Genomic DNA, 57,671 nt, shown 5'->3' on the forward strand with positions numbered 1-57,671 from the left:
TACTGAAACATTGATTTTACCTGTTGCCATTGTTTTTACATTTTCTTTACGCCATCAGGACAAAAAAAATACCATACTGATAAAGGTGACAAACTGACATTGATGGTTGACATGGGAGCGAGATAAAAATTTAACATAATTTTGTTTATCTTTTTTAATGATAAGTTAAACAAAATATGTATCTTTAAATTGTTATAGAAAAAATTGCTATGAAATAGGATTATCTATAACGCACTTTTATTTATTGGTTAGGTTGTTGGAAATGCACTTTCGCTAGGGAGTGCATTTCTTTTTTCCATGGGCAGTTCCCTAAGGCTTGAAAGTTTTATTTTGTTGATAAATGTGCAGTTCTAAGGATATATTTTTTACTTTTCGGTTAAATAGCCCCTAATTTTTGATAATTTATTTATAAAGATAGGATAATGTACAATTCAAGAATATCAGGACTGGGATTCTATGTGCCTGAAAATGTGGTCACCAACGATGATTTGTCCAAAATAATGGACACCAATGACGAATGGATCCAAGAGCGGACCGGTATCAAGGAACGTAGACATGTAGTTAAGGGTACCGATACAACCACTTCCATGGGGGTGAAAGCGGCCCAAAAAGCCATTGAAAGGGCGGGGATTGATAAGAACGACATCGATTTTATCGTCTTTGCCACCTTAAGCCCGGATTATTACTTTCCAGGCCCGGGGGTTTTGGTGCAGCGCGATTTGGATATCAAGACGGTAGGTGCTTTGGATATACGCAACCAATGTTCTGGATTTGTGTATGGCATATCCGTGGCGGATCAATATATTAAAAGTGGCATGTACAAAAACGTGTTGGTCATTGGTTCCGAACTGCATTCGCATGGGTTGGACATGACCACTAGAGGTAGGGGAGTGTCGGTAATATTTGGGGATGGGGCCGGAGCTGCGGTACTCACCCGTGAAGAGGACACGTCTAAAGGAATTTTATCGTCCCATTTGCATTCCGAAGGGCAACATGCCGAAGAACTTTCATTGATTGCCCCGGGGATGGGAAAACGTTGGGTGAACGATATTTTGGCCGATGTGGATAGCGGTGAAGAGGACACTTCCTATTTTCCATACATGAACGGACAATTTGTCTTTAAGAATGCAGTGGTCCGTTTCAGTGAGGTGATCATGGAAGGGTTGGCGGCCAATAATTTGACCCCGCAGGATATTGATATGCTGATTCCCCATCAAGCCAATTTGCGTATTTCACAGTTTATTCAAAAGAAGTTTGGACTTTCCGATGATCAAGTATTCAACAACATCATGAGCTATGGGAATACCACGGCGGCTTCCATTCCCATTGCCCTTACAGAGGCATGGGAACAAGGGAAGATCAAAGAAGGCGACTTGGTGGTCTTGGCTGCATTTGGAAGCGGTTTTACTTGGGGAAGTGTAATCATTAGATGGTGATATGGGAAGACAGATCCCAGAGCTGACCCCGCCGCTGATTGAATTCATCAAAAACCAAAAAATGTTCTTTGTGGCTACGGCCATGGAAGAGGGTTCCGTGAATCTGTCCCCAAAGGGATTGGATTCACTTAGGGTGATCAATTCCCAACGGGTCGTTTGGCTTAACCTTACCGGAAGTGGCAATGAAACGGCCATCCATCTGGAGCACAAAAACCGAATTACCCTTATGTTCTGTGCCTTTGACGGCGACCCCTTGATTTTACGATTGTACGGAACAGCAAAGGTCTATTCCTATAAAAGTCCTGAGTGGGAAGAGCATATTGGGTTGTTCTCTGAGATTGCTGGGGGTAGGCAGTTAATAGATGTACATATTGAAAAAGTACAGACCTCATGCGGTATGGGGATTCCCATTATGGAATACCAACACCAACGGCAAGAATTGGTAGATTGGGCTCAAAAACAAGGAGAAAGTGGTCTGAAAAAATATTGGGAGAAGAAAAATACCGTCAGTTTGGACGGCCTCCCCCATGAGTTTGATTAAATAAAAACCCCGATCTTTCCAGACCGGGGTTTTTTATTGATACCTCTAGCAATATTAACCAACCAACACTTTTTTGCAGAGGATACCAATATGTGGTTATAGGATGCCCCCACCCGTATCCTTGGTGCGGTTGTCCCTTCTTTTTCGTTGCTTGGCGCGATTTTTACCACTTCCAAACTGATAGGACAACCCTACGTATACATTGTTGCTCTCCCAGTTGAATCCTCCCTCTTGTAAATAGGGGCGGTCTCCTTCAAAGGCAAAGCGCATGGTGTTGAAGATATCGTTGTAATTGAAACTGAGCGTTCCCTTACCTTCTGCAAAGCTATATCGGGCTCCCAAGTTTACAAAGTACATGGGCTTCACATTAAATTGGATGTTACGGTTTTTGCCTCGATAAAATCCAAAGGCTTGCAAAGTCAGCTTCTTGCTCACGGTAAAACTATTGTTCATCCGTAGGTTCCAAGCCGTGTTGTCCACCTTAACGCTTTCCACCGTAATATCATCCTCTGTGGGATCGGGAATGTTCCCGGGAATACTCTCCGTGATACCTCTATTGGTTTGGGAGAATATATCAAAACTTCCATTGATGTTCCACCATTTTGCCGGCCTGTAGTTGGATGAAAGCTCAAATCCATAAGCAGAGGTTTCATTAAAGTTGTCAAACGTGAGTATGATTTTGTTGAAATCCAATCGGTCTACAAAAACAGCCCTGTTGATTTCATCCTTGATGCTTCGGTAAAACACTCCTCCGGTAATACTGCCATTTTTAATGCGACGGGTGTAATTGGCCTCATAGGAACTGGTGAACTGGGGCACCAAATTTGGGTTTCCAAATGAAGAGATCAGCGGAGTGGCAAACTCCCTGATGGGATTTACCTGTTGTAATCCAGGGCGGTCCACACGTCTGCTATAACTCACTTGGAGCTGGTTCTTTTCGTTGGGGCTATAGGTTACAAAGGCCGAAGGATATATTTCGGTATACTTATCGGTAAAGGCCCGTACTTGGTTAGTATCCGCTTGAACCTCCACATCTTCAATACGTACTCCCATTTGATAGGACCACTTCTCGTAGTTTTGTCCAAAAGTGGCATAGGCCGAGTAGATATCCATCCCATACACAAAGTTTGTGTCGGGAGTGGGTACCAAAACACCGTTCGAGTTGAATGAAGAACCGGTTGAGGCATAGTCCACATCGGTTTCAAAGTTTCTGGACTCCAATCCAACTTCCAATTTGGAGATGCTGTCCAGCGGATTCACGTAGTCCAAGTTGGCAATGGTCTGGGTTCTTTCCGTATCCACAAAATCCATGTAGTTGGGATATAGTGAGGCGCCCACAGACCTGAAATTGGCGTCTTGGTTGTTCTCAAAACGGTTATGGTCCACCTCCAATTCAATATTGTGGCCTTCCTTGCCAAAATCAAGCTTATAATTAAAGTTGTACTGTTCGCTTCGGTTGTCCGAAACATCGTTGAAAAACTGGGTCACGTTGCGAGAAGCATCCGTATTATAGGTTACATCAGTGATGCCGCTTCCATCTCCCTCAAAAATGTTCTGGTTGGTGAAGACAGAAATGGTATTCTTATCGTTAAGGTAGAAATCAACTCCCAATTTGTACAGGTGTGATTTGTTGTTGTTGAAGAAATCAAATTCTTGAAGGGAGTTTTCCTCCAATCTATAAATACTTCCATCATTGACATATTTACCAATGTTGTTGCCGTAGTTTCCATAAAAGTTGAACTTTCCACTTCTGTAGTTCAGGTCAATGGAACTGTTGAACTTGGCTTCAATCCCTTTGGTAAGTCCTAGGTTGACGTTTCCGTTGAACCCAATATTGGCATTTTTGTGCAATACAATATTGATGATGCCACTCATCCCTTCCGGATTGTACTTGGCGGATGGGTTGGTGATCAATTCAATGGATTTAATGGAGGTCGATGGAATTTGACGCAACAATTGCGCCACAGGTACATTGGATAGTTTTCCGTCTACCATGACCCGTACATTGGAGTTGCCTCTAAGGGTAATGTCCCCGGTCTGGGCGTCCACGTTCACCGATGGAATGTTGTTCATAATATCTGACGCAGTGGCACCGGCTGTGGTCAAGTCCTTGCCCACATTGATGACCTTTCTGTCTACCCGCTGTTCTATGGTGGTACGTTCGGCAACCACTTCCACCTCGGCCAGTTCCTCGGTGTTCTCCATCAAAGTGATGGTGCCTACCTTCAGATTTCGGTTATTTTTTGAGATGACCAAGGGTTGTGAGTGGGTCTTATACCCAATAAATTGTACTTCCAGTACAAAGGAACCATCAGGGAGTTTATTGATTTCAAAGGAACCATCCTCCGAGGTGATGCCACCGGTAATGGTCTCTGTGCCATCCTCGGATTTTATCACCACGGCTGCATAGGCAATGGGTTCTTGGAGGGTGTTGTCAATAACGGTGCCGGATATGGAGCCAAAAGCTTCATTTTCCGGGTTGTTTCCAAAAAGTTTGGTTGAGGGTACACTGCATAAAAGCAATGCAAAAAGTAATACTACTTTTTTCATGAGCTGTTCGTTTTTTGATTAGATTGACGATGATACCTACAAGACGGTATCAGGGTTGGAATGTTACACTTTAAACTGATTTTAACATTCTTTAACAAATACGGTGCGGCAAAGGTGTAAGTTGAGGGTAAACATGCGGACCAACATAGGGTTGAAAAAAAGAAACCCTGACATATTCAACCGAAGTTGACTGCCAGGGTTTTACATTGATAAGCTATACTAAACACTAACCATTAACTATAAAAAATACAGTCTTACCAATGAATGATTTCTTATATACAATAGACGCTATTTTTTATAAAAAGTTGCAATCTTTAACCCAGTTTAACACATAAATTAACAAATGGGCCAAACACTTGTCATTGGGGCTTCAATAAACCCTGGAAGATACAGCAATATAGCAATTCGTAGATTGGTTGAAAACCATGTGGAAACAACCGCATTTGGGATAAGTAGGGGAACTGTATCAGGAATACAAATTACGGACAACTTGGACAATTTTCAAAATATTGATACCGTAACCTTGTATTTAAATCCAAAAAGGCAAAAAGAATACTATCAAAAGATAGTGGATTTAAAACCGCGGAGGGTCATTTTTAACCCTGGTACGGAAAACCCTGAATTCCAAGAAATTCTTTCAAAAGAGGGTATTGAGGTACAGGAAGCCTGCACCTTGGTCCTTCTTGCTACAGGGCAGTACTGACGTTGGCTCCTTTATTCCGAATCAGCCAAAGTCCGAAAAAGGTCAACAATCCATTTAGTGGCAGTAGTTCATATCCTACTGAATATCCACCCAAATATGACGCAGGGATGCTGGCTACCGATGCTATGATGACCACTGAAAGTATCGCAACAATCCAAACATACTTGTCTTTAATGGTGTGTTTGGTGAAAATGCCAAAGGCAAAAAGTCCCAATAGTGGTCCATAGGTATATCCTGCCACGGTCAAAAGACTATCAATCACGTTGCTGCTCAGAATATATTTAAAGGCAATGATGACCACCACCAATATAAAGCTCATGGCGATATGGGTTCGTTTTCGTATTTTCTTTTGTTCGGATTCACTCTTTTTCTCAACATTTAAAAAATCCACACAGAAAGATGTGGTCAATGAGGTAAGGGCACTATCGGCACTACTATAGGCAGCGGCAATGAGGCCCAACATGAAGGTGACCGCAAGGGCAAGCCCCAACCCTCCGTTCAACGCAATTTCAGGGAATAGCAAATCGGTCTTTGGGGTGCCATCCATTAGGGGCATGGCAATGGACTCTCTCTTGGCGTAGATAAAAAGTAGGGCTCCAAGTAGTAAGAATAAAATCTTGGCACCAACCAAAACAAATGTGAAGGATACCATATTCTTTTGGGCATCTTTCAAGGATTTACAGGTAAGGTTCTTTTGCATCATGTCTTGATCCAACCCGGTCATACAGATGGTCACGAACATACCGCCCAAAAATGATTTGATAAAATAGTTACGGTCCAAAATGTCCGTTTGTAAAATGGAACTGTAGTCCTTAAGCTCATCGGATGCCAAAAATTCGCCAAAGCTCCAGCCCAGGGCATCATTGATGAGTATAATGGAAAGGACAACGGCAGCTAACATGAAAAGTGTCTGTAACGTATCGGTCCACACAATGGTTTTTATACCACCACGGTTGGTATAGAGCCATATCAATAAGATTGAAATGGTAACGGTGAACTCAAACCGAACCCCAAGGTCATCAAAAACAAACTGTTGCAATACTATGGCCACCAAGAACAACCGGAAAGAGGCTCCCAAAACCCTGGAAATAAAAAAGAAAAAAGCCCCGGTTTTATGGCTCACGGTACCAAAACGTTCCAATAAATACTCATAAATGGAAGTCAGGTTGAGTTTGTAGTAGAGCGGTAACAAGACAAAAGCCACCACCAAATACCCAAAAATGTATCCGATTACCACCTGAAAATAGTTGAACTGGATATCCGCTACCCATCCCGGAACCGAAATAAACGTTACTCCAGAGAGAGAGGCACCCACCATGCCAAAGGCAACCACGTACCAAGGGGATTGCTTTCCCGCCTTGAAGAAATCTACGTTGGAGTCGTTTTTACCGGTAAAATAAGAAATTAGGATCAGCACCAAGAAATAGGCACCGATGAGTAGGAGAATTTGTGTGGCTGTCATAAATGTATTTTGATTTGCAAAGTACAAAAGTTAATTGGTAACGCTAAAATCGTAATTTTGTTGGAACAATCAAGGCTATGGAATTTTCATCAAAGCTATTGCAGAATGCCGTTCACGAAATGTCCCAGTTGCCAGGAATAGGTAAGCGGACCGCTTTGCGGTTGGTACTACATCTCTTGAAACAGCCCGAAGAACGCACCGAACATCTGTCCAATGCCCTTGTGAAACTCAAGAGTGAGGTCAATTTTTGTAAAAAGTGCCACAATATCTCGGATACAGAGCTGTGCGAAATTTGCGCCAGTACCAAAAGGGATGGGACCGTGGTCTGTGTGGTAGAGGATATCAGGGATGTAATGGCCATAGAGAACACCTCGCAGTACAATGGTCTATACCATGTGCTGGGCGGAAAGATATCTCCCATGGAAGGAGTAGGCCCGCAGGACTTGAACATTACCTCTTTGGTGCAAAGGGTAAAGGAAGGAACCATAAAAGAGCTCATTTTTGCATTGAGTTCCACGATGGAGGGAGATACCACCAATTTCTATATCTATCGGCAATTGGAAGGCACGGAAGTGGCCACCTCCACCATTGCCCGTGGAATTTCGGTGGGCGACGAGTTGGAATATGCCGATGAGGTTACTTTGGGAAGAAGCATTTTGAACCGCGTTCCCTTTGAAAGTTCCATCAAGGCTACTTGATTGTTGTTAATTTATGCGCATAAATCAATAAAGAGTCGATTTCTTTAGTATTTTTGCAAAAAGTAAATCAATATCACTTCGATAAATAAGAATATGTCAAAATTTGAATTGAAATTACCGCAGATGGGAGAGAGTGTTGCCGAAGCAACATTGACCACTTGGCTCAAAGAAGTGGGGGACACCATTGAAATGGACGAGGCCGTATTTGAAATCGCCACCGACAAGGTAGATTCCGAAGTGCCCAGCGAGGTAGAGGGTGTGCTGTTGGAAAAACGATTCAATGTGGACGATGTCATTAAAGTAGGCGAAGTGGTTGCCGTGATTCAGGTTGAAGGAGCGGTTGATAGTGAAGAATCCAATGTGGATGTATCCGATGTTGTGGAAGAAGTGGTGGTGGAAGAATCTGCCATGGCCTTGGAAAACCAAATGGCCCATGTAAAGGAGTCCGTATCGGCACCTGCTCCCGCTCCTGATTTTTCAGTGACAGAACGATTTTATTCCCCCTTGGTGAAGAACATTGCCAAGGAAGAAGGGGTTTCCATGGAAGAATTGGAATCCATCATAGGCACTGGAAAAGAAGGAAGAGTCACCAAGAATGATATCAAGGCCTTTTTGGAAAATCGCTCTACCAATGGGAGTCATACACCGGCGGATACACCCGTTAGTGCACCAATAAAAACCGTTGAGGCAGCTCCACAAGAGCAAAAGGAAACGGTCGAGAAACCAAAACCGGCCCCCGTTCAAGTAGGGGCAGGGGACGAGATCATACCGTTGACCCGAATGGGCAAGCTCATTGCCCAACATATGGTGGATAGTCTGGCCACATCGGCCCATGTCCAGAGTTTTGTGGAGGTGGATGTTACCAACGTGGTCAATTGGAGGAACAAGGTAAAGAAGAGCTTTGAGGAACGTGAAGGTGAAAAGCTCACCTTTACCCCGATTTTTATGGAAGCTGTGGCCGTAGCCTTGAAAAAATACCCGCTGATGAACATTTCGTTGGATGGGGACAAGGTCATCAAAAAGAAAAACATCAACCTTGGGATGGCCGCTGCGCTTCCCGATGGAAACCTTATCGTGCCCGTGATCAAGAATGCGGACCAACTCAATTTGGTGGGTATGGCAAAAACCGTGAACGATTTGGCCAATAGGTCGCGCACCAATCAACTGAAACCGGACGAGATCAAAGACGGTACCTATACCGTTACCAATGTGGGTTCTTTTGGCAGTGTCTTTGGAACTCCCATTATCAACCAGCCGCAAGTTGGTATTTTGGCCTTGGGGGCCATTCGTAAGATTCCATCCGTCATTGAAACCGACCAAGGGGAATATATTGGTATCCGAAGTAAAATGTTCCTGTCCCACAGTTACGATCACCGGGTGGTGAACGGGGCGTTGGGAGGAATGTTTGTCAAGACTGTAGCCGATTATCTCGAAGCTTGGGACATGAATAGGGAAATCTAATCCTAAAAAGTAAGGTTTTCTATCAACTATTAGTATTTTAGGGATTCTAATCATTTTACCTACATGAGAATTAAAATCCTACTACCCTGTGCTCTGGCGATTTATTTATGCAGTAATTTTTCATTTGCGCAAAATAATGACGCATATAAAAAAGAATACTTCGTAAAGAAAGGAGATACTCTTCCATACAGGATATTGTTACCCAAAAATTTCGATCCTACAAAGAAGTATCCGTTACTGTTGTTTCTGCATGGTTCCGGGGAACGTGGCAATGACAATACCTCGCAATTGATGCATGGGGCAAGTCTTTTTGCACAGGATGAAAACAGAAATGCACATCCGGCCATAGTGGTGTTTCCTCAATGTAGGGCCAATAGCTCATGGGCAAGGATAGGTGTTGAAGGGGGAGGGGCCGATCGGGAGTTCGTATTCTACGAAAAATCCAAACCTACCCAAGACATGCTCTTACTCGAAGGACTTTTAAAATACCTGAAAAAGAACTACAAATTAAAGCGGGATCAACTATATGTTGGAGGGCTTTCCATGGGCGGTATGGGCACCTTTGAACTGGTGCGCCGCAACCCACGGATGTTTGCCGCCGCTTTTCCCATCTGTGGCGGGGCAAATCCAAAAATTGGAAAACGACTTAGGAAGTCCAGCTGGTGGGTCTTTCACGGGACAGACGACAAGAGTGTGCCCGAAAGATATTCTGCCCAAATGGTGGAAGCCATGGAAAAAGAGGGCATCAATATAAAATATTCCGTTTATCCAGGTGTGGGGCACAACAGCTGGGACAATGCCTTTGCAGAACCCGAGTTGTTGACATGGATATTTTCTAAATCAAGATAAAAAAGTTACATGCAGTTACAATTGACCAAGCCCATTTGTTTTTTTGATCTCGAGACCACGGGAACCAATGTGGCCAAAGACCGAATCGTGGAAATTTCCATCCTTAAAATTTTTCCCAATGGAAATAAGGAAAGTAAGACCTGGTTGGTGAACCCGGAAATGCCCATTCCTCCAGAATCAACGGAAATTCACGGTATATCCGATGAAAAGGTGGCCAACGAGCCCACCTTTAAACAGCTTTCCAAGGAAATTTACAAAATGATAAAGGACAGTGATCTGGGCGGTTTCAATTCCGATCGTTTTGATATTCCCCTGTTGGCCGAGGAAATGTTGCGTTCCGATGTGGACTTTGATATGAAGAGCACGGTTTCGGTGGATGTGCAGACCATTTTCCATAAAATGGAAAAACGTACTCTGGAAGCGGCTTATAAATTCTATTGTGATAAAAATTTGGATGATGCCCACAGCGCCGAAGCCGATACCATGGCTACCTACGAAGTGTTGTTGGCCCAATTGGAACGCTATCCGGATTTGGAGAACAACGTTAAAAAACTATCGGAATTCACAACCCGAAAGCAATCCATGGATTTTGCCGGATTTATAGGTATCAATGAAGAGGATCAACCTATTTTTGCCTTTGGAAAGCACAAAGGAAAAACGGTACATGAAATCATGGAATCGGAACCCGGATACTTTGGATGGATTCTGAATGCCGATTTTCCGCTGTATACCAAAAAAGTACTTACGCAAATTAAGTTGAGCAAACTCAACAACAAACTCTCCTAAGAGTCAACCTTAAAAAGAACACGCTATGAAATTGATATGTATAGGTAGAAACTATGCTGCGCATATTGATGAACTCAAGAATGAACGCCCAGATGAACCCGTGGTTTTCATTAAACCCGATTCTGCCATTCTGCCCAAGGAGCAGGATTTTTATATTCCCGAGTTTTCCGATGATGTGCACCATGAGGTGGAGGTCTTGGTGAAAATCAAAAAAGTGGGAAAACATATTGATCCAAAGTTTGCCGGCAATTACTATGATGAGATAGGTTTGGGAATCGACTTTACCGCGAGAGACCTCCAGGCGAAATTAAAGGCAAAGGGACTGCCGTGGGAAAAGGCCAAGGGGTTTGATGGCGCGGCAGTGATTGGAAAATGGTTGCCCAAATCCCAATTCAAGAATGTGGACGATTTAAACTTTTCTTTAACCAAGAACGGTGAAAAGGTACAGGAGGGAAACACTTCCTTGATGTTGTGGAAGATAGATGAGCTCATTGCCCATGTATCCACATATTTCATGCTCAAAAAGGGGGATATTTTGTTTACGGGTACTCCGGCGGGTGTTGGTAAAGTAAGTCCAAATGACTACCTTTCAGGGATGCTTGAAGGAGAGCAACTATTTGAAATTAACGTAAGATAATGATTTACAGCCTCGATAAGATTAATGAAATGGCGGAAGGAGACCAAGATTTCATCAACTCCGTTATTGCCGTTTTTTTGGAAGAAGTCCCAGAAGATTTGGAAGGCTTGGAAAAAGCCATCAGTCAAAAGGACTACGAAAATGTATATAAGTTGGCACATAAAATAAAGCCCAACGTGGATATTTTGGGGATGGAGCAGACCAGGGATAGAGCATTGGAAATTGAAACCTTGGGAAAGAACACCGGTAATTTTGACGAGATTGAACAAAAATTCCCTCTTTTGAAGAAGGATGTTCTTCAAGTGGTATCCGAACTCAAGAACGATTTTAATCTATAGATGCAAGCAGAGATCATCACCATTGGGGATGAAATCCTTATTGGGCAGATTATTGATTCCAATTCCACTTTTATTGCCAAGGAACTGAATAAAATAGGCGTTTCCGTCTATCAGATTACCTCTATTCAGGATGAGAAAGAGCATATCCTGAATGCTATGGAGGAAGCGGGCAATAGATCTTCGGTGGTCATTATAACAGGAGGTTTGGGACCTACCAAGGATGATGTTACCAAGCATACCCTTTGTGATTATTTTGGGGATGAACTCATTATGGACCGGAACGTGCTGGCACACATTGAGGTGTTGTTTAAAAAGTACATATCCACACCCATTTCAGAATTGAACCGGAAGCAGGCCTTGGTCCCCTCAAGGGCCACGGTGTTGCACAATGCTTATGGTACCGCACCCGGGCTATGGATGGAAAAAGGCCAGACAGTTTATGTGTCACTTCCTGGCGTTCCCATGGAAATGAAAAATCTGATGAGCGCTTCCGTTTTGCCCATGATCATGGAAAAATTTGATCGCCCCTTCATTTTACATCGAACCATATTGACCTACGGTTTGGGGGAAAGTGCCCTTGCCGAGAAGATAGAGGATTGGGAAGATGGCCTTCCTTCGTTCATTAAGTTGGCGTATCTGCCCAATTTGGGCAAGGTACGACTCCGACTTTCCGCTAGGGGGCTGGATAAAGGGGAGGTTGTTTCTGCCGTGAATGAGGAGGTGGGAAAATTATATGCCCTTATTGGTGATATTATCTATGGTGAAGAGGAAGAGGCGTCCGTGGAAGCCCAGATAGCCACTTTGCTTACCGAAAAACATTTGACTTTGGCCACCGCCGAAAGTTTTACGGGAGGAAGGATTGCGGAGGAGATTACCTCCATACCCGGGGCATCCCAGTATTTTAAAGGCAGTGTGGTGAGCTATGCCACAGAGACCAAGATAAAGTTGTTGAAGATTCCCGAAGCGTTGATCCAGGAACATTCCGTGGTGAGCGCGGAAGTGGCCATGGCCATGGCCAAAAATGTCAGGAATATTCTGGATACGAACTTTGCCATAGCCACTACAGGCAATGCGGGTCCCACCAAAGGAGACTCCGATGCGGATGTAGGAACAGTTTATATTGCCATTAGTACGCCCAAACGTACTTTTGCTGAGAAATTCAATATGGGAAACCATCGGGAACGTGTTGTTGAGAAGTCTGTGAACAAGGCTTTTGAGCTCCTTTTAAAAGAAATTTTAAATTTCTGAAAAAGAATTTTGTACGTCCCATTAAAATGGTATAAATTTGCAGCCTCAATAAAATCACTCAAATAGTTAGGGAGATGTCTAAAGTTTGTGAAGTTACAGGAAAGAAAGTGATGTTCGGGAACAACGTTTCTTTCTCTATCAATAAAACGAAGAGAAGATTCGATGTAAATATTTCCAAGAAGAAATTTTACATTCCGGAAGAAGACCGCTGGGTAACCTTGAACGTGTCGTCCAGAGGGTTGAAGATCATCAACAAAAGAGGAATCTCTGCTGTGTTGAAGGAAATCAATTCCAAAAAGTAAGTAGTCTAAGATCTTAAGTACGATACAATGGCAAAGAAAGGAAATAGGATTCAGGTAATTTTGGAATGTACAGAGCATAAAGAGTCTGGCATGCCAGGTACTTCTAGGTACATTACCACCAAGAACAAGAAGAATACGCCAGACAGGATGGAAATCAAAAAATTCAATCCTATCCTTAAGCGTATGACCGTTCACAAAGAAATTAAATAATAGGTTTTTCCATAGTAGACCTAAAAAATATAAGCCATGGCAAAGAAAACAGTAGCAACCCTTCAGTCATCATCCAAAAGATTGACCAAGGCCATTAAAATGGTAAAATCACCTAAATCAGGAGCATACACATTTGTAGAATCTGTTATGGCCCCTGAAATGGTCAACGATTGGTTGAACAAGAATTAAGGAGTATCCTTTTATTTTCTTGATCATACAAAATTATGAAACCGCCTTTTAGGCGGTTTTTTTATGCTTCAGGGTCACGTTTATTTAAAAACCTGACCTGTGTTAGTTTTTATTTACTCGATAGGTGATTCTACGGTTGGTGACCACGGTGTTGACCTCAAGGGTCAAGGTGGCGGTATTGGATAACGTGTTCCCGCAGACATAACTGTTATTGGTCAATATTACCCGGTATTGGTTATTATCCTCCGTAGGCGTTGGATTGGTAATGGACAATGTACCTGTATGGGTTCCTGAATAAATCCCTGCATCAGCGAGGTCGGTCCAAGATCCGCCATTAAATACCTGCCATTGAAATTGGTCTGCTGTCGATGATACGGATATGGTGGTGGAACAACCTGGACATGTGGTTACATTGGCAGGTTGTGAGGAGATGCTGGGTACTGTTCCAGCTTCCCTATAATCATATGTGGTGTTGGAATCATTGTCAGCTGGTGTTGTATAGCCGTCCGAACCACTGGTGACCACACCATTGCTGTCCACCGTAATGGGCAATGGTCCTAGATAACCATCATCATTGTTATCGGTAAACCCGGATTCCACTACATCATTGCAGATATCCCCATCCGAATCGGTGCTATAGGGGTCGTAGGTGCCATCGGCATCAGAATCCAATACGGAGTAGGTTGGGATGGCATACTCGGTATCATTGTCTTCAATATTATTGTATAGTCCATTACTTCCAGAACCAGATGTGGCCCCGTCTATGACGCCATCATTATTGCTGTCGGCAACCCCACCCAAGTTCAATACACCCGATTCAACAATGTCAAAGATCCCATCATTGTCAGAATCCAAATCCAATTCATTCTGGATACCATCACCGTCCGTATCGCAAACGGCACTGGCAAATAAATCACCTGTAAATCCTTCTGGGCCGGGTCCGGCCTGGTTGGTCACCGTAAACGTGTTATTGTTCCCCGGAACCCAGGTAATGAAGTTAAAAGGTGTGCCTCCTTGTGCTTCCATCAATTCCAATGACGTGGACGAAGTAGTTCTGGTTCCATATAGGTTCACTTGACCTGACTCGTCTATAACCAATCTAAGTCTGGGCAAACCATTGGAATTGGCCACCCAGGGTGAGTTGATAAAGCTACCATCGGATTGAAACAAAAAGTATTCGTCCCCACTGTCAAGGGCGCCATTTTCAAATTCCAGCACAGAAGGGTGCACAGTGGTTCCATTGATATCCAGTTGAAAGGAGTTGTCCATGGACGAAAAATCGAGACGTAAATATCCTGTATCGGTATGATTGACGACCACGGATCGTTCACCAACATCGGCCGATGTTAAAAATGAAGCACTTACCGTAGTGCAGTATTCTTCCTCATCGGTAATGCCATCGTTGTCATCGTCTAGGTCCACCAAATCCCCGATACCATCGTTGTCGGAATCAAGATAGGTGGCACTAATGGTCACGTTGTCGGCATAAAACCGGTCGTTGCCTTGGTCCCATGTAATCCCATTTTTAATAAAACGAACGGTTGTGTTGTTTGAAATATAGGCGGAAATATCTTGGCTAAAGCTTCCACTATTGTTTCCGGAAAAGGTTCCAATGGTGGTGAAGGATGAACCATCACTTGAAATTTGAACTGCCATGGTTTCTGCACCATCCAGACTGGAAGTTTCCCAATCAAAGGAAAGCGAGGCCGTGACATAAAAGTTCAGGTTCGTTGTTCGGGTGATATATTGGGACGAGAGTCCGGAAAACCGTAGCCTACTGCCCTGAATCTGAATCCGTCCGTCATCAGGAGTGTTGGTGTCGTTATACTCCAGCCAATTGGAAGCCCAAGATCTAGACCCATTGTTATTGGAGTAGGACAGGGCACTAAAGGTATCCGAAAAAGTTTCTTGGGCAGAAACTGTTATGGAAAACAGTACTGCCAATGCAAAATATAGTTTGTTGTGAGGTTTTTTCATGGTGGAAGTTGAGAAACTAAACCAATATAAAAGTAAGCGGGTTGCCAGAAGTGTTCTAATATTTGTTGTGTAGCCGTGCATTTCATCGGTAAAACCTTGGGTGTATGAGGTTTGTCGGCGTGTGTGGTAGGCTGCTTTGGAAGATGTGGGAATGCGGTAAAAGCCATTTTGTTTTAACAAAACTGCCCGTACTTTCCTATCTTTGAGGCTTGGAATGATGTATATCTGATGAGTTTATTCAAAAAAATTTTTTCGAAAGAAAAGAAGGAAACCCTGGATAAGGGTCTTGAAAAGTCCAAAACCAGTTTCTTTGGTAAGTTGGGCAAGGCAGTGGCCGGAAAATCCAAGGTGGATGATGAGGTATTGGACAGTCTGGAGGAGATCTTGGTCACCTCGGACGTTGGGGTGAACACCACTTTAAAGATTATAGACCGTATTGAAGAGCGGGTGTCCAAAGATAAATATATGGGGACCGATGAGCTCAATACCATCCTTAGGGAAGAAATAGCAGGACTTTTGTCTGAAACCCATGTGGGTGAGGAAACCGAATTTTCCGTTCCCACGGATAAAAAACCCCATGTGATCATGGTGGTGGGCGTCAATGGGGTGGGTAAGACCACTACCATTGGTAAACTGGCCCATCAGTTTAAAAACCAAGGTCTTAAGGTGGTTTTGGGGGCTTCGGATACCTTTAGGGCTGCTGCTATTGATCAATTGGAAGTATGGGCCAAACGCGTGGACGTCCCCATCGTTAAGCAAAAGATGGGCAGTGATCCCGCCTCCGTGGCATTTGACACCTTGAATTCAGCCGTGGCAGAGAATGCCGATGTGGTTCTGGTAGACACTGCGGGCCGACTTCATAACAAGGTCAACCTCATGAATGAACTTTCCAAGGTAAAGCGGGTCATGCAAAAGGTGGTACCCGATGCACCGCACGAAGTCCTTTTGGTGTTGGATGGTTCCACAGGCCAAAATGCCTTTGAGCAAGCCAAACAATTTACCAAGGCCACCGAAGTGACCAGTTTGGCGGTGACCAAGTTGGACGGTACGGCAAAAGGAGGGGTGGTCATTGGCATTTCGGACCAGTTCCAGATTCCCGTAAAATATATTGGAGTAGGTGAAGGTATTGATGATCTTCAAGTCTTCAACAAGTTCGAATTTGTGGATTCTTTTTTTAAGATGTAGAAAACAGCTATGGGCAAATACGCGGTATATTGTTTTTTGATTCTCGGATTTTTTTCCTGTAAACTGGAAAAGGCAGAATCTTCCAAAGACAAGGTGCTGTGGGTCCCTTACAATGATTCTACGGATGTGGCCGCCAACGCGGAGCACGAAAACACGAGGATGCGCTACAAGTTCATCCAAAGCAAGGTGTTGGATAAGAATGAGGTGTTTTCGCCTCTCTACCAAGAGGTTTCCCAATTTGCGGAGGAACGCTATGAAGTGATGAAACCTTTGATTTTGGAGCAAGACATTCCCACCATTCAAAACCATATCGACCAAGGAAAATTCACCTATGAGGATTTGGTGTTGTTTTATCTCCACAGGATCTACAAGTACGAACTACCTAACCATACGACTTTAAATACCATCATTGCCTTGAACCCGAATGTATTGGAAGAGGCACGTGGATTGGATGAAAATCTTGAGATTCATCACCCCATTTATGGAATGCCCATCCTACTGAAGGACAACATTGGGACTTTGGGAATGAAGACCACCGCTGGTGCTGTGGCCCTCAAGGAGAACCAGACCGATGATGCCTTCATTGTGGAACACCTCAAGGCCAATGGGGCCCTGATATTGGGCAAGGTGAACCTCAGTGAATGGGCCAATTATATATGCGAAGGCTGCCCTAATGGCCAAAGTGCGGTGGGAGGGCAGACCCTTAATCCCTACGGAAGAAGGATTTTTGATACCGGAGGGTCCAGTGCCGGAAGTGGAACATCCACGGCGGCCAATTATGCGGTAGGTGCCGTGGGTACCGAAACTTCGGGATCTATTCTTTCTCCGTCCACCAATAATTCCGTGGTGGGCCTGAAACCTACCATTGGTTTATTGAGTAGGACGGGCATTGTACCGATATCCAGTACGTTGGATACACCGGGTCCCATGACAAAAAATGTGACGGACAATGCCATTTTATTGGATGCCATGTTGGGAAAAGATGAAAAGGATTCCAAATCGGTGGTTCCCGAGCCTGGAATTTTATCCGCTTGGTTAAACCCGGAACCACTCCAGAATGTTCGCTTAGGGGTGATGAAGGATTTGCTGGAGCAGGATTCTCTTTATGCCGTTTCGGTAAACCGTTTGAAGGAAGCGGGTGCGCAGATAGTGGAATATGAGCCCAATGATGTGGCTTTGGATGGTTTTTTGTCCTTGTTGAACATTGATATGCGGAACGATTTAGTGGCTTATTTGGACAGTCAGGTCAAGGATAGTCTGGTGAAGGTGAAATCGGTTCAAGATATTGTGAACTTCAATAAAAAGGATTCCTTGGTCAGGATTCCCTACGGCCAAGGTCGTTTTGATGGGATACTTCAAGATTCCATATCCGAAGAGGACTTTCAGGTCCTGAAGGGCACATTGATGGCATCAGGGAAGGAATATTTCAACATTATGGACAGGGAAAATCTGGATGCTGTGCTCAGTGTGGGAAGTGGTCATTCCAGTTTGGCGGCAGTGGCGGAATATCCAGCACTGACCATCCCCATGGGCTATAGTCCGAAAGGCAGGCCAACTAACCTGACCTTTATTGGAAAACCTTGGACGGAGGCCCATTTGCTGAGAATTGGCAAAGCTTTTGAGGATTTGACCAAATCAAGAAAAATTCCTGAGGCCTACCGAGATTGATTCTTAGAAGTGATACTGGTTCTTCCCGTACCAAAAATCTCCTTATAAATGGATGTAATGCCTTGTGTTGTTGTATTTTTGCACTCCATTTATAGCAACTATGCGCACAAAATCGCTTAAAAAGAACAAAATCAATGTAGTGACACTGGGATGTAGCAAAAATGTCTACGACTCCGAAGTGTTGATGGGTCAATTAAGGGCCAACAACAAAGAAGTGGTCCATGAAGAGGAAGGCAATGTGGTGGTGATCAATACCTGCGGATTTATTGCCAATGCCAAGGAGGAAAGCGTGAACACCATTTTGGAATATGTGCAAAAGAAGGAGGCGGGTGCTGTGGATAAGGTTTTTGTCACAGGCTGTCTAAGTGAGCGCTATAAACCCGATTTGGAAAAGGAAATCCCCAATGTGGACGAATATTTTGGGACCAGTGACCTGCCCAATCTGCTCAAGGCTTTGGGTGCGGATTACAAGCATGAGTTGTTGGGGGAACGTTTGACTACCACGCCCAAGAACTACGCCTATCTAAAAATTGCCGAAGGTTGCGATCGTCCCTGTTCCTTTTGTGCCATTCCCTTAATGCGGGGCAAACATAAAAGTACACCCATTGAAGCCTTGGTGACCGAAGCCGAGAAACTGGCGGCCAAAGGGGTCAAGGAACTTATCCTGATAGCCCAGGACCTTACCTATTACGGGTTGGATCTATACAAAAAACGGAATTTGGCAGAGCTGTTACAGGCACTGGTACAGGTGGAAGGTATTGAGTGGATACGTTTGCACTATGCATTTCCCACAGGGTTTCCCATGGATGTATTGGAAGTAATGCGCAATGAACCCAAAGTCTGTAACTATATAGATATTCCACTTCAACATATATCCGATGCCATTCTAAAAAGCATGCGAAGGGGGACCACCCAAGCCAAGACCACCAAATTGTTGCAGGATTTTAGGGAGGCCGTACCCGGAATGACCATTAGGACCACACTGATTGTAGGCTATCCCAGAGAGACCGAGGCAGATTTTGAAATCTTGAAAAACTGGGTCAAGGAAATGCGATTTGAACGTTTGGGATGTTTTACCTACAGCCATGAGGAAAATACCCATGCCTATACCTTGGAGGATGATGTTCCTGAAGAAACCAAACAACAACGGGCCAACGAGATCATGGAAATCCAATCCCAGATTTCTTGGGAACTCAATCAAGGAAAGATTGGGAAAACCTTCCGTTGTATCATTGATCGAAAGGAAGGCAATTATTTTGTGGGGCGTACAGAGCACGATTCCCCGGATGTGGACAATGAAGTTTTGATTGATGCGGCCCAGCATTATGTGAAAGTTGGGGAGTTCGTGGATATTGAAATTACAGACGCCTCCGATTTTGATCTATACGGGGTTCCGGCAACCTCCAAATAGTTACATATTCACAAATTCAAAACCGGACAGAGGAATATCCCTTAGGTCAAACTCGGTTTCATTGAGGAGGATTCCGTGTTCCAAATAGGCCTTTAGGTTGGCCAGCCAGAAGGTCCAGCCATTACTGCAGCCGTGGTGTATGTTGAGCTTGTTTTCCTCATCGGTGGGGATTTCAAACTGCCGTAAAGTTAAAAGAACCGCTTTGCCATGGTCTTCCAAGTTTATGGAAACCTTGCAGCCGGTAAAGGTGAACTCCAAAAAATCCCTTCCATTCGCCTGCAATACTTTTCCGGTTTCCTGTCCGTCCCAATTGTGCCATTTCCAGACATAATCATCTCCAGGTTGAATAAAATCTTCTGGTAAGCGTTGTTTCCCATCAGAAGTGTAGATGGCTTCCCTCAAAAACCAAGAAGTGATTCCTTCGGAAGTCCCCCAACACCAATACAACTTTTCCAAGGAAGCCTTGATGAAGATTTTTTTGTTGAAACAGTCAAAAGTAAGCTTGTTCATCGCTTTCGATTTAGTTCATATTGGTAGAGTTCCCTGCTCAACTGGGCCAAAAATGGAATACCCACTTCGTCATATTCGTAGGCATTGTCATTAAAAATACCATCACTATTCACCAAAATGGTGGCTGTGATCATAAAGTCGATGTTGTTTTCGGTATCCTGAATATACGCGCAGTCCGTTAACGTGCCATAGGCATAGCCCACCTTATTGTAGATTTTGATGTGGTCCGGTATGGGGTCCAACTCGTCCCCGAACATAAAGAACTTTACATAGCTGTCGTAATATTGTTCCGGGTCATACCCCAGTTTGGCCGGTAGGGTATGCATGGCTTCCAAAAGAAATGCCCGTTGGTCTTCACTTAGGTTGAATTGCTGGTCTTTGGAAAAGGCTTCCGGAAAGATGACCCGTTTCAGCAAAGCATGCTGCGCTTGGATGGGATAGTAGTTTTTCAAGGAAAAGTCAAAAGCTTCCAGTTGCAAGGAATCATCCGCATAAAACCCTCTTCCTTTTTTTATCCGGTTCAATGCCATGGGTTGGACTGCGGAATTGATGATGGGGCGGCTCACTGCCGTTGTGGAGTCGTTCAGATAAATGACCAAGGGTTTGGTGGTCACGTCATCTGCATTGCTGGTGGATAGTCTATGCGCAATTCGAATGGGGGAAACGCCCCTGTTCTGCATTCTGTTGTTTACACCATCCTGTCCCAAGAACTCAATCAGTCGATTGTTGGCGGCATTATCGGAAACCGCAAAAATTTCTGAAATGGCCTTGGCGAAGGTGGTTTCAATGGAATCCCCCTCAATGTAGAATCGGGTGTCCCGGGAAAGGGAGTCCACTTCATTAAGTTTTTCAAGGGTGGCCACTGCGGCAGGAAACTTGACCGTACTGGCTGGATAAAAGTAGTTGTCCGTATCCACCTGAAAATCATGATCGGTAAAAAGAATGCTATCGTTGCGACGGTCTATCTGGGTATACCGTATTTGGATTTCATGGGCATCCAATTGTTCCATGACCCTTTTGATAAGGGGATTTTCGGATGCTAGGGCGGCTTTGAGGGGGTCGGTGACATTTTTAGTGGTACAACCCATAAAAATCAGCAACAACGGGAGGGTTCCCATGCACTTTTTGGGTAAGGCAAAAAATGTACTTTTCATCTCATACGCTTTTACGGTTTCTCCGTGTAGATTTCGCCGCGATTGGGTCTAAGAAGACTTCGAACCTTTTTTACGTTGGGTTCGGTTATGACCATGTACACAATACAGTGCGATGGGCTGTACTGTTCCACACCAATTTGCTCAAAGGGAACCTTTTCCACCTCGGCGAATTCTTTTAAATGTATTTGGTAATGTTCGGCGGTATGTGCTGCACTGGGACCTCTAAAATCCCAAATGGCCTTAATTTTTCTGTCCAATGTTTTTTCCATGGTTATGTGTCAAGAACGGATATTCCTTTTTCGGCAAAGGCCTTAAAATCCTGCATATAGGTCAAGGATTGTTTCTTAAAAGCTCCGGGCATTAAAAACCCCATGACTTTCATGCCCAATCCAGAGAATTGAAATTCGCACTCGGAAACCCATTTGGTTTGTCCATCCACTTCGTGAAAATAGTTTTTTTGGATATTGTGCACGCCTTTCGCGTCGTAAATGGTATGGAGTTCTTCCGGTAAATTGCGCTTTATGATGGTTTCCACCATTTGAAGGTCACGTTTTCCCATTTTATAGGTGAGGCTCATTTGAGCACCTTCCAATCCCGGTTTTACAGAGAGTTGTTCGTAACCTACGAGGCCTTTTTGCCAATGCTTCATGTTCTCGGGGTCATCCAATTTTTTTATGAATTCATCACGCGGTAGGTCCACGGTAACTTCAGTGGTGTACTTCATTCCATCTGGTTTGTGCCAAGATACTAAATTATCCTTGTCTTTGCCCGCATACTAAAAATCTGTTAATGAGAAAGGAACCTACTTGTATGGGATGTTGTATTTGTTATTTTTGCGCAATGCATATGCTCCAAAAAAACATTCTGTACCTACTTTGCTGTACTTCAGCAGTGTTGATTTCCTCTTGTAGCTCCTTTTTTAAGGAGCAGGAGGAAAGGGAACCTCTGGCCCGGGTAGGGGATACCTATTTGTATAGGGAAGATGTTGCCGCCTTGGTTCAAGACGATATGTCTGCCGAGGACAGTACCCTGTTTGTGACCAATTATATCAACAATTGGGCTTCAAAGCAATTGTTGTTGTCCAAATCAAAGATCAACCTTCCAGAGGAAAAATTGGCCGAGTTTGACCGATTGGTCTCCGATTATCGCGCGGACCTGTATACTAGGGCCTATATCGAGGCTTTGGTGCTTCAGGCCAAGGACACTGCGGTGACCCGTTCACAACTGGAACAGTATTACGAGCGGGAAAAGGAAAATTTTAAGCTCAACGAAAAACTGGTGCAGCTCCGCTTTGTGGGCATGCCCAACCAGTTTTTGGATTTGGACGGCGTAAAGACCCGCATTCGGAATTGGAAGGATTCGGACAAACGTTACTTGGATTCCATTGCGGTGCAGTTCAAGAAAATGCATTTCAACGATTCCGTTTGGGTAAGTGCCTCGAGGGTGGTGGAGGAAATACCGCCCCTAACCCCATCAAATGAGACCTCGTACTTAAAAAAATCACAATTTTTTGAGCTGCAAGATTCGTTAGAGGTATATTTGGGCATCGTGACCAACGTTCTGGAAGTCAATGATACAGCTCCTTTTGAGTATATTGAGCCCGATATACGGCAGTTGATATTGAACCGAAGACGGTTGAACTACATCAAAAAACTGGAAACCGAAATTATAGATGAAGCCATTAAGAAGAAAGAATTTGAGGTTTATGAAGACAAAAAATAGAATAGTGTGGGCGTTGGCCTGTGTTGCATCGTTGGGGATTGTTCAGGCCCAAGAAATGGACGAGGCTTTGGGAACCGCTCGGGACACTACAAATTCTTCCAATAAAATAAAATTGGATGGAATTGCTGCGGTAATAGGGGATTATGTAATCTTGGAATCCGATATCGATAAAACGTTGATAGACCTGAAAAGTCAAGGAGCTTCAGTACAGGATATCACCCGCTGTGGCCTTTTGGGAAAGCTTATGGAAGACCGTTTGTATGCCCACCAGGCCGTGCAGGACAGTTTATTGGTTTCCGATGATCAGGTAAATGCGCAGAGCGATAGACAGATCCAACAGCTGATTGCGCAAGTGGGTTCCATGGAAAAAGTATTGAAGTTCTACAAGAAAACCGATATTGAGAGTTTTAGACAGGAACTTTTTGAAATCAATAAATTGAACATGCTGTCCGAAAAAATGCAGAGCAGTATTGTTGAGGAGATTAAGGTAACACCGGAAGAAGTACGACAGTTCTTCAATAAGATACCCGAGGAAGAAAGACCTGTTTTTGGAGCTGAGTTGGAAATCGCACAAATTGTGAAACAACCTACGGCACCGGAGGAAGAGAAGCAAAAAGTGGTCGACAGATTGAAGCAGATCAAACAGGATATAGTGGAAAACGATGCCAGTTTCAATGTAAAGGCCATATTGTATTCCCAAGACCCTGGATCAAAATCAAATGGCGGTTTTTACAGCATGACCCGTGAAACTCCATTTGTCAAAGAATTCAAGGATGTGGCTTTCAGCCTTCGGGAAGGGGAAATATCTGACCCTTTTGAGACCGATTTTGGATACCACATCATTTATGTTGAAAAAATCAGGGGACAGGAATTGGACTTGAGACATATTCTTTTGATTCCTGAAGTGCCTAAGAGTGCCGTTGAAAAGGCGGTAAAGGAGCTGGATAGCATTCGACAACATATTTTGGATGGAAAATACACCTTTGCGGAAGCTGCCTTGAACTTTTCGGATGAAAAAGAGACCAAATTTGATGGAGGCCTTCTTCGAAACCCCATCAATTTTGATTCCCGTTTTGAATTGACCAAGATGGATCCAGCCCTATACAATCAAGTAAGGGATATTAAGGATGGTGAAATTTCACGACCATTACGGGAAGATGACCCTAGGGGAGGAGCTCCTAAGTTCAAGATCATGAAGATTTCCAACCGGTATGATGAACACAAGGCCGATTTCGCAAAAGATTACTTAAAAATACAGGAACTGGCCCTACGTGAAAAGCAGTTCAAGGCCATTAAAAAATGGATGGACGAGCATATAGAGGACACTTATATCCATGTGAACACGGAAAACAAGGATTGCGATTTTGCAAACAACTGGGTAAAGGAATAAGTGCATGTCTGACGTAACTGCTGTTGAAAATCTAGTAAAAAAACACCAAGAACTTAAGAAGGAAATTGCCAAGGTCATTGTGGGCCAAGAGCAGGTAATTGAACAAATACTGTTGTCCATTTACACGGGAGGACATTCCCTTTTGATTGGTGTTCCCGGTTTGGCAAAGACCTTAATGGTCAATACCATTGCACAGACCTTGGGGCTAGATTTTAAACGCATTCAGTTTACGCCCGATTTAATGCCCAGCGATATTCTGGGGAGTGAGGTTTTGGACAAGGACCGTAACTTCAAATTTATCATGGGCCCTGTTTTCGGTAATATCATTCTTGCGGATGAAATCAACCGTACACCACCCAAAACGCAGGCGGCTTTGTTGGAGGCCATGCAGGAACGGGCGGTGACCATTGCAGGAAAACAACACAAACTCAACAAGCCTTACTTTGTATTGGCCACCCAAAACCCGATTGAACAGGAGGGAACCTATCCACTTCCTGAAGCGCAATTGGACCGGTTTATGTTTGCCATTGAGCTAAAATATCCATCCATAGCGGAAGAAATCCAAGTGGTAAAATCCACCACCACCGATGATGAGGTGGAAATAAAAACCTTGTTCAATGCCGAAGAGATCATTGAGGTGCAGCATTTGGTACGTAGAATTCCCATTGCGGACAATGTGGTGGATTACACGGTTCGATTGGTGCACAGTACCCGACCGGGTATGGAAGGTTCTTCGGACTACGTGAACAACTATGTGGATTGGGGAGCAGGACCAAGGGCTTCACAGAATTTGGTATTGGCCGCCAAGGCCCATGCAGCCATTCATGGCAAGTTTTCTCCGGACATTGAAGATGTAAAAGCGGTGGCAGTTGGCATACTTCGCCATAGAATCCTTAAAAACTATAAGGCGGAAGCCGAAGGTATTACCGAAGAGAAAATAATATCAGAATTGTTATAAATAACAAATCTTCTAACATTATTTAGATCAATTCTAATTCCAAAATACTTAGCATTTTAGTAAATTTACCGAATTACTAAAATCTTAAAATTCATTTAATAGAATGGCATTTGATATAGACATGATTAAGGGTGTCTACGCTTCCATGGGGGAGCGTGTGGACAAGGCCCGGGAATTGGTTGGTAAACCGTTGACTTTAGCTGAAAAAATATTGTATTCCCACCTTTGGGATGGTACACCCACCACAAAATTTACCCGTGGTAAAGATTATGTTGATTTTGCTCCAGATAGAATCGCTTGTCAAGATGCAACCGCCCAGATGGCATTGCTTCAGTTTATGCAAGCAGGAAAAGATAAAGTAGCGGTTCCAACTACAGTTCACTGTGACCACTTGATTCAGGCCAAGGAGGGTGCTGCTACCGATTTAAGGCATGCCAACGAGACCAGTAAGGAAGTTTTCGATTTCTTAGGTTCGGTTTCCAATAAATACGGAATCGGATTCTGGGAACCAGGAGCTGGTATCATTCACCAAGTTGTATTGGAAAACTATGCCTTCCCTGGAGGTATGATGATCGGTACCGATTCGCACACGGTTAATGCTGGTGGATTGGGAATGGTAGCCATCGGTGTTGGTGGTGCCGATGCCGTGGATGTAATGGCCGGTATGGCTTGGGAGTTGAAATTCCCAAAATTGATCGGTGTAAAATTGACCGGTAAACTATCCGGTTGGACCGCACCAAAAGATGTTATCCTTAAGGTTGCTGAAATCCTTACCGTAAAAGGAGGAACAGGAGCTATCGTGGAATATTTTGGCCCAGGAGCCACTTCCATGTCTTGTACAGGAAAAGGTACCATTTGTAACATGGGTGCTGAAATTGGCGCTACCACTTCCACATTCGGATACGATGAGTCTATGGAGCGCTACTTGAGAGCTACCGATAGGGAAGATGTTGCCGATGCAGCCAATGAAGTAAAGGAATATTTGACCGCAGACCCAGAGGTGTATGCCAATCCAGAGCAGTATTTTGATCAGGTTATTGAAATCAACTTGACAGAATTAAAGCCGTTGCTAAACGGACCTTTTACTCCAGATTTGGCTACCGAAGTGGGTACCATGACGGAAAAAGCCCAAGCGAACGATTGGCCATTGGCCGTTGAGTGGGGATTGATAGGTTCTTGTACCAACTCTTCTTATGAAGATTTGTCCAGAGCATCTTCAATCGCGCAACAAGCCTTGGATAAAAAATTGAAGACCAAAGCCGAATTCGGAATCAATCCTGGTTCTGAGCAAGTACGATATACTACCGAGCGTGATGGAATTTTGGAAATCTTTGAAAAGTTGGATGCCAAGATTTTCACCAATGCCTGTGGACCATGTATTGGTCAGTGGGCGCGTTACAAAGATCCAAAGAATGCACCTAAGAACAGTATTGTGCATTCCTTCAACCGTAACTTCGCCAAGCGTGCTGATGGTAACCCAAATACCCACGCTTTCGTAGCATCTCCAGAAATGACCGCTGCCATCGCGATTGCTGGTCGTTTGGACTTCAACCCATTAACGGACACCTTGATCAATGAAGATGGTGAGGAAGTAATGTTGGATGAGCCAACAGGATGGGAATTGCCACCAAAAGGATTTGAAGTAAAGGAAAACGGTTATGTGGATCCTTTGGAAGATGGTAGCGGTGTGAATGTAATCGTTGCTCCAGATTCTGAGCGTTTGCAATTGTTGACTCCATTTGAGCCCATCACTCCTGCAAGCCTTCAAGGTATGAAGTTGTTGATCAAAGCATTTGGAAAATGTACTACGGATCACATTTCCATGGCCGGACCATGGTTGCGTTACAGAGGACATTTGGACAATATCGCCAACAACACTTTGATTGGAGCTGTAAATGCCTTCAACCAAAAGACCAACTTTGTTAAAAATCAGTTGACAGGGGAGTACGGTGGTGTTCCAGATACCCAACGTGAATACAAAAAAGCAGGAATCAAGACTTTGGTTGTGGGTGACCATAACTACGGAGAAGGTTCTTCAAGGGAGCATGCTGCCATGCAGCCTCGCCACTTAGGCGTAGCCGCTGTTTTGGTGAAGTCTTTCGCAAGGATTCACGAAACCAATTTGAAAAAGCAAGGAATGTTGGCCTTGACCTTCGCCAATGAAAGCGATTACGATTTGATTCAAGAAGATGACACCTTCAACTTCTTGGACATAGATCAATTTGCTCCGGACAAACCATTGACCATTGAGGTAGTACATGCCGATGGAAGCAAGGATACCATCATTGCCAACCATTCATACAACAATGCTCAGATTGCATGGTTTAATGAAGGCTCCGCATTGAACTTGATCAAAAAGGAGAATGCCTAAATTATTTTTTAGATAATTCAAGAAAACTCCTGATATTGTTAAAATGTCAGGAGTTTTTAATTTTAACCAAATCCCCCAGAATGAAGATCAGTAAAAAGACTGCCCTCAATATTGTACTGATTTTGTTCATACTTTCCTTTTTTGTGACCCCATTGGGACACTATGGAAAGATTTTTCTCAATCGGATACTTGCGTTTTCCCCTCCGGTGATAGAACAATCCCAAAGGCAGACCATTGCGGATTATGACTGGAAACTAAAGGATGGGGAGTGGAACATTTTCAATTTTGAAAAGTCCAAGGGAAATGTGGTGTTCATCAATCTTTGGGCCTCGTGGCGCTTACCTAGCGAAGCTGAATTGGGAAGTGTCCAGGAGCTGTATGACCGATATAAGGGTAAAATGGATTTCTATATCATTACCAATGAGAATAGGCCACCCGTGGAAGCTTTTATGGAGGAACATGGATTTACGTTTCCGGTAACCTATTTGATTATTGGGGAGAAAATGCCCATAGACGCCCAAAAGGTTCCTTCGTCGTATTTGATTGATAGATCCGGGCATATTGTCATTCATCAAAAAGGTATTGCGGATTGGAGCAATCGGAAATTATACAAAGTGTTGGATACACTGATAGAAGAGTAGGTGCAGTATGAAATTTTCCAAAGAACAGATCAGTAACGGAATATGGTTGTTGGCCATTGTCTTGATTCTTTTTACCCCAGTGGGGTTTCACCTTAAGGTTTTGGTGAGCAAGCTTATTTCCACCAGTGCCGATGTGGTGGACACTGAAGAACAAAAGACCCTGACCAACTATCAATGGGGACTTGTGGATGTAAAGGGCCAACGTATCAATTTTGAATCTTTTAAAGACCAAGTGGTGGTGGTGAATATTTGGGCCACCTGGTGCCCACCCTGTGTGGCAGAATTGCCCAGCTTTGTGGAACTCTATGGGGATTATAAAGATAAAGTGGTATTCGCCTTTGTGGCCAATGACGATAGGGATAAGGTGCTTCAGTTCCTAGAAAAGAAGGGATATCAGCTACCGGTCTATTTTCAAACTACATCCACGCCAAAGGAATTGGTTTCCAAAAGTATCCCGGCTACCTATGTTATCAGTAAATCAGGGAAAATTGTGGTTGATGAAAAGGGAGCGGCCGATTGGAACTCCCAAAAAACAAGGGAATTATTGGATCGCCTTATTTTGGAGTAGTCTGTTGACTTTTAAAATATTTAAACGGAACCAACAACATTCCAAAACATTCCCCGTCTTCCTTACCCAAGTGTTTGTGATGCATTTTATGGGCCCTTCGAACTCCCTTGGCGTACCAATTGTTGGCGTTTCGGAATAATTTGAACCGCTGGTGGATAAAAATATCGTGCACCAAAAAATAAGCTATACCATAAGCCAAAATCCCGAAGCCCAACGGCCAACCATACCAAAATGAAGTATAGTTGCCCAGAAAGAACAACGTCATACTCACCACCGCATAAAAGATAAAAAAGGCATCATTCCGCTCAAACCAAGAGTCATGGTCCTTTTTATGATGGTCTCTGTGGAGGGTCCACAAAAAGCCGTGCATCACATATTTATGGGTAAACCAAGCCATGAACTCCATAAACCCGAAGGTGGCGAAAAAAAGGAATATCCAGAGCGCTATTTTCATTTATACCAGTTGAAGTTTATAGTTGAGGTAGGAATGGGCCAAAAGCCCGAATTTTTGATAATTGGGCACTCTAATCCGAGTGTTCTTGATTTCAAGGGAGGGTGTTCCCTGTAGTTTTTGCAATAATTTTTTGTAATACCGATATGCGGTATATACCCCAAATTTGGCCTGCTCAGGTAATTTAATGATGCCGGAGTATCCCACCGCCAGATCGGCTTTGATCTCGTTGACGATCCTTTTCTTGGAAACTTCATCCAGTTCCAACAAGTTGGTGTTTGGAAAATAGGTCCGGTCCAAATCTTCAAAATCCGCTTTCAAGTCCCGTAAAAAGTTGATTTTTTGAAAAGCGGAACCCAGCGCCATGGCCGATTCCTTGAGTTCCTCATATTTTTCCTTATCGCCATGTACAAAAACACAGAGGCACATCAGTCCTACAACATCCGCTGAACCATAGATGTATTCGCGATATTCATCAAAGGAACCATAGGTTTTCTTAGTCAGGTCCATTCGCATACTGTTCATGAACGATTCCACCAAATGATGCGGAATTTCATATTTATGATAGGTATGCTGAAAGGCATTGAGGATGGGGTTCAGGCTTATCTTATGCGCAATGGCATGTTCCATATCCTTTTCAAAATTGGCAAATAGCTCCTCTTTGTCATAATCATGAAAAGTGTCCACAATTTCATCTGCAAAACGCACAAACCCATAAATATTATAGATATCCGTACGAATGGATGGCGCCAACATTTTTGTGGCCAAGGAAAATGAAGTGCTGTAGGATTGGGTCACAATCTTGCTACAGTGGTAAGAGACATCGTCAAAAATAGTTTTCATTTTTCTAAGTTTTTAATGATTAGATCAGATACCAACTTTCCTGAGATCAGGGAAGGGGGCACTCCTGGTCCAGGCACGGTAAGCTGACCGGTAAAAAATAAATTTTTTACCCTGCTACTTTTGAGGTTAGGTCTTAAAAATGCGGTTTGCCGTAGGGTATTGGCCAAACCATATGCATTTCCTTTATAGGAATTGTACTGCTCCACAAAATCGTTTACACAGAAACTTTCCTTAAATATAATCGAATTTTTTACATTTTGTTGGGTTCGCTTTTCGAACCTATCCATCACAATATCAAAATATTGCTCCCTTAGTTCAGGGGTATCTTCCAATCCTGGGGCAATGGGGACCAAAAAAAATCCCGTCTCGCAGCCTTTTGGGGCCATGGAGGCATCTGTCACCGAAGGGAAGTTGGCATAGAACAAAGGTTCACTGGGCCACTGGGGAGTATCATAAATTTCTTGGGCATGTTTTTCAAAATCCGTATCAAAAAAGAGATTGTGGTGCTCTACATGCTCCAACTTTTTCCGAAAACCAATATAAAAGAGCAGGGAAGAGGGGGCATAGGTCTTTGTTTCCCAATACTCCTCTGAATATTGCCGATGCTTCTGGTCCAACAAGGTTTCGGAATGATGGTAGTCTGCGCCACTGATCACATAATCAGCAAGATGGTTGTGGCCCTTGCAGCGTATGCCAATGACCTCCTTGTCCGACACCAAGATTTTGGATACGGGGCTATCGGTATGTATGGTGACCCCCAATTCCTCGGCCAGACTTTTCATGGCCTTGATAATTTCGTACATGCCGCCCTTGGGATGCCAGGTTCCCAGACCAAAATCCGCAAAATTCATGAAATTGTAGAAGGACGGGGTCTTGCTTGGCTTGGCCCCCAAAAAGAGCACGGGAAATTCCAAAGTGGAAACCAATTTGGGATTTTTAAACCGTTTGCGAACTTCTTGACTGATGCTCTTGAAGAACTGGTCCACCCGAAGTACGGTTTCCTTGGTCACCAGCTCCAATGGGGAAATCCCGGGCCGAAGCACTACTTTATTGATGGCAATGTTATAGTTTTCCTGGGCCTGTTCTATAAAGTTTCTTAGGTGTTCACTGCTACCTTGTTCTATTCGTTCAAACTCCTGACATATTTTCTCCATGGTGTCCCCAATCGTTATCGTGTCATCTTCAAAAAAAACCTTGTAGGCGGGATCCAACCGATCCAACTGATAGTAATCCGAGGTTTTCTTGCCAAAATTGGCAAAGAACTTTTCAAAAATATCCGGCATCCAATACCAACTGGGGCCAATGTCAAAAGTAAAACCCTCCTTTACCATTTGTCTTGCCCTACCACCCACAGTATCGTTTTTTTCAAAGACTTCCACGTCCAGACCCGCTTTGGCCAAATAGCAAGCAGCGGAAAGGGACGAAAAACCGGAACCTATGACAATGGCTTTTTTCATGGGATGCTTTAAATGGATTCCAATAGGTCTTGTATGGAACCAAATGGTTTTATGTAATCGGGGATTTCGTTCTCCGTTAATTCTTGTACCTGATGTCCCAAGACATAGAATTTTGAATCTGGTGGTAGATCTATGACTTCGGAAAATTTGGTGAAATAAGCATCCAAATCACTTTTGGTAGGGGAAACGGTAAAGTAGGAGATGAAATCTATTTTATGATAATATTTGGCGAGGTCCACCAAGCTTTCCACGGGCATGCTCTGTCCCAAATAAATGGATTTGAACCCTCTATTGACAATTTCGTAGTTGATGTACAACAGACCAAGTTCATGGATTTCATTTTCTGGAAGAAAAAGCGCAAAGACTTGATCGTCCCTTGATGGTTTCTGAATCTGGAGGGTCTCGGTGTTGCTGTATATCTTTTGTTTTATGAGGTTGCTGATAAAATGTTCGTGGGCCGGACTAATGGTGTCCGTTTGCCATAGAAGCCCCAATTCATTCAGGAATGGGATAAAGACCTCATTGAATATTTCACTGAACGTTTTAGTGGACAGCAGGGTATCATACGTCTTTAAAAAGAGGGTTTGATCAAAATTGAGCATGGCCATTTTAAGATGGTTGATCACATGGTCTTTGTCCCTATCCTTCAAAGTGATGTCCCTCACCAAATCCGGAATCTGTGATTCGTCCAGTTTGGCAATCTTGGAGATTTTGTATCCGTGGTTGTAGAGCAAGGTTACATTAAGCAACTTCTGCAAGTTTACAATATCATAGGTCCTGATATTGGTATCGGTACGCTCAGGAGAGAACAGTTTATATCTTTTTTCCCAAATGCGGATGGTATGTGCCTTTATTCCTGAAAGGTTTTCCATATCGCGGATGCTGAAAGATTTCTTTACGTTGTTCATCTTTTATCAAAAAACATTAAACAAATTTACAATTTTGACCGAGATAGCCTACTTTTTTATCGTAAAATTTAGGAAAGAAGTTTAAATAATGGAGGGATTTAGGACGAAAAACCTATTGAGGACATTCAGAAAATAAAAAACCGCAACTTAGTTGCGGTTTTGTGCCCACGACTGGAGTCGAACCAGCACGTCCTTACGAACACTACCCCCTCAAGGTAGCGTGTCTACCAATTCCACCACGTGGGCAGGCTTTTATGATCAACGATTGTAATGGGGAATCGTTGAGGGGCACAAATATAATTCTTTTGTAAAAACCTCACTGCACCAAATTGCATTATCGCAGGAAAATATGCTGAATGTTACAGGTCCAGATTTCCGGCCAGTTGTTTAAGGATGATTTCGGATACTTTAGCCTGGAACTTGGCATTGCTGTGCCGTACTCGGGCATTGATGTAGTTCAATTGCGCGGTTCTGAATTCAATGGTGGGAATAATTCCTATCCGGTATTTTTCAACGGTTATATCCAAGTTTTCCTTGGCAATACTCTCATTTTTTTCCTCCAATTCAATAAGGCTGATGTTGGTCAGATACGTCTGATAGGTAGTGCCGACCATCGCAATAAGGGATTGTTTTTGTTGGGCGATGGCAATCTCTGCATTCTCCACGGCCATCTTGCCCAATTTTTCATTGCGGTTTTGGTTGAAGCCATCAAAAAGATTCAAGGTGGCCCCAAATCCATAGTTAAATCCTCTGGAATCCGAGCTAGTGGTAAAGCCCAAGCTGGATTCGGTATGACCAAAATTGTACCCTGTGGACACAAAAACCGAAGGATACCGTGATGCTTTTATCTGTTTCAGTTGTAGCTCACTGATTCTTTTGTTGATGATTTCAGCTTGCAATTGGGGGTTTTCGGCGGCCACTCTGTTTTCCAATTCTTCCAAGATCAAGGCTTGGTCCACGAAAATTTCAGGAGCAACCTGAAAATCAATTTTTAAATCCCGTGCCAATTGCTCGTTCAATTGAATCTTGGTGTTCTTGTACAGTTCTTGCTGACGTTGCATTTGGGTCTGGTCGGTATTCAGGTCCACTTGCGCATTGAGTACCTCCAATTTTGAAGCTTTTCCAATGGTAAAGCGGTTTTGGGCCAGTTCTACCCGTTGTTCGGATATGATCAAAGTGCTGTCCAAAGCGGACAATTGCTGTTGCTGTTGTACCAAATCGTAATAGGTGACCAATACTTCGCCAACTTTGGTGAGGATGACCTGTTTTAACTCGGCTTCCCCCAATTTTTGGGTTTCTTTGAGCTGTTCGTGGTTGGCAAACATGCGGAAACCATCAAAGATGGTCCATTCCAAGGCCACCCCATAGTTCAGGTTTCTGTTTTTGGCATTGTCCAGTTCCACCTCCGAACCATCGGAGCGAACCTGTGACAAATTTTGTCTGCTATTGTTGTCCGTGATATTGGCATCCACTTGGGGAAGCATTCCCGCTTGTCCGGGACTGACCGAAAGTTCATCCATCTTAAGGTCGTTACGGGCCATTTTAACCTGATAGTTGTTTTCCAAAGCGATTTTTACTGCTTCATCAACGGTAAGAAACTCTTGTGCCGTTCCTACAAAACAAACCCCCAATCCAAATAAAAGGACATAAAATTTTAGACGAATCCCCATATTACGATGCTTCAAGAATTTTGAATTCTGGCCGAACAACTTTTTTCTTGGACCACATGAGATACAAAGCAGGAATAACAAATAGGGTGAGCACCAAGGAAAATAGAGTCCCTCCAATGATTACGACTCCCATACCTGTTCTACTGGCCGATGCGGCACCCAATGAAAGGGCAATGGGCAAAGCTCCCAACGCAATGGTAAGACTCGTCATCAGGATGGGACGCAAACGCGATTCCGAAGCTTTCATGATGGCCTGCATTTTGGACAGTTCCTCTTCTTCCTGCAACTGATTGGCGAATTCCACGATAAGAATTCCGTTTTTAGTTACCAGCCCAATGAGCATAATGGTCCCAATCTGACTGAAAATATTCCATGTTTCCCCAAATAGCCAGAGAGAGAACATGGCTCCCGCCACGGCCATGGGTACGGTTAGAATGATAATGAATGGGTCGATAAAGCTTTCGAATTGTGCTGCCAAAATCAAGAAAATCAATAAAAAGGCCAAGCCAAAGGCAAAAATGGTATTGGAACTACTTTCCACAAAATCACGGGACTCTCCTCCAAGGTCGGTGGTGAAGGTCTCATCCAATACACGGTCCTTGATGGCATTCATGGCATCAATACCGTCGCCAATACTCATACCTGAGGCCAAACTGGCCGAAACCGTGGCCGACATATATCGGTTGTTGTGAAATAATTGGGGTGGACTACTGTGCTCTTCGGTGGTAACCAGGTTGTCCAGTTGGATCAAAAGACCATCTTTGCTTTTTACAAAAATGGAGGTAAGGTCCATAGGTTCATCACGGTCCGATTTGTCAAACTGACCTATGACCTGATATTGTTTCCCGTTCATGAGGAAGTATCCGAACCGTTGTCCACTCAAGGACAGCTGAAGGGTTTGGGCCACATCGCGCACAGATACCCCCAAGCTTTCCGCTTTTTCACGATCTATGGATACGTAGAGCTCCGGTTTGTTGAATTTTAGGTTGACATCAGAAAAGGAAAATGTTGGGTCTTTTTCAACCTCGGCCATGAACTCAGGGATTTTCTCTTCCAGTTTTTCAAAGTTTTTCGCCTGAATGATAAACTGAATGGGCGGTCCGCCGCGCCGGTTCACCGAAATGGTGGGACGCTCGGAAACATTGGTTTTTCCTCCAACAAAGACTTTGGCCCATTGGCCAAGATCATCCGCGATCTCTTTTTGGGAACGCTCCCGTTCACTGGGGTCCACAAGGGCAACGTTGGCCCGACCGCTATTTACGGAAGATGTACCAAAACCGGGAGAGGTGAGTACCAAACTTACTTTCTTTTCTGGTATTGAATCGTTGATGAGTTCGGTAATTCCGGTCATCAATTGGTCCATATATTCGTAGGACGACCCTTCAGGGGCGCTTACACTGAGTCGAACAAAATTACGGTCGTCGTAAGGTGCGGTTTCCTTCTGCAAAAGTGAATAGAATAGGACAATGAGTCCAATACAACCAAACAATATGGGGAAACTGAGCCATTTTCGTTTCATGAATTGACCCAATAGGTCCGCATAGGATTTGTTCATCGCCACAAAATATTTTTCCGTGACCTGATAGAACCGTGACCGACTTTGCTTTCCTGGCTTGGTCAAATAGGCGTTCAGCATAGGGGTAAGGGTCAAGGACACAAAGGCCGATACCAATACCGCAGCACCAAGGACCACCCCAAATTCCCGGAAGAGTCGTCCCACAAAACCTTCCAAAAAGATTACGGGTAAAAACACCGCGGCAAGCGTGATGGATATGGAGATGACCGCAAAAAAGATTTCTTGGGAACCCTTTATCGCGGCCTCAATGGGATTCATCCCTTCCTCTACTTTTTTATAGATATTTTCGGTGACCACAATACCGTCATCCACCACGAGTCCTGTGGCGAGTACAATGGCCAATAGGGTCAAAACGTTTACGGAAAAACCGAACAGCCACATGAAAAAGAACGTGGCGATCAAGGAAACTGGAATGTCCAACAAAGGACGAAGTGCCATGGACCAGTTCCTAAAGAATAGGTATATGACCAAGATAACCAGAACAATGGATATCAAAATCGTTTCGGCCACTTCGGTTACCGCCCTTCTAACAAATACGGTATCGTCAATAACCACGTTCAGCTTAAAATCCTTGGGGAGGTCTTTTTTCAGTCTTTCGTATTCTTCATAAAAAGCATCGGCGATTTCAAGGTAATTGGTGCCAGGTTGCGGAACCACGGCAATGGCCACCATAGGTTGCCCAGAATCGCTCATTTTGGTTTCCATGTTCTCTCCCTCAAGACTTGCTTTTCCAATGTCTTTTAGCTGTACCAGTTTTTCGCCATCGGCCAAAATGATGATATTGTTGAATTCCTCTTCGGTATTGAGGTTTCCCAAGGTCTTAACGGTCAACTCGGTGTTTTTTCCGGTAAGTTTTCCCGAAGGGAGTTCCAAGTTTTGGGCTAATAGGGCGCTTCTTACATCGGCCACGGTAAGGCCGTATGAAGCCAATTTCAAGGGGTCTATCCACAACCGCATGGCGTAGCGGCGTTGTCCCCAAATTTGTACACTACTTACCCCTGGAATGGTCTCTATACGCTGTGAGAGCACATTTTCGGCATAATCGGACAGTTCCAGAATATTCTTGTTGTCGCTTTGGACCGTCATGGATATGATCCGTTCGGCATCCGCATCTGCCTTGGATACCACGGGGGGCGCGTCCAAATCCTCGGGAAGGCTCCTGACTGCTTGGGAAACTTTGTCCCTCACATCGTTGGCGGCATCTTCCAGGTTTTTGTCCAAATCAAACTCAATACTGATGGAACTGGAACCTTGCACACTGGATGAGGTGATGTTCCGTATCCCATCAATGGAGTTAATGGCCTTTTCCAAAGGCTCTGTAATCTGTGATTCAATAATATCCGCATTGGCCCCGGAGTAACTGGTCCGTACTGAAACCACGGCAGGGTCTATGGATGGGAATTCCCGAACTCCCAAAAACGTATAGCCAATAATCCCGAACAGGATGATGGAAATGTTCATCACAATGGTCAGGATGGGTCGTTTGATGCTTATCGTGGAAAGGTTCATTGTGCCGCGGTCAAGGGTTCAAATTCTTCTAAAACAACCTCTACGGGCGCCCCATCCTTCAAGGCCATTACCCCATAGGTCAAAACGGTATCCCCGGGATGAAGATTGGAAAGCACTTGTACCGCTTTTCCGGTACGCGAACCGGTCTCCACATCAATTTCTTTGGCTTTTCCGTCTTTAAGCACAAATATTTTCTTTCCGTTCTGTACAGGAATCAAGGATTCTGATGGCACCAACAAGGCATCATCCAAAGTTTCCAAAGGAAGGCTTACATTGGCATAGGCTCCTGGATAAAGCTTTTTGTCCCTGTTGTCCATTTTGGCCCGCATTCTAAGGGTTCTGGTGGCAATGTCCACCTCTGGGTCAATGGCGTATATGGTGGCATTGTATTCTTCCCTCGAGTCCGATGTAGTAAAGGAAAGTACCGTGCCTACGCTTACTTGGGAGGCATATTTTTCAGGGATGGCAAATGTGATCTTTAATTCATCGGTGTTGACCAATTTGGCAATAGTGGTCGAGGGCGTCACATAAGTTCCTTTTGAAATGGACCGCAGTCCTATAGTTCCAGAAAAAGGAGCTCTGACCGTAGTTTTGGATAACTGAGCTGCAATAAGTTCCGATTCTGCATTGGCCGATTGAAAATCTGCACTGGCAATGTCGTATTCCTCTTGGCTTATGGCCTGCTTTTCCAGAAGTAATTTGGCTCTTCTCTCATTTTCGGAGGCCAGTTTTTTTGCGGTTTGGGCTTTGGAAAGCTGGGCCTGAAGTTCAATGTCGTTTACCTTGAACAGCACTTGCCCTTGGGAAACCTTACTTCCTTCCTTAAAGTTGATGCTTTCCACCACGCCGGAGATTTCACTGCGCAGATCTATCTGTTCGTTGGCTTCCAAGGTACCGGAAAGAGATATGTTGTCTTTAAAGGTTTTGGGTTGCAAAACCATTCCTTTTACCGTGGTGGTCCCGGGACCACTTGGAGCTGATTTTTGGACACTGTTGTTGGACTTGATTCTGTAGGCAATAAGGGCGCCCAATCCAACAACAAATAGGGCATATACAATATGTTTCGTCTTCATGAATATCGATGAATGGCAAATACCGCAAAAGCCCATGATCGGGCTTGCCCAAAGATAACCCTAATGGCCTAATCTGTAGAAGGGTAAAAAGTTAAATGTCGTACTTTTCTGTAAACGTCCCAATACTACGGTCCAACGACGGAAACCTTCCCCTTAACTGTCAAAATCCCCAATTTGAGAGTGGGTTTCGGAAACGCTTCAGATGCTCTTGATTTCCTTTTAAATCCGCATGGAACGGGCGTTCTGGACCCTCCTAATCAAAAATTGGGGAAAATGTTATTTTTTTTCCAAAAGAAATAAATGCCCTGAAAAGTTCATAATTTTGCACATCTTATTTTATAATGTAACGGTAAAACCGAAATGAAGACCTCCCTCGCTCTCGCTTTTTATGCAATTTCCCTAACCTTTGTTTTTGCTCAAGATATTCCACAAGACTCCGTAAATGCCTTACAGGAGGTGGTGCTTATAGAACAAGGCATTGAGAAAAGGGCTGTGGGCATAACCCCATCCAGTTCCATTGGGATAAAAGAAATAGAAAAGTTTGGTCCGTTGGACATTGCTTCGTCAATCAACCAAGTTTCCGGAGTGTATCTACTCTCGGGAGCATTGAATACCAACAGGATTACCATACGGGGGGTAGGTGCACGTACACCTTATGGTACGGATAAGCTTCGACTATACTTTAATAATATCCCTGTAACCAACGGAACGGGTTTTTCAACCATTGAGGCTTATGATTTGGAAAATGTTGGAGCGGTTGAAATCATAAAAGGACCCAAGGGGTCTACTTTTGGGACCAATTTGGGAGGAGCGATCATTCTCAACACCAAAGCTCCAGAAGTGGGTCAGACGTTTTTGACCAATTCCCTAACCGTAGGTTCCTATGAGATGTTCAAGAACAATTTGGCGTTTCGGCATTCCGAAAAGAACTTCAACTTGAGTCTTAGCTATAATCATTTGAAAACGGAGGGGTATCGACAGAACAACCAGTTTGAAAGGGATGGCATTTTACTTACTTCATCGGTAGTGTTGGGGGGTAAGAGCAAGTTGGATTTTATGCTCAATTATATAGATTACACGGCTGGAATCCCCAGTTCCATCAACCAAACCGATTTTGAAGAAAACCCTACCAATGCAGATGCCAACTGGTTGGCGGCACAAGGTTTCGAAGCCAACAAATATACCTTGACCGGGATTACGCATACCTATGAGTTCAATCCGGGACTAAGGAACCGAACAAGCCTTTTTTACACCTATTTGGATCATTATGAACCCCGCCCATTCAATATTTTAGATGAGTTTACCAACGGATTTGGCCTAAGGTCGGTCTTTGATGGAAAGTTGCTTTCCGGGCATTTTACTTTGGGAACCGAAATTTATAATGATGAATACCACTGGGGTACTTTTGAGAATCTGTTCCGGGACAATGAAGGCGTTGGAAGTGTGCAGGGGGATAGGCTGAGCAACAATACGGAGTTTAGAAGGCAGTTGAATCTTTTTGGGACGTTTGAACTTCCCTTGGACAAGAATTTGACCGCGCAAGTTGGATTGAACCTCAATAAGACCAAATACGATTTTAGGGATTTGTTCAACAGTGGGGATGCCAACACATCGGCCAATCGTGATTTTGATGCCATTCTTTCACCGAGCTTGGAACTGCAATACAAATTGGACCAAGGATTTTTATATGCCAATGTGAGTAAGGGATTCTCCAATCCTGGATTGGAAGAGACCTTGACGCCCGAAGGGGTCATCAACCCAGATATAGCCCAAGAAAAGGGAATAAGCTATGAGTTGGGAGGTCAGTTTGGACTGTTCAACGACGCCTTGCAGCTTACGGCCAACCTGTATACCATGCAAATCAAGGATCTTTTGGTGGCCCAACGGGTAGGAGAGGACCAATATATAGGAAAGAATGCCGGTAAGACCCGTCACCAAGGTTTGGAGTTGGACGCCAGATATGCCATTTCGGTCACCAACACGTTTTTACTTACACCTTATTTGAGCTATACCTTGAGTGACCATAGTTTTATTGACTTTGTGGATGGCGATAACGACTACAGTGGAAATCCATTGACCGGCGTGCCAAAGCACAGGCTTAGCTCCGGGTTGGATATGGTTCATGATAGTGGGGTTTCCCTTAACATATCCCATCAGTATGTGGATGATATTCCACTGACGGATGCCAATACTTTGTCCAGTGAGTCTTATAATGTGTTCAGCCTTTCTTCCAAATATGCCGTTCCCATGGGCAAGAACTTCAAATTGGGCTTAAATGCCGGAGTAAACAATGTGTTCGATACCAATTATGCCGGGTCTGTATTGATCAATGCAGTGGGCTTTGGTGGAAACCTGCCCCGCTATTACTACCCTGCCAATGGTAGGAATTACTACGGTAAAATAGGGGTTACCTATCTATTTTAACTCTAGAGGGTATAAAATGTATAGATAATGGTCCAAGTGTATACCTCACCGGGGTTCGCTTTTACATTAATGTAAGGTTGGGGGCAAATGGTTTGTGGTGCCGACCAAACTGCCAAGGACGATATGGGTTGATCACAGGTGATTCGCACCCCAATTCCCGCTTCGTGGTTTTCCAGTCTGATGTCGTAATCCTTTGGGTCATTGGGATCATAGCCAAAAGCAGGACGAATCTGTGCAAAGTCATCAATAAGCGCTTTGGTGAACACTACTTTGTTGCCCTCTATTTTGGCGTAGTCCTTCAGGCCGGTTTCTTCGGGTGAAGAAGCATAAGGCACGCCATCCTTGTCGGTTAGGGTAAACGGAAAAGTTACGGAATAGCCCGGGCCAATGGATAGATTGTCCATCACAAAAAAGTTATGGTTGTTCACCAAACTCTCAATGGGCAGTTTCCCCGTGTTTTTAAATCGATGTTGCAATACCAGTTGAGGTTTTCCTTTGGTCAGTTTCACCTTTTTTTCATAGCTATACGAATAGCTGTCGGAGGTTATCTCATGAAGGAACGTCACAGAATTGGTTCGCACTTTGACTTTTCTTTTGCCATGATCCATAATATCATAGGTCTTGGAAAACGAGTGCTTGTCCCCGTTATCTTTTTTCAACAGACCTACCCCGATTTTTAAAAATGCTTCGCCTGCTACAGCGTCCTCGAAACCTACAGCCTTAAAATCCTCAACGGGCCCCATAATGGCATCGTGCGATAAAGGGTCATAACCCTGGAACCATTTGCCAAAATAGGTATGGCCCTTGTATTCCAACTTGGGAATGATTCCAGCCCAATCGAATCGGGAAGCGCGGTAATATCCCATATCCTTGTCTGGGAGATATAGGGTCGCGGAGATATCACCATTGCGTATTTCTACTTGTGGTGCTTGCTGTTGGGCCCATCCGAAGGTGGTGAGCAATCCAAAGAATAATACAATACGTCCTCGATTTTTCATTTTGTGGAATGTGGGTTTGAACTCTAAAATAAGATAAATGGAAAACAATTTTGATATGTGGGTATTGGGTTGTTACGGATGATTCATTTTTCAGGGCGTATGTTCTAAAAACCAACCAAATCTTTTAAGTGTTTATGGTCAAAGGAAGAATGCCTTTTTCTCGATTTATAACAAAAAAGCAATGGATTTTACCGTGTACATGTTGTATTTTTCAGTTTTAACCGGTGTTTGCCTCAATGGCAAGTCCAATTATATTCTTAAAACAGCATGAACCCAAAAAGTAAAGTCCTTTCAAAAAATCTGTACAGGTTTCCCATGATCATCCTTGTAACCACCTTTTGCTTATTGGGATGTCGGCAAAATAAGTCAACAGCGGATAATGCCGAAGTATTGGCATTTGTTGGGGCCAATATCATTGATGGGACAGGGGCAGAACCCATCAAGGACGGTGTTCTCTTGGTAGAGCAGGGCAAGATTGTTGCTGTAGGGACAAAGGATAATATCACTATTCCGGAAGGGGCTTCCATTCTGGGGGTGAGCGGCAAGACCATTATGCCCGGAATCATTGACGCCCATTGCCATGTGGGTGTGTCCAATGGTCTGCAGACAGGGTATAGTGGTGAAAATGTGGTCAAACATCTAAATACCAATGCAAGGTATGGGATTACTACCTTGGTTTCTTTAGGGGACGGAACAGCGATTTCGGCAGAATTCCGGAACACACAAAACGTACCGACCTTGGATAGGTCCAGACTTTTTATGGCAGGGACAGTCATCTCCGGGGACACCGAGGAAGAGGTGACGAAAATCATTGATCATAACGATTCGCTCAAAGTGGATTTTATGAAGATACGAGTGGATGATGTTCTGGGTACTTCACCAAAAATGGCCGAGGACATTTATAAAACGGTAATAGATCGGTCCCATGAGTTGGGGTATCGGGTGGCCTCGCATATTTTTTATCTGGAGGATGCCAAAAAGGTATTGCGGGCAGGAACCGATTACATAGCGCATAGCGTTCGGGATACGCTGGTGGATGATGAATTTATCACATTGATGAAAGAAAACAAGGTGTACTATTCCCCAACCTTGATGCGGGAAGTGTCCACCTTTGTCTTTGGAGGTGAACCCAATTATTTTACCGATCCCTTTTTCACTAAGGAAGTGGATGAAGCCACCATTGCGGAACTACGCAATCCGGAACGTATGGAAAGCATTGCCAATAGTGCCAGTGCCCAAGCTTATAAAGCCGCTCTCCCCACGGCGATGAAAAACCTGAAGCGACTATCGGATGCGGGAGTCACTATTGTCATGGGAACGGATAGTGGGCCTGCAGGACGATTTCCAGGATATTTTGAGCATCTGGAAATGGAAATGATGGTAGATGCTGGTATGTCGCCCATGGAAGTGATCATGGCTTCCACGTCCAATACGGCCAAGGTCATGAAACTGGAAGGCGTTGGTTCCTTGGAAGAGGGCAAATGGGCAGATTTTATAGTGCTGGACAAAAATCCATTGGAAGACATATCCAATACTAGGACTATTTCCTCCGTTTGGATCGCAGGAAACAAGGTTCCGGATAAGCAGTAACCTATTTTTAAGCCTAGGGAGTTTATAAAGGATACTGTTCCACCAGCTCCAACCTTTTTACAATGGTATTTCTTTTCAGGAGGGTGCCTGGAGACAAAACTGCATTGGCCCCAATACGGCTGTGGTCGCCCACCAATGCCCCGAATTTTTTTACTCCGGTAGCAATGAGCTTACCGTCATAATTCAATACAATTTCCTTATCCGTTCTTTCATTGTAGTGGTTGGCCGCTATGGAACCTGCTTCAAAATTTACATTTGAACCAATGATGCTGTTCCCAACATAATTTAAATGGGCAATGGCAGTGTTGGAAAATATGAGACTGCCCTTGATTTCAGTGGAAGGCCCAATTTTTACCGACCGATCCAAAAAGACCCCTTCCCTAAAATAGGCATGGGCCCCAATATGACAATTTTCCATAACAATGGTGGGATGTTTAAAAGTGACCCCTTGTTCCACTACGGACGATTTGTGGATGGCCACCTGATTCTCAATGTCAAAATCAGCTCCAAGATGGGGCAGTATCCCCATAATGAAGGTTTGGACTTCAGTGGTGATTTCCCAAGGTAATCCCAAACGCTTTAAATCATCATAAAAAGGAATGTCGGAAATAAAGTCCCGTAGGTCTATCATATCAATGGAAATTTGTGAGGCTGCATAGGTATACCAGAAACAGATGCACAGCGCATTGTTGCTAATTTAGGGTATAAATTACAATTGGTCCAAGTAGGTTTTCATACCTTTGAAGTCTACATGGGGTGTCCTGGATAACAGGGCTGAGATTATACCCGGAAGTTGACCACTTCGCACCTGATCCAGATCATGCTGGCGTAGGGATTTTGGCAAACGTGCTTTGCACGTGTTCCATTAGGGTTCCCATGGTTTATTTGGACAATGATAACCCGTTTACATGGAATTACTTTCACAACTTACTTTATTACAATGGGTGGGAACCGGCTTTGGAGTGGTCCAAGTTCTTTTGGCCCGCCAGAACAATATCCATAATTATCTTTTTGGTATCGTTGCCATTTTGATCAGTATGTGGGTGCTGTATCAATCCAAATTGTATGCGGATATCCTGTTGAACCTCTACTATCTGGTCATGAGTATCTACGGATGGTTCTATTGGAAAATGGGAAAGCAAAAGCAGGAAACCCCAATTTCATATTCCACCAAAAATGAACATGGGATTGCCATGGGAATCGTTATCGCCAGTTTTGCGTTGATGGCCTATTGGCTGGGACAACATACAGATTCGGATGTTCCGTATTGGGATGCCGTGGTCTGTGCCTTTGCCTGGGCCGGGATGTGGCTCATGGCCAAACGAAAGATTGAAAACTGGATATACTTGAACATCAGTAACCTGATATCCATTCCACTATTGATGTATAAAGGACTGTACATCTATGCAGGTTTAACGGCTTTTTTGTTCATCGTGGCTGTATCGGGTTATATTAAATGGAGAAAAATACTTGCAGATGAAACTGAAGGACAACATGCAAAGGTATAGAGAGCTCTGCTTCGGAAAAGAAGAACTGCCCAAAGCCGTTTTGGAAGGCATTGCCAAGGAAAACTTGTGGAACTTATGGGTGCCCAAGTTGTATGGTGGATTGGAACTGAGCCTGACGGGGGGATTGAAAACGTTGAGACATTTGGCGCAAGTGGATGGCAGTTTGGGGTGGACCGTTACCCTGTGCTCCGGAGCGAATTTCTTTATTGGGAACTTGCCCAGAGAAACGGCCAATGCAATTTTCAATGACCCAAAAGAACCCGTTTGTTTTGGGGGGAGTGGGGGAGTGTTTGGTACCGCCGAGAGAAAAGGGGACGGATACATTATTAACGGAATCTGGAAGTACGCCACGGGTGCCCCCTATCTTACCCATTTTACCTTAAGTGCAAAAATCCAAGAAGAGGGAAAGGACGTGCTCAATGAGGAGGGTTTGCCTGTAGTGCGTTGTTTTGTTTTGGATGGTAAGGACGTAAAAGTCATTAAGGATTGGAATACCATGGGATTGAAGGCCACGGCCACCCATTCCTTTGAAGTATCTTCCAAATGGGTAGATGAAAAGTATAGCTTTTTCTATAACCAATGGTACCATTCGCAGAATATCTTTAAAATTCCTTTTGGGGTGTTTGCCGATTTGACCCTTTGGGTCAATTATGTAGGTATGGCAGCCCATTATATAGAAGAAGCCGAAATGGTATTGAGACGGAATGAAATATTGGAAAAATTGAAAGAAGCACTGTCCCGATCAGATGAAAAAATAGGCGGCTGGGCAAAACGGACCGAGGATAACATCAATTTGGAGGACGGGTTCCCGGAAGATTGGATTCGTGAAGTTCATTCTGAGGCTTCAGCTTCGGTTAAGACCATTTCGGAATGTATAATGGAGGTCTACCCTTTGTTGGGGATTAGAGGGTGCAGTAATGGGCACCAATTGAATCAGGTATTCAAGGATTATTTTACGGCTACCCAACACCATATTTTCAGTACGAAAGTGGTATAGAGGTGAAAATGGCGTAATTTTTTATGGGATAAGAGGTCTCTTTGGCTAAAATTTAAAATGGAAATAAGCTAAAAAAACAAAATCCTGTAAGTCTTTCAACGTACAGGATTTTTTGAAAGTGACCTGACTGGGGCTCGAACCCAGGACCCTCTCCTTAAAAGGGAGATGCTCTACCAACTGAGCTATCAGGTCAAAATTTCAATGCTTGGCTGTCTGGCTAAGCGGGTGCAAATATAACATCAATAATCTATTTTCCAAAAGTGAATTAATGATAAATTTGTGTTTTTTTGAAATCGTATTTAAATCGGATGTATGAGAATAGTTTTGATGGGGTATATGGCAAGTGGTAAGTCCTCCGTTGGAAGGTTGTTGGCCAGGGATTTACAGATGGAATTTGTAGATCTGGACGACTATATTGAAGAGGAGCAACAAAAATCCGTGAAATCCATTTTTTCGGAGCACGGGGAGATTTTTTTTAGAAAATTGGAACACAAGATGCTTTCCCAAGTATTGGATGGGAAGGAGAATTTGATACTGTCCACTGGAGGGGGAACGCCTTGCTATTCCGGAAACATGGACACCATTTTGGAAAAATCGGACCATTCCATATATCTACAGCTGTCCATACCCGCCTTAGTGGAACGGCTCAAAAAGGAAAAAGAGCAGAGACCCTTGGTGAGGAACATAGAAGATACTGATTTGCCCGAGTTTGTTGGAAAACACCTTTTTGAAAGGAGGACGTACTATGCGCAGGCCAAGCATATTGTGGAATGCGATGGGAAGAATCTGGATGAGGTGGTTGCCGAAATCAAAGGACTACTCTAAGTAGACGATATCGTTTTTGGGTTTAAATTCCACTTTGATGTGTTCGTTCAAGGAGGTAGAAAGTGAAATTCCCTTAAAATCGGCCTTAATAGGATATTTTTTATGATTCCTATTGACCAGCACCGCGGTTTTTAACTGTTTAATGGGGGTTTTCAAAAAATGGTGCACCCCATAGATCAAGGTAGTGCCGGAGTTGAGTACATCATCCACCAAAACAATGGACTTGTTCTTATAGTCATCTTCCGGGATTGAGGTCTCCACGCCACTTTTCAAGGGATTCTTCTTGTCCATACTCACCTTGCAGAGTACAATCTGCGCCTCGGTGATTTTTTTCAGGATAGCGACTATCTTTTTGGCAAAATCGTTTCCCCCTCCATTGACACCGGCCACTACAATTTCCTTTTCATCCACATTGGTCTCATAGATTTGGTAAGCAATCCGTTTAGCAATATGCTGAATCTGATCGTGGGTAAGAATGTGGTTTTTCATGAAATGGATTAATTCATTCAAAGATATGAAAACAGACTATTCGGACTCATCCAAATACTCATCAATATCCCTTCTGTCCTTTTTGGTAGGGCGCCCCAATCCCTTTTTTCGGTAGTGGGTCTTGGCAAAGTTCAGCAGTTCGTTGTGCTCAAAAGCTTCCTTGGGGGTGGTATCCTTCCGGTAAATGTCCACCAATTTGGCCCCGACCCTGCTTTCCGGGATGTCCAAAACGGTAAGCTGATAGTCTATTTGATTTTTCCGCAGCACAATTTTGTCCATGGGGAATACCTCCCTCGAAGGTTTCACCGTACTGCCATTTACCTTGACCTGACCTTTTTTGACCGCCGTCGAGGCAACGTTCCGTGTTTTGTAGTATCTAATGCACCAAAGGTACTTGTCTATCCGCATGATCTCTGCAAATCTTTGTTAACGCACTGAGCAAAAATAGCGGAAAATTGTATCTTGCGCAGCTAAATGACACACTTGATGAGATACGGGATTTTGGTTTCTTTATTTTTAACATTTGCTTTTTTCTCATGTAAAAAGGATGATGATGGGGTTGAGACGGTTCCGCCAAGGGACTTGTCGGAAGTAGCCTTGGAGGATGACGATGAGATAAAAGAATATTTACAGACCCATTTCTATAATTATGAAGAGTTTGAAAACCCACCGGCTGGTTTTGACTATAAAGTCAAGGTAGACACCATTGCCGGGGATAATGCAGATAAGACCCCAATTTCAGAATCCCCGCTCTTAAAATCCGCAACCGCCACCGTATCGGCTTCAGAGTTTGGAATTTCTGATGGTGCGGAAGACATTGCTCATACCTATTACTATTTGGTGGCTAGGGAAGGTGAGGGGGAACATCCCACTGTGGCCGATTCCACCTATGTGTTATATGAAGGCTATAGATTGGATGGTACTTTGTTTGATAGTGCGATCAGCAGCGGAGTTTGGTTTGATTTGCAAGGGACCATAAGCTCTGCCGGTGCCATTAAAGGTTTTCAGTTTGGGTTGACCCACTTTAAATCCGGAGACGGTATCATTGATAACCCTGATGGAACTTTTGAAGTACAGGGGTTCGGTTCGGGAATGATCATCATGCCCTCTGGATTGGCGTATTTTAATAGCGCCCAAGTAGGGGAAAGCTATGCGCCTATCATATTCAATATTAATTTATTGGTGGTGAATACGGCCGATCATGACGGGGATGGCATACCAAGTATTGAAGAAGATAGGAATGGAAACAAAAATCTATTTGATGATGATACGGACGGAGATAATGCCCCCAACTATTTGGATGGTGATGATGATGGCGATGGGGTCTCCACAAGAAGTGAGATAACCGATGAAAATGGGGAAATCATTATCCCTTACCCAGATGCTGATAATGATGATATCCCAGATTATTTAGACCCCGATAATTAGGAAAAAGAAGATAATAAAATAAAAAGGGCCCGTCATTGACGGGCCCTTTTTTTGTGGGTTAAAACTGCCACTATAATTTTAAGGATAGCGCAAAGATGATTTGAGAAGGTCTCGAATCTACCCTACCGGATATGTCCGTAATGTTATCACCGATAAACTCGGCCTCGTTCTTGGAGAAACCACGCTCATAGCGTACGTCCAGACCAACTTTTCCCAAATTTACCCCTACGCCGGTGTTCAGGCCAACGGTAAAGTCGTTCTTGACATCTTCCACTTCAAGGTCCCCCAAATCATTTTTAAGGGTATATTGGAATGCAGGTCCTGCAAAAATATGCAAGGGGCCAATAATTTTGTACCCCAATAATACAGGGAGATCCAATTTGGAGATGTCATAGTCCTGGGAATCACCATCCACCTCATAGCTACTTTTGGTCTTGGAATATACCAATTCGGGTCTAAGATAAATCTTTGGAAAATCCAACTTTCCCCAGAAACCAACATGATAACCGGTCTTACCTTTGCCGCCATCAACGATGTCCTGTCCGGAGTCGCCAACAGAACTGATCAAGTCCCCGTTCTTGTTGTAGCTTAAACCTGCTTTGATACCAAATCCTGAACCGCTTTGGGCAATTGCGGCAGACCCCAATAGGGCCATTGCTGCCACTAGAAGTGCTTTTTTCATAAGTATTTCGTTTTAATGGATTGAAGAATATCACACAAAAGTGATACCGAAAATTATTTTCGCTTCAATACCCTTAAAACGGCAGCCTCGATGGCTTTATTGTTCAACCCATATTTCTCCATGAGTTGGTCAGGTGTCCCACTTTCGCCAAAAGTGTCTTGGGTGGCCACAAATTCTTGAGGTGTGGGAAGGTGTGTGCCCAGTACCCTGGAAACACTTTCGCCAAGACCTCCCAAAAAGTTGTGTTCCTCTGCAGTGACTACACATCCGGTTTTCTTGGCCGAAGCCAAAATAGCGGCATCATCCAAAGGTTTAATGGTGTGTATGTTGATCACTTCGGCAGAAATACCTTGCTTTTCCAAACTTTCCGCGGCCAGCAGGGATTCCCAAACCAAATGTCCGGTGGCAATGATGGTCACATCGGTACCTTCATTGAGCATGAGTGCCTTGCCAATTTCAAATTTTTGGTCAACAGGGGTAAAGTTGGCCACTTTGGGTCTTCCAAAACGAAGGTATACGGGACCATCATGCTCGGCAATGGCAATGGTGGCAGCTTTGGTCTGGTTAAAGTCGCATGGGTTGATTACCGTCATACCCGGCAACATTTTCATAAGACCTATATCTTCCAAAATCTGGTGGGTGGCGCCATCCTCACCCAAGGTAAGACCTGCGTGCGATGCACAGATTTTCACATTTTTACCCGAATAGGCTATGGATTGACGAATTTGGTCATACACCCTACCTGTGGCAAAATTGGCAAAAGTGGAGGCAAATGGAATCTTTCCGCCAATGGTCAAACCAGCGGCCATACCCATCATGTTGGCCTCTGCAATCCCTACTTGAAAGAAACGCTCTGGATTCTCCTCAATAAAGGTTTCAATTTTCAATGAGCCTATCAAATCGGCACAAAGGGCCACTACATTGGGATTGGTTCTTCCCAACTCTGTCATTCCGGCTCCGTATCCGCTACGTGTATCTTGTTTTCCTTGATCTGTATATTTTGTCATCTTGTGAGGTCTTCTGAATTAATAATCACCTAAGGTTTCAGGGTTTTGCGCCAATGCGGTGGCCAATTGCTCATCATTGGGAGCTTTTCCGTGCCATGCATGGGTATGCATCATAAAGTCTACGCCATTACCCATCTCGGTGGTCATGACAATACATACCGGCTTCCCTTTTCCGGTTCTGGTCTTGGCTTCTTTCAGTCCGGCAATGACCTGTTCCAAATCGTTACCGTTTTCAATCTCCATGACATCCCATCCAAATACCTTGAATTTTTCGGCAACATCGCCCAAGGGCAGTACGTCTTCGGTAGACCCATCAATTTGTTGTCCATTTCGGTCCACGGTGGCAATCAGGTTGTCCACTTTGTTGCCAGCGGCATACATAATGGCTTCCCAGTTTTGACCTTCCTGAAGTTCACCGTCTCCATGTAGACTGTATACCAAATGGTCATCGCCATTAAGCTTTTTCGCTAATGCAGCTCCAATGGCAACGGACATCCCTTGCCCCAATGATCCAGAAGCTACACGTACACCGGGCAGCCCCTCATGGGTAGTGGGGTGTCCTTGTAGACGTGAATCCAATAAGCGGAACGTATTCAGTTCGTCGATGGGAAAATAGCCCCGTCGAGCCAATACACTATAAAATACAGGAGAAATGTGTCCGTTGGACAAAAAGAAGAGATCTTCCCCAATTCCATCCATATCAAATCCTTCCTTGAGGTCCATAATTTCGTTGTACAGAGCAACAAAAAACTCGGTACAGCCCAAAGAGCCTCCGGGGTGTCCGGAATTTACCTTGTGGACCATTCGTAAAATGTCCCTTCGTACTTGGGTCACTAAATCCTGTAATTCTTGTGTATTTGGCATTAGTATAAATTTAAAGCCCAAAAGTAACCGCATTCAGTGGGCTAAACAAGTGGAAATGGAAGATTTAATCAAAGACTTTGCACACAAACTTTATTTTTTTGTTAAGGAACGGGGAAAATGAGTTGGCTATATTTGCGGTCTTAAACAAATGCATTGAAATTTACCTTAGTACAAAAGGATACCAAAAGTAAGGCCAGGGCCGGGGAAATGACCACGGACCACGGTACCATCCAGACCCCTATTTTTATGCCGGTGGGCACAGTGGCCTCCGTAAAAGGGGTGCATCAACGGGAATTGACGGATGAGATTAATCCCGATATTATTTTGGGAAACACCTATCACCTATACTTGAGACCGGGAACCAGTATCTTGCAACAAGCTGGGGGACTGCACAAATTTATGGGATGGGAACGCCCTATTCTAACGGATAGTGGCGGGTATCAGGTCTATTCGCTATCGGATAATCGAAAGATCAAGGAAGAAGGGGTCAAGTTCAAGTCGCATATTGATGGGTCCCACCATGTCTTTACTCCTGAAAATGTGATGGAGATACAACGAACCATTGGGGCGGATATCATCATGGCCTTTGACGAATGTACCCCGTATCCCTGCGATTACAATTATGCCAAACGTTCCATGCATATGACCCATAGATGGTTGGACCGTTGTATGGCACATTTGGAAAAGCTTCCGTATACCTATGATTATACCCAGACCTTTTTTCCTATTGTCCAGGGTTCTACATATAAGGATTTGAGAAAGCAATCCGCAGAGTATATTGCTTCCGTAGGAGCAGAGGGAAATGCCATCGGAGGTCTCTCGGTAGGAGAACCTGCAGAGGAAATGTACGAAATGGCCGAACTCGTTTGTGATATCCTTCCGGAAGACAAACCGCGATATCTCATGGGAGTGGGAACACCTATCAATATTTTGGAGAATATTGCCTTGGGTGTGGATATGTTCGATTGTGTAATGCCTACCCGAAATGCCCGAAATGGCATGTTGTTCACGGCGCACGGTACCATCAACATCAAGAACAAAAAGTGGGAAAATGATTTTTCACCCATAGATGAGATGGGCATTACTTTTGTAGATACCGAATATTCCAAGGCGTATTTACGGCATTTGTTTGCCGCCAACGAATATTTGGGCAAGCAGATAGCCACCATTCATAACCTTGGTTTTTATTTGTGGTTGGTGCGAACCGCAAGAGAACGTATTTTAGCAGGGGATTTTCTGGAGTGGAAAAACCAGATGGTACAACAAATGGATAAAAGATTGTAATGCTCACCATACTTGATAGGTACATCTTAAAGCGTTATTTGGTCACCTTTTTGGGGATGTTGATGCTTTTTGTTCCCATTGGTATCATGGCCAACCTCGCGGAAAAGATCGGGAAGATCATAGACAATGAAGCCCCTTTGTCCGAGGTAATCGTATTCTACGGCAACTTTACCTTGGTGATCGGGAATTTGCTGCTACCTGTTTTTTTATTCCTCTCCATTATATTTTTTACCTCAAAACTGGCCAGTAATACGGAGATTGTGGCCATTTTGAGCTCAGGAGTGTCCTATGGCCGTTTTTTGAGACCGTATTTGATCGGCGCCACCTTGGTGGCCATCCTTATATTTATGATGGGAATGTTCATAGTGCCCCATGCCAGTATCGGCTTCAATGAGTTTGAATACAAATACTTTAAAAAGGGTAGGCAGGACCGGGTCACGGACAATATCTACAATCAGCTCAATGAAAACGATTACATCTATGTGAGTAGTTTTGACCCCAATCGTAAAATCGGGTACAACTTTACCTATGAACATTTTGATTCCATCAAGCAACTGGACTATAAAATTTCGGCAAGCAATATCAGATGGGTGGATACTGATAGTCTATATCGGTTGACCAATTACACCAAGCGCAAGTTGCGCGATGGTGTGGAGCTCTTGGAAACCAAAAGGAGGTTGGATACCCTGTTCACCTTCAAGCTGGACGACCTTACCCCGGTTTCCTACGTGGCGGAGACCAAGAACCTATTTGAGCTCAATGACTTTATCGAAGATCAGAAGAGTAAAGGAGCGTCCAACGTAAATGCCTACGTCTTGGTAAAATATAAAAGATGGGCCTTGCCCATTGCGGCCTTTATCCTAACGATAATAGCGGTAGCGGTTTCCTCGGTAAAACGGAGAGGGGGAATGGGACTTAACTTGGCTTTTGGTATTGGAGTGGCCTTTGTATATATTTTCTTTGACAAGGTTTTTGGAACCTTGGCGGAACAATCCGGTTTTTCTCCTTTGTTGGCGGTGATCATCCCCAATCTCATTTTTGGGATTTTTGCATTTTATATGCTGATGAAGGCCAAGCGCTAATGAAGGAAATGAATCTATTCGTCTAACGTTAAATGAGTTGGATGATTTCGGCAAGTAATACATAAAGTTTTATATTTGTCCCCACTATTTTTAAGAATCGAACTTCCATGGAGTATTTAGATTTCGAACTTCCTATCAAAGAACTTGAAGACCAACTTCAAAAATGTATGGTGATTGGGGAAGAAAGTGACGTTGATGTAACGGAAACCTGCTCACAGATTGAAAAGAAATTACAAGAGACCCGAAAGGACATCTACAAAAATTTAACAGCATGGCAGCGGGTGCAACTATCCAGACATCCCAATAGGCCCTATACCATGGACTATATCAATGCCATTTGCGGCGATACGTTCTTGGAGCTTCATGGCGATAGAAATGTAAAGGACGACAAGGCCATGGTTGGAGGATTGGGCAAAATAGGTGACCAATCCTATATGTTCATCGGCCAGCAAAAGGGATATAACACCAAGACCCGACAATACCGAAATTTTGGTATGGCCAACCCGGAAGGGTACCGCAAAGCCTTGCGATTGATGAAATCCGCAGAGAAGTTTGGTATTCCTGTGGTTACTTTTATTGATACTCCCGGTGCCTATCCAGGTTTGGAAGCAGAAGAAAGAGGGCAAGGTGAAGCCATTGCAAGGAATATTCTTGAAATGACACGACTTCAAGTACCCATCATCTGTATCATTATTGGAGAAGGGGCATCAGGTGGTGCCTTGGGTATTGGAGTAGGCGACAAGGTGTTGATGCTGGAGAACGCTTGGTACTCCGTGATCTCTCCTGAAAACTGCTCTTCCATTTTGTGGAGAAGCTGGGAATACAAGGAAAAAGCAGCGGAAGCCCTGAAACTTACCGCTTCGGACAGTAAAAAAATCAAGGTCATTGACGAAATCATCAAGGAACCTCTAGGTGGAGCACATGTCAACAGGGAAAAGACCTTTGAAACGGTCAAGAACAAAATTTCCTCCCATTACGAAGAACTCAAAAAGTTATCACCAAAACAGCTTATAAAAACCCGAATGGACAAATACGCCGAAATGGGGGTTTTCAATGGCTAATTCTTGTTTTTCAAAGGCTAACTTTTTTTATTAGGTTTTTTCCTCCGATTTTTTTGCATTATCAACAGGCAACGCGAGTTATTAACATTAACTTTGTTCATTACCTGTGGAAATCGCATTACGTAAAATTAAAGTTAACTTAAGACCAATTAGCTACTTTCGCATTCATGGACAAACCTAGCCCAGTCATCGGTCATAGAGTGGACAAGTCAACCCTCATCAATCTAGAAAAAGGTAAAATACCGCCTCAAGCTGTTGATTTAGAGGAAGTTGTGCTTGGGGCTATGATGATTGACAAAAAAGGGGTGGATGAGGTAATCGATATTCTACATCCCGATGTCTTCTATAAGGACGCGCATAGGTTTATCTACGAGGCCATCTTCAAATTATTTGAATCTTCGGAGCCTGTGGATTTATTAACCGTTTCCTCTGAACTCAAGAAGGAAGGGAAGCTGGAAGCTGTTGGAGGGGACTTTTATTTGATAAAACTCACTCAAAAAGTAGCTTCTTCGGCGCATATCGAATTCCACGCCCGAATCATCCTTCAAAAGTATATCCAACGGAGCCTTATCAAGATTTCCAGTGAGATCATAGAAAACGCTTACAGTGATTCCACTGACGTTTTTGACCTTTTGGATGATGCGGAGGCCAAATTGTACGAGGTTACCCAAGGCAACCTAAAACGTTCTGCCGAAACAGCACAGAACCTGGTCATCCAGGCAAAGAAAAAAATCGAGGAAATCTCGAACAAAGAGGGGCTCAGTGGAATCCCTTCCGGATTTGATAAACTGGATAAACTTACCTCGGGTTGGCAGCCCAGTGACCTTATCATTGTGGCCGCACGTCCCGGTATGGGTAAAACGGCCTTAACGCTCTCCATGGCCAGGAACATTGCCGTGAATTCCGGTAATGCCGTGGCCTTCTTTTCCTTGGAAATGTCTTCCGTACAGTTGATCACCCGTTTGATTTCCTCGGAAACAGGACTTTCATCGGAAAAATTGAGGACTGGAAAATTGGAAAAGCACGAATGGGAACAATTGAACGTAAAGGTAAAGGCCTTGGAAAAAGCCCCTTTGTTCATTGACGATACGCCATCGCTTTCCATTTTTGACCTAAGGGCCAAGGCAAGACGATTGGCTTCACAGCACAAAATTAAACTGATCATCATTGACTATTTGCAATTGATGACCGCTGGCGGAAGCCAGAAAGGAGGGAATCGGGAACAGGAGATATCCACCATTTCCCGAAACCTAAAGGCATTGGCCAAGGAACTCAACGTGCCTGTTATTGCGCTATCGCAGCTATCAAGGGCGGTAGAGACCCGTGGAGGCAGTAAGCGTCCCATACTTTCCGATTTGAGGGAATCCGGGGCCATTGAGCAGGATGCCGATATTGTATCGTTTATTTATCGACCTGAATACTATAAAATTGATGAGTGGGATGATGAAGAGCGCACCCCCACCCAAGGTCAGGCCGAGTTCATTGTAGCCAAACACCGTAACGGAGGTTTGGAAAATATTAGGTTAAAATTTGTGGGCGCTCTGGGTAAATTTGATAACTTGGATGACTTTGATTCCCCATTCGAATTCCAATCGAAGATGAATGCGGACGAAGAAAATCCCTTTGCAACCCCAAATCTTCCCAGTGCGGATGAGGCTTTTGGGAGCGCAATGAACAGTGATGATGACCCAGATGACAATGACGTCCCATTCTAATAAAACTACTTTTCTGTCACCTCGAGCGCAGTCGAGAGGTGTCTTACTTATTTTTTCTCTGCTGTTTTCTCTTTCTTCTTTTGCATCGGTAATTCTCATTCCCATGGATGCAGAGAGCCAAGAAAATCATTTGAAAGCCTACGGAATCACCTATTGGGTGCTTTCCAAACAACAGAAGGTACAATGGCTCTTGAATTATCGTGGAGGTTCTTTTATGATGCCCGATGGTGATGCCATTAGAAAGGAATGTCAGATTCGCGGCGTCTCCTTCGAGGTGCTGTCCGATGGACAGGCGGAACAGATTTTGGATGAGATCAGTAGTCCATCCCAAAACCAAGATGCCGTTATTTTGGAAAAAGCTCCCAAGATAGCCGTGTATTCCCCGAAAGAGAATCAACCTTGGGACGATGCGGTGACCATGGTGCTTACTTATGCGGAGATTCCATATGTTACCGTGTATGATGAAGAGGTGTTGGGGGATAAGCTGGCGCTTTACGATTGGTTGCACTTGCACCACGAAGACTTTACGGGCCAATATGGACGGTTTTACGGGGCATACCGAGCTGCTCCTTGGTATATTGAAGGGAAAGAGCAAGCGGAGGCTTTGGCGCAACGATTGGGGTATGCAAAAGTATCCGATGAGAAATTGGCGGTTGCCATGAAGATCAGGAATTATGTGATTGGTGGTGGGTTTATGTTTGCCATGTGCTCCGCCACGGATAGTTTTGATATTGCCCTGGCCGCAGAAAATGTGGATATCTGTGAGCCCATGTTCGATGGAGACCCTTCGGATGCCAATTATCAAGGAAAGTTGGAGTATGGAAACACCCTGGCCTTCACCAATTTTATCTTGGAGCGCAATCCACTCAGATATGAGTTTTCTTCCATAGATATGACCAATAAGCGAGGCAACGTGCCCAAGGAATCCGATTACTTTTCGTTAATGGAGTTTTCAGCAAAATGGGATCCCGTGCCTACGATGCTGACCCAAAACCATACATCTTTGGTAAAAGGATTTATGGGACAGACCACCGCCTTTACTAGAAAAGAGATAAAACCTACGGTCATGATTTTAGGAGAGAATAAGATCAATGGGGAGGCCCGTTACATTCACGGAATCAAAGGGAAGGGTTTTTTTACGTTTTACGGAGGTCATGATCCTGAGGACTACCAACATAGGGTAGGGGACCCCAAGACAGAGTTGGAGTTGCACCCCACTTCACCGGGCTATCGTCTCATTTTGAACAATGTACTTTTTCCCGCTG

Annotated in this window: 55 protein-coding genes and 2 tRNA genes (2 of these 57 running past the window's edge); 33 read left to right on the forward strand and 24 right to left on the reverse strand. The window is 44.0% G+C overall.

The features are described from left to right. On the reverse strand, positions 1–30 hold the 5' portion of the coding sequence (htpG, locus tag F8C76_RS17330) for a molecular chaperone HtpG (RefSeq protein WP_152132809.1). 1,860 nt of this gene lie to the left of the window's left edge; only the first 30 of its 1,890 coding nucleotides appear in the window; it begins with the start codon at positions 28–30; its stop codon lies off the left edge, out of view. Between the two features lie 392 nt (positions 31–422). On the opposite strand from htpG, the gene F8C76_RS17335 reads away from it, so the two are divergent. After that, positions 423–1,436, forward strand: coding sequence for a 3-oxoacyl-ACP synthase III family protein (locus F8C76_RS17335; protein ID WP_152132810.1), 1,014 nt, complete (start codon positions 423–425; stop codon positions 1,434–1,436). A gap of 1 nt (position 1,437) precedes the next feature. Beyond that, entirely contained in the window at positions 1,438–1,977 is a 540-nt protein-coding gene (locus F8C76_RS17340; protein WP_152132811.1) for a pyridoxamine 5'-phosphate oxidase family protein, read from the forward strand. Positions 1,978–2,073: 96 nt separating this feature from the next. On the opposite strand, the gene F8C76_RS17345 is transcribed toward F8C76_RS17340, so the two are convergent. Then, a complete protein-coding gene (locus tag F8C76_RS17345) occupies positions 2,074–4,527 on the reverse strand; it encodes a TonB-dependent receptor (protein WP_152132812.1) in 2,454 nt (817 codons plus the stop codon). A gap of 343 nt (positions 4,528–4,870) precedes the next feature. On the opposite strand from F8C76_RS17345, the gene F8C76_RS17350 reads away from it, so the two are divergent. Next, the gene (locus tag F8C76_RS17350) at positions 4,871–5,230 is read left to right on the forward strand and encodes a CoA-binding protein (protein ID WP_152132813.1); all 360 of its coding nucleotides are present in this window, start codon (positions 4,871–4,873) and stop codon (positions 5,228–5,230) included. On the opposite strand, the gene F8C76_RS17355 is transcribed toward F8C76_RS17350, so the two are convergent. Continuing rightward, a complete protein-coding gene (locus F8C76_RS17355; protein ID WP_152132814.1) occupies positions 5,214–6,692 on the reverse strand; it encodes a sodium:solute symporter in 1,479 nt (492 codons plus the stop codon). The genes F8C76_RS17350 and F8C76_RS17355 overlap by 17 nt on opposite strands. A gap of 77 nt (positions 6,693–6,769) precedes the next feature. On the opposite strand from F8C76_RS17355, the gene recR reads away from it, so the two are divergent. The 10 genes from recR to F8C76_RS17405 all read left to right on the forward strand — a co-directional run bounded on the left by recR (position 6,770) and on the right by F8C76_RS17405 (position 13,410). Beyond that, entirely contained in the window at positions 6,770–7,390 is a 621-nt protein-coding gene (recR, locus tag F8C76_RS17360; RefSeq protein WP_129656156.1) for a recombination mediator RecR, read from the forward strand. 93 nt (positions 7,391–7,483) lie between these two features. After that, entirely contained in the window at positions 7,484–8,851 is a 1,368-nt protein-coding gene (locus tag F8C76_RS17365) for a dihydrolipoamide acetyltransferase family protein (RefSeq protein ID WP_152132815.1), read from the forward strand. A 195-nt stretch (positions 8,852–9,046) separates the two neighbouring features. Beyond that, entirely contained in the window at positions 9,047–9,700 is a 654-nt protein-coding gene (locus F8C76_RS17370) for a carboxylesterase family protein (protein ID WP_249042450.1), read from the forward strand. Between the two features lie 9 nt (positions 9,701–9,709). Next, entirely contained in the window at positions 9,710–10,486 is a 777-nt protein-coding gene (locus tag F8C76_RS17375; RefSeq protein WP_152132817.1) for a 3'-5' exonuclease, read from the forward strand. Between the two features lie 25 nt (positions 10,487–10,511). Next, positions 10,512–11,123 (forward strand): fumarylacetoacetate hydrolase family protein, encoded by a 612-nt coding sequence (locus F8C76_RS17380; RefSeq protein WP_152132818.1) that lies wholly within the window; start codon positions 10,512–10,514, stop codon positions 11,121–11,123. Further along, positions 11,123–11,461, forward strand: a complete 339-nt coding sequence (locus tag F8C76_RS17385) for an Hpt domain-containing protein (RefSeq protein ID WP_129656161.1) — start codon at positions 11,123–11,125, stop codon at positions 11,459–11,461. The genes F8C76_RS17380 and F8C76_RS17385 overlap by 1 nt, the downstream gene beginning before the upstream one ends. Then, positions 11,462–12,709 carry a competence/damage-inducible protein A gene (locus F8C76_RS17390; RefSeq protein WP_152132819.1) on the forward strand — a complete coding sequence of 416 codons (1,248 nt, stop codon included), beginning with the start codon at positions 11,462–11,464 and terminating at the stop codon, positions 12,707–12,709. A gap of 74 nt (positions 12,710–12,783) precedes the next feature. Continuing rightward, positions 12,784–13,011, forward strand: coding sequence for a 50S ribosomal protein L28 (rpmB, locus tag F8C76_RS17395; protein WP_116219403.1), 228 nt, complete (start codon positions 12,784–12,786; stop codon positions 13,009–13,011). Between the two features lie 27 nt (positions 13,012–13,038). Continuing rightward, on the forward strand, positions 13,039–13,221 hold the full coding sequence (rpmG, locus tag F8C76_RS17400; RefSeq protein WP_031444791.1) for a 50S ribosomal protein L33: 183 nt from the start codon (positions 13,039–13,041) through the stop codon (positions 13,219–13,221). 36 nt (positions 13,222–13,257) lie between these two features. Continuing rightward, positions 13,258–13,410 (forward strand): DUF4295 domain-containing protein, encoded by a 153-nt coding sequence (locus F8C76_RS17405; protein WP_129656163.1) that lies wholly within the window; start codon positions 13,258–13,260, stop codon positions 13,408–13,410. Positions 13,411–13,512: 102 nt separating this feature from the next. On the opposite strand, the gene F8C76_RS17410 is transcribed toward F8C76_RS17405, so the two are convergent. Then, entirely contained in the window at positions 13,513–15,387 is a 1,875-nt protein-coding gene (locus tag F8C76_RS17410; RefSeq protein WP_152132820.1) for an immunoglobulin domain-containing protein, read from the reverse strand. A gap of 228 nt (positions 15,388–15,615) precedes the next feature. Between F8C76_RS17410 and ftsY the strand changes: the two genes are divergently transcribed. The 3 genes from ftsY to rimO all read left to right on the forward strand — a co-directional run bounded on the left by ftsY (position 15,616) and on the right by rimO (position 19,651). After that, the gene (gene ftsY, locus F8C76_RS17415; protein ID WP_152132821.1) at positions 15,616–16,572 is read left to right on the forward strand and encodes a signal recognition particle-docking protein FtsY; all 957 of its coding nucleotides are present in this window, start codon (positions 15,616–15,618) and stop codon (positions 16,570–16,572) included. A 9-nt stretch (positions 16,573–16,581) separates the two neighbouring features. Further along, positions 16,582–18,240, forward strand: a complete 1,659-nt coding sequence (locus tag F8C76_RS17420) for an amidase family protein (RefSeq protein ID WP_152132822.1) — start codon at positions 16,582–16,584, stop codon at positions 18,238–18,240. Between the two features lie 100 nt (positions 18,241–18,340). Continuing rightward, the gene (gene rimO, locus F8C76_RS17425; protein ID WP_152132823.1) at positions 18,341–19,651 is read left to right on the forward strand and encodes a 30S ribosomal protein S12 methylthiotransferase RimO; all 1,311 of its coding nucleotides are present in this window, start codon (positions 18,341–18,343) and stop codon (positions 19,649–19,651) included. Here rimO and F8C76_RS17430 read toward each other — a convergent pair whose 3' ends face one another. The 4 genes from F8C76_RS17430 to F8C76_RS17445 are packed head-to-tail and all read right to left on the reverse strand — an operon-like array spanning position 19,652 to position 22,039. Further along, positions 19,652–20,161, reverse strand: coding sequence for an SRPBCC family protein (locus F8C76_RS17430; RefSeq protein WP_129656168.1), 510 nt, complete (start codon positions 20,159–20,161; stop codon positions 19,652–19,654). Continuing rightward, entirely contained in the window at positions 20,158–21,315 is a 1,158-nt protein-coding gene (locus F8C76_RS17435; protein WP_249042451.1) for a serine hydrolase, read from the reverse strand. The genes F8C76_RS17430 and F8C76_RS17435 overlap by 4 nt, the downstream gene beginning before the upstream one ends. A gap of 11 nt (positions 21,316–21,326) precedes the next feature. Continuing rightward, complete coding sequence (locus F8C76_RS17440; RefSeq protein ID WP_249042452.1) at positions 21,327–21,584, reverse strand: hypothetical protein; 258 nt, start codon at positions 21,582–21,584, stop codon at positions 21,327–21,329. Between the two features lie 2 nt (positions 21,585–21,586). Further along, positions 21,587–22,039, reverse strand: a complete 453-nt coding sequence (locus F8C76_RS17445; protein WP_129656169.1) for an SRPBCC family protein — start codon at positions 22,037–22,039, stop codon at positions 21,587–21,589. A 122-nt stretch (positions 22,040–22,161) separates the two neighbouring features. Between F8C76_RS17445 and F8C76_RS17450 the strand changes: the two genes are divergently transcribed. The 6 genes from F8C76_RS17450 to F8C76_RS17475 all read left to right on the forward strand — a co-directional run bounded on the left by F8C76_RS17450 (position 22,162) and on the right by F8C76_RS17475 (position 28,965). Further along, positions 22,162–23,037 (forward strand): peptidyl-prolyl cis-trans isomerase, encoded by an 876-nt coding sequence (locus F8C76_RS17450; protein WP_249042453.1) that lies wholly within the window; start codon positions 22,162–22,164, stop codon positions 23,035–23,037. Next, positions 23,021–24,427 (forward strand): peptidylprolyl isomerase, encoded by a 1,407-nt coding sequence (locus F8C76_RS17455; RefSeq protein WP_152132825.1) that lies wholly within the window; start codon positions 23,021–23,023, stop codon positions 24,425–24,427. Before F8C76_RS17450 ends, F8C76_RS17455 begins: the two co-directional genes overlap by 17 nt. A 4-nt stretch (positions 24,428–24,431) precedes the next feature. Next, positions 24,432–25,385, forward strand: coding sequence for an AAA family ATPase (locus F8C76_RS17460; RefSeq protein ID WP_152132826.1), 954 nt, complete (start codon positions 24,432–24,434; stop codon positions 25,383–25,385). A 103-nt stretch (positions 25,386–25,488) separates the two neighbouring features. Beyond that, a complete protein-coding gene (locus tag F8C76_RS17465) occupies positions 25,489–27,756 on the forward strand; it encodes an aconitate hydratase (protein ID WP_152132827.1) in 2,268 nt (755 codons plus the stop codon). Between the two features lie 80 nt (positions 27,757–27,836). Then, positions 27,837–28,397 (forward strand): TlpA family protein disulfide reductase, encoded by a 561-nt coding sequence (locus F8C76_RS17470; RefSeq protein ID WP_152132828.1) that lies wholly within the window; start codon positions 27,837–27,839, stop codon positions 28,395–28,397. A 7-nt stretch (positions 28,398–28,404) separates the two neighbouring features. Further along, positions 28,405–28,965: a TlpA family protein disulfide reductase gene (locus tag F8C76_RS17475; protein ID WP_152132829.1), complete on the forward strand. Its 561-nt coding sequence runs from the start codon at positions 28,405–28,407 to the stop codon at positions 28,963–28,965. On the opposite strand, the gene F8C76_RS17480 is transcribed toward F8C76_RS17475, so the two are convergent. From F8C76_RS17480 to F8C76_RS17515, 8 genes are all read right to left on the reverse strand, one after another. Further along, positions 28,952–29,419, reverse strand: coding sequence for a sterol desaturase family protein (locus tag F8C76_RS17480; protein ID WP_152132830.1), 468 nt, complete (start codon positions 29,417–29,419; stop codon positions 28,952–28,954). The two genes, F8C76_RS17475 and F8C76_RS17480, sit on opposite strands and share 14 nt — an antisense overlap. Further along, positions 29,420–30,259: a phytoene/squalene synthase family protein gene (locus tag F8C76_RS17485; protein ID WP_129656177.1), complete on the reverse strand. Its 840-nt coding sequence runs from the start codon at positions 30,257–30,259 to the stop codon at positions 29,420–29,422. It abuts the gene before it with no gap. After that, positions 30,256–31,716, reverse strand: a complete 1,461-nt coding sequence (crtID, locus tag F8C76_RS17490) for a bifunctional phytoene desaturase/3,4-desaturase (protein ID WP_152132831.1) — start codon at positions 31,714–31,716, stop codon at positions 30,256–30,258. Before crtID ends, F8C76_RS17485 begins: the two co-directional genes overlap by 4 nt. Positions 31,717–31,724: 8 nt before the next feature. Further along, positions 31,725–32,624: a MerR family transcriptional regulator gene (locus tag F8C76_RS17495; RefSeq protein ID WP_152132832.1), complete on the reverse strand. Its 900-nt coding sequence runs from the start codon at positions 32,622–32,624 to the stop codon at positions 31,725–31,727. Between the two features lie 162 nt (positions 32,625–32,786). After that, positions 32,787–32,870, reverse strand: a tRNA-Leu gene (locus F8C76_RS17500). 113 nt (positions 32,871–32,983) lie between these two features. Then, positions 32,984–34,294, reverse strand: coding sequence for a TolC family protein (locus tag F8C76_RS17505; RefSeq protein ID WP_152132930.1), 1,311 nt, complete (start codon positions 34,292–34,294; stop codon positions 32,984–32,986). Between the two features lies 1 nt (position 34,295). After that, positions 34,296–37,379, reverse strand: a complete 3,084-nt coding sequence (locus F8C76_RS17510) for an efflux RND transporter permease subunit (protein WP_152132833.1) — start codon at positions 37,377–37,379, stop codon at positions 34,296–34,298. Beyond that, positions 37,376–38,452: an efflux RND transporter periplasmic adaptor subunit gene (locus F8C76_RS17515; RefSeq protein ID WP_152132834.1), complete on the reverse strand. Its 1,077-nt coding sequence runs from the start codon at positions 38,450–38,452 to the stop codon at positions 37,376–37,378. Before F8C76_RS17515 ends, F8C76_RS17510 begins: the two co-directional genes overlap by 4 nt. Positions 38,453–38,812: 360 nt before the next feature. Here F8C76_RS17515 and F8C76_RS17520 point away from each other — a divergent pair, with 360 nt between their 5' ends. Then, complete coding sequence (locus tag F8C76_RS17520; RefSeq protein WP_152132835.1) at positions 38,813–40,876, forward strand: TonB-dependent receptor family protein; 2,064 nt, start codon at positions 38,813–38,815, stop codon at positions 40,874–40,876. A 2-nt stretch (positions 40,877–40,878) separates the two neighbouring features. Here F8C76_RS17520 and F8C76_RS17525 read toward each other — a convergent pair whose 3' ends face one another. Then, entirely contained in the window at positions 40,879–41,874 is a 996-nt protein-coding gene (locus F8C76_RS17525) for a hypothetical protein (RefSeq protein ID WP_152132836.1), read from the reverse strand. 267 nt (positions 41,875–42,141) lie between these two features. Between F8C76_RS17525 and F8C76_RS17530 the strand changes: the two genes are divergently transcribed. Then, entirely contained in the window at positions 42,142–43,464 is a 1,323-nt protein-coding gene (locus tag F8C76_RS17530) for an amidohydrolase family protein (RefSeq protein WP_152132837.1), read from the forward strand. Positions 43,465–43,486: 22 nt separating this feature from the next. Here the strand turns inward: F8C76_RS17530 and F8C76_RS17535 are convergent, their stop codons facing one another. Next, positions 43,487–44,095 carry an LbetaH domain-containing protein gene (locus F8C76_RS17535; protein ID WP_152132838.1) on the reverse strand — a complete coding sequence of 203 codons (609 nt, stop codon included), beginning with the start codon at positions 44,093–44,095 and terminating at the stop codon, positions 43,487–43,489. A 277-nt stretch (positions 44,096–44,372) separates the two neighbouring features. Between F8C76_RS17535 and pnuC the strand changes: the two genes are divergently transcribed. Both pnuC and F8C76_RS17545 read left to right on the forward strand, forming a co-directional pair. Further along, positions 44,373–44,972, forward strand: coding sequence for a nicotinamide riboside transporter PnuC (gene pnuC, locus F8C76_RS17540; RefSeq protein WP_152132839.1), 600 nt, complete (start codon positions 44,373–44,375; stop codon positions 44,970–44,972). Next, positions 44,941–45,969: an acyl-CoA dehydrogenase family protein gene (locus F8C76_RS17545; protein ID WP_152132840.1), complete on the forward strand. Its 1,029-nt coding sequence runs from the start codon at positions 44,941–44,943 to the stop codon at positions 45,967–45,969. Before pnuC ends, F8C76_RS17545 begins: the two co-directional genes overlap by 32 nt. 119 nt (positions 45,970–46,088) lie before the next feature. Here F8C76_RS17545 and F8C76_RS17550 read toward each other — a convergent pair. Continuing rightward, positions 46,089–46,161, reverse strand: a tRNA-Lys gene (locus tag F8C76_RS17550). A gap of 120 nt (positions 46,162–46,281) precedes the next feature. Here F8C76_RS17550 and F8C76_RS17555 point away from each other — a divergent pair. Next, on the forward strand, positions 46,282–46,794 hold the full coding sequence (locus tag F8C76_RS17555; RefSeq protein WP_129656188.1) for a shikimate kinase: 513 nt from the start codon (positions 46,282–46,284) through the stop codon (positions 46,792–46,794). Here the strand turns inward: F8C76_RS17555 and F8C76_RS17560 are convergent. Then, a complete protein-coding gene (locus F8C76_RS17560; protein ID WP_152132841.1) occupies positions 46,786–47,283 on the reverse strand; it encodes a phosphoribosyltransferase family protein in 498 nt (165 codons plus the stop codon). The two genes, F8C76_RS17555 and F8C76_RS17560, sit on opposite strands and share 9 nt — an antisense overlap. Before the next feature lie 36 nt (positions 47,284–47,319). Next, positions 47,320–47,691 (reverse strand): RNA-binding S4 domain-containing protein, encoded by a 372-nt coding sequence (locus F8C76_RS17565; protein ID WP_129656190.1) that lies wholly within the window; start codon positions 47,689–47,691, stop codon positions 47,320–47,322. Positions 47,692–47,769: 78 nt separating this feature from the next. Here F8C76_RS17565 and F8C76_RS17570 point away from each other — a divergent pair, with 78 nt between their 5' ends. Next, a complete protein-coding gene (locus F8C76_RS17570) occupies positions 47,770–48,711 on the forward strand; it encodes an FKBP-type peptidyl-prolyl cis-trans isomerase (protein WP_152132842.1) in 942 nt (313 codons plus the stop codon). A gap of 70 nt (positions 48,712–48,781) precedes the next feature. Here the strand turns inward: F8C76_RS17570 and F8C76_RS17575 are convergent, their stop codons facing one another. Genes F8C76_RS17575 through F8C76_RS17585 form a run of 3 tightly spaced genes read right to left on the reverse strand, consistent with a single transcriptional unit; the run spans position 48,782 to position 51,264 of the window. Continuing rightward, the gene (locus F8C76_RS17575) at positions 48,782–49,393 is read right to left on the reverse strand and encodes an outer membrane beta-barrel protein (RefSeq protein WP_152132843.1); all 612 of its coding nucleotides are present in this window, start codon (positions 49,391–49,393) and stop codon (positions 48,782–48,784) included. Positions 49,394–49,446: 53 nt separating this feature from the next. Further along, the gene (locus tag F8C76_RS17580) at positions 49,447–50,400 is read right to left on the reverse strand and encodes a transketolase family protein (RefSeq protein WP_129656193.1); all 954 of its coding nucleotides are present in this window, start codon (positions 50,398–50,400) and stop codon (positions 49,447–49,449) included. An 18-nt stretch (positions 50,401–50,418) separates the two neighbouring features. Then, positions 50,419–51,264, reverse strand: a complete 846-nt coding sequence (locus tag F8C76_RS17585; protein WP_116219436.1) for a transketolase — start codon at positions 51,262–51,264, stop codon at positions 50,419–50,421. A 153-nt stretch (positions 51,265–51,417) separates the two neighbouring features. On the opposite strand from F8C76_RS17585, the gene tgt reads away from it, so the two are divergent. The 5 genes from tgt to F8C76_RS17610 form a co-directional block, all read left to right on the forward strand. Next, positions 51,418–52,548, forward strand: a complete 1,131-nt coding sequence (gene tgt, locus F8C76_RS17590) for a tRNA guanosine(34) transglycosylase Tgt (protein ID WP_116219437.1) — start codon at positions 51,418–51,420, stop codon at positions 52,546–52,548. Then, positions 52,548–53,630, forward strand: a complete 1,083-nt coding sequence (locus F8C76_RS17595) for an LptF/LptG family permease (protein WP_152132844.1) — start codon at positions 52,548–52,550, stop codon at positions 53,628–53,630. Before tgt ends, F8C76_RS17595 begins: the two co-directional genes overlap by 1 nt. Positions 53,631–53,737: 107 nt before the next feature. Then, the gene (locus tag F8C76_RS17600) at positions 53,738–54,691 is read left to right on the forward strand and encodes an acetyl-CoA carboxylase carboxyltransferase subunit alpha (protein WP_129656195.1); all 954 of its coding nucleotides are present in this window, start codon (positions 53,738–53,740) and stop codon (positions 54,689–54,691) included. Positions 54,692–54,858: 167 nt separating this feature from the next. After that, positions 54,859–56,406 (forward strand): replicative DNA helicase, encoded by a 1,548-nt coding sequence (dnaB, locus tag F8C76_RS17605; RefSeq protein ID WP_116219440.1) that lies wholly within the window; start codon positions 54,859–54,861, stop codon positions 56,404–56,406. 103 nt (positions 56,407–56,509) lie between these two features. Then, positions 56,510–57,671: the 5' portion of an asparagine synthetase B gene (locus F8C76_RS17610; protein ID WP_439108301.1), read on the forward strand. It continues 26 nt past the right edge of the window; only the first 1,162 of its 1,188 coding nucleotides appear in the window; the start codon lies at positions 56,510–56,512; its stop codon lies beyond the right edge, outside the window.

Source organism: Flagellimonas olearia, assembly GCF_009184425.1.
Classification (GTDB): domain Bacteria; phylum Bacteroidota; class Bacteroidia; order Flavobacteriales; family Flavobacteriaceae; genus Flagellimonas; species Flagellimonas olearia.

Coding starts and splice junctions, on each gene's coding strand:
- F8C76_RS17335 (WP_152132810.1), top strand. CDS start 423: ATGTACAATTCAAGAATATCAGGACTGGGATTCTATGTGCCTGAAAAT.
- F8C76_RS17340 (WP_152132811.1), top strand. CDS start 1,438: ATGGGAAGACAGATCCCAGAGCTGACCCCGCCGCTGATTGAATTCATC.
- F8C76_RS17345 (WP_152132812.1), bottom strand. CDS start 4,527: ATGAAAAAAGTAGTATTACTTTTTGCATTGCTTTTATGCAGTGTACCC.
- F8C76_RS17350 (WP_152132813.1), top strand. CDS start 4,871: ATGGGCCAAACACTTGTCATTGGGGCTTCAATAAACCCTGGAAGATAC.
- F8C76_RS17355 (WP_152132814.1), bottom strand. CDS start 6,692: ATGACAGCCACACAAATTCTCCTACTCATCGGTGCCTATTTCTTGGTG.
- recR (WP_129656156.1), top strand. CDS start 6,770: ATGGAATTTTCATCAAAGCTATTGCAGAATGCCGTTCACGAAATGTCC.
- F8C76_RS17365 (WP_152132815.1), top strand. CDS start 7,484: ATGTCAAAATTTGAATTGAAATTACCGCAGATGGGAGAGAGTGTTGCC.
- F8C76_RS17375 (WP_152132817.1), top strand. CDS start 9,710: ATGCAGTTACAATTGACCAAGCCCATTTGTTTTTTTGATCTCGAGACC.
- F8C76_RS17380 (WP_152132818.1), top strand. CDS start 10,512: ATGAAATTGATATGTATAGGTAGAAACTATGCTGCGCATATTGATGAA.
- F8C76_RS17385 (WP_129656161.1), top strand. CDS start 11,123: ATGATTTACAGCCTCGATAAGATTAATGAAATGGCGGAAGGAGACCAA.
- F8C76_RS17390 (WP_152132819.1), top strand. CDS start 11,462: ATGCAAGCAGAGATCATCACCATTGGGGATGAAATCCTTATTGGGCAG.
- rpmB (WP_116219403.1), top strand. CDS start 12,784: ATGTCTAAAGTTTGTGAAGTTACAGGAAAGAAAGTGATGTTCGGGAAC.
- rpmG (WP_031444791.1), top strand. CDS start 13,039: ATGGCAAAGAAAGGAAATAGGATTCAGGTAATTTTGGAATGTACAGAG.
- F8C76_RS17405 (WP_129656163.1), top strand. CDS start 13,258: ATGGCAAAGAAAACAGTAGCAACCCTTCAGTCATCATCCAAAAGATTG.
- F8C76_RS17410 (WP_152132820.1), bottom strand. CDS start 15,387: ATGAAAAAACCTCACAACAAACTATATTTTGCATTGGCAGTACTGTTT.
- ftsY (WP_152132821.1), top strand. CDS start 15,616: ATGAGTTTATTCAAAAAAATTTTTTCGAAAGAAAAGAAGGAAACCCTG.
- F8C76_RS17420 (WP_152132822.1), top strand. CDS start 16,582: ATGGGCAAATACGCGGTATATTGTTTTTTGATTCTCGGATTTTTTTCC.
- rimO (WP_152132823.1), top strand. CDS start 18,341: ATGCGCACAAAATCGCTTAAAAAGAACAAAATCAATGTAGTGACACTG.
- F8C76_RS17430 (WP_129656168.1), bottom strand. CDS start 20,161: ATGAACAAGCTTACTTTTGACTGTTTCAACAAAAAAATCTTCATCAAG.
- F8C76_RS17435 (WP_249042451.1), bottom strand. CDS start 21,315: ATGAAAAGTACATTTTTTGCCTTACCCAAAAAGTGCATGGGAACCCTC.
- F8C76_RS17440 (WP_249042452.1), bottom strand. CDS start 21,584: ATGGAAAAAACATTGGACAGAAAAATTAAGGCCATTTGGGATTTTAGA.
- F8C76_RS17445 (WP_129656169.1), bottom strand. CDS start 22,039: ATGAAGTACACCACTGAAGTTACCGTGGACCTACCGCGTGATGAATTC.
- F8C76_RS17450 (WP_249042453.1), top strand. CDS start 22,162: ATGCTCCAAAAAAACATTCTGTACCTACTTTGCTGTACTTCAGCAGTG.
- F8C76_RS17455 (WP_152132825.1), top strand. CDS start 23,021: ATGAAGACAAAAAATAGAATAGTGTGGGCGTTGGCCTGTGTTGCATCG.
- F8C76_RS17460 (WP_152132826.1), top strand. CDS start 24,432: ATGTCTGACGTAACTGCTGTTGAAAATCTAGTAAAAAAACACCAAGAA.
- F8C76_RS17465 (WP_152132827.1), top strand. CDS start 25,489: ATGGCATTTGATATAGACATGATTAAGGGTGTCTACGCTTCCATGGGG.
- F8C76_RS17470 (WP_152132828.1), top strand. CDS start 27,837: ATGAAGATCAGTAAAAAGACTGCCCTCAATATTGTACTGATTTTGTTC.
- F8C76_RS17475 (WP_152132829.1), top strand. CDS start 28,405: ATGAAATTTTCCAAAGAACAGATCAGTAACGGAATATGGTTGTTGGCC.
- F8C76_RS17480 (WP_152132830.1), bottom strand. CDS start 29,419: ATGAAAATAGCGCTCTGGATATTCCTTTTTTTCGCCACCTTCGGGTTT.
- F8C76_RS17485 (WP_129656177.1), bottom strand. CDS start 30,259: ATGAAAACTATTTTTGACGATGTCTCTTACCACTGTAGCAAGATTGTG.
- crtID (WP_152132831.1), bottom strand. CDS start 31,716: ATGAAAAAAGCCATTGTCATAGGTTCCGGTTTTTCGTCCCTTTCCGCT.
- F8C76_RS17495 (WP_152132832.1), bottom strand. CDS start 32,624: ATGAACAACGTAAAGAAATCTTTCAGCATCCGCGATATGGAAAACCTT.
- F8C76_RS17505 (WP_152132930.1), bottom strand. CDS start 34,294: ATGGGGATTCGTCTAAAATTTTATGTCCTTTTATTTGGATTGGGGGTT.
- F8C76_RS17510 (WP_152132833.1), bottom strand. CDS start 37,379: ATGAACCTTTCCACGATAAGCATCAAACGACCCATCCTGACCATTGTG.
- F8C76_RS17515 (WP_152132834.1), bottom strand. CDS start 38,452: ATGAAGACGAAACATATTGTATATGCCCTATTTGTTGTTGGATTGGGC.
- F8C76_RS17520 (WP_152132835.1), top strand. CDS start 38,813: ATGAAGACCTCCCTCGCTCTCGCTTTTTATGCAATTTCCCTAACCTTT.
- F8C76_RS17525 (WP_152132836.1), bottom strand. CDS start 41,874: ATGAAAAATCGAGGACGTATTGTATTATTCTTTGGATTGCTCACCACC.
- F8C76_RS17530 (WP_152132837.1), top strand. CDS start 42,142: ATGAACCCAAAAAGTAAAGTCCTTTCAAAAAATCTGTACAGGTTTCCC.
- F8C76_RS17535 (WP_152132838.1), bottom strand. CDS start 44,095: ATGATAGACCTACGGGACTTTATTTCCGACATTCCTTTTTATGATGAT.
- pnuC (WP_152132839.1), top strand. CDS start 44,373: ATGGAATTACTTTCACAACTTACTTTATTACAATGGGTGGGAACCGGC.
- F8C76_RS17545 (WP_152132840.1), top strand. CDS start 44,941: ATGAAACTGAAGGACAACATGCAAAGGTATAGAGAGCTCTGCTTCGGA.
- F8C76_RS17555 (WP_129656188.1), top strand. CDS start 46,282: ATGAGAATAGTTTTGATGGGGTATATGGCAAGTGGTAAGTCCTCCGTT.
- F8C76_RS17560 (WP_152132841.1), bottom strand. CDS start 47,283: ATGAAAAACCACATTCTTACCCACGATCAGATTCAGCATATTGCTAAA.
- F8C76_RS17565 (WP_129656190.1), bottom strand. CDS start 47,691: ATGCGGATAGACAAGTACCTTTGGTGCATTAGATACTACAAAACACGG.
- F8C76_RS17570 (WP_152132842.1), top strand. CDS start 47,770: ATGAGATACGGGATTTTGGTTTCTTTATTTTTAACATTTGCTTTTTTC.
- F8C76_RS17575 (WP_152132843.1), bottom strand. CDS start 49,393: ATGAAAAAAGCACTTCTAGTGGCAGCAATGGCCCTATTGGGGTCTGCC.
- F8C76_RS17580 (WP_129656193.1), bottom strand. CDS start 50,400: ATGACAAAATATACAGATCAAGGAAAACAAGATACACGTAGCGGATAC.
- F8C76_RS17585 (WP_116219436.1), bottom strand. CDS start 51,264: ATGCCAAATACACAAGAATTACAGGATTTAGTGACCCAAGTACGAAGG.
- F8C76_RS17595 (WP_152132844.1), top strand. CDS start 52,548: ATGCTCACCATACTTGATAGGTACATCTTAAAGCGTTATTTGGTCACC.
- F8C76_RS17600 (WP_129656195.1), top strand. CDS start 53,738: ATGGAGTATTTAGATTTCGAACTTCCTATCAAAGAACTTGAAGACCAA.
- dnaB (WP_116219440.1), top strand. CDS start 54,859: ATGGACAAACCTAGCCCAGTCATCGGTCATAGAGTGGACAAGTCAACC.